The organism is Streptomyces dioscori (assembly GCF_003024195.1).
Lineage (GTDB): Bacteria > Actinomycetota > Actinomycetes > Streptomycetales > Streptomycetaceae > Streptomyces > Streptomyces dioscori.
The window spans coordinates 706,835-763,605 of the sequence record NZ_KZ679040.1; the positions used below are offsets into that span (position 1 = coordinate 706,835).

At 70.8% G+C, this 56,771-nt stretch carries 53 protein-coding genes (2 of these 53 running past the window's edge); 34 read left to right on the plus strand and 19 right to left on the minus strand.

Annotation, left to right across the window (positions count from 1 at the left end; translation table 11 throughout):
- From C6Y14_RS10975 to C6Y14_RS10990, 4 genes are all read left to right on the plus strand, one after another.
- On the plus strand, positions 1-1,238 hold the 3' portion of the coding sequence (locus C6Y14_RS10975) for an MMPL family transporter (protein WP_107016342.1). 895 nt of this gene lie to the left of the window's left edge; the window shows 1,238 of its 2,133 coding nt (coding positions 896-2,133); its start codon lies beyond the left edge, outside the window; its stop codon occupies positions 1,236-1,238.
- A 210-nt stretch (positions 1,239-1,448) separates the two neighbouring features.
- Positions 1,449-2,663 carry a histidine kinase gene (locus tag C6Y14_RS10980; protein WP_107016462.1) on the plus strand — a complete coding sequence of 405 codons (1,215 nt, stop codon included), beginning with the start codon at positions 1,449-1,451 and terminating at the stop codon, positions 2,661-2,663.
- Entirely contained in the window at positions 2,660-3,346 is a 687-nt protein-coding gene (locus tag C6Y14_RS10985) for a response regulator (protein ID WP_107016343.1), read from the plus strand. Before C6Y14_RS10980 ends, C6Y14_RS10985 begins: the two co-directional genes overlap by 4 nt.
- 108 nt (positions 3,347-3,454) lie before the next feature.
- Positions 3,455-4,684 carry a sialidase family protein gene (locus C6Y14_RS10990; RefSeq protein WP_404828757.1) on the plus strand — a complete coding sequence of 410 codons (1,230 nt, stop codon included), beginning with the start codon at positions 3,455-3,457 and terminating at the stop codon, positions 4,682-4,684.
- Between the two features lie 196 nt (positions 4,685-4,880).
- Here C6Y14_RS10990 and C6Y14_RS10995 read toward each other — a convergent pair whose 3' ends face one another.
- The 5 genes from C6Y14_RS10995 to C6Y14_RS11015 form a co-directional block, all read right to left on the minus strand.
- Complete coding sequence (locus C6Y14_RS10995; RefSeq protein ID WP_107016344.1) at positions 4,881-5,816, minus strand: dihydrodipicolinate synthase family protein; 936 nt, start codon at positions 5,814-5,816, stop codon at positions 4,881-4,883.
- The gene (locus tag C6Y14_RS11000) at positions 5,813-6,871 is read right to left on the minus strand and encodes an oligopeptide/dipeptide ABC transporter ATP-binding protein (RefSeq protein WP_107016345.1); all 1,059 of its coding nucleotides are present in this window, start codon (positions 6,869-6,871) and stop codon (positions 5,813-5,815) included. The genes C6Y14_RS10995 and C6Y14_RS11000 overlap by 4 nt, the downstream gene beginning before the upstream one ends.
- A gap of 1 nt (position 6,872) precedes the next feature.
- Positions 6,873-8,906, minus strand: coding sequence for a dipeptide/oligopeptide/nickel ABC transporter permease/ATP-binding protein (locus C6Y14_RS11005; RefSeq protein ID WP_107016464.1), 2,034 nt, complete (start codon positions 8,904-8,906; stop codon positions 6,873-6,875).
- Positions 8,906-9,868, minus strand: a complete 963-nt coding sequence (locus tag C6Y14_RS11010) for an ABC transporter permease (RefSeq protein ID WP_107016346.1) — start codon at positions 9,866-9,868, stop codon at positions 8,906-8,908. The genes C6Y14_RS11005 and C6Y14_RS11010 overlap by 1 nt, the downstream gene beginning before the upstream one ends.
- Positions 9,869-10,005: 137 nt before the next feature.
- Positions 10,006-11,634, minus strand: a complete 1,629-nt coding sequence (locus C6Y14_RS11015; RefSeq protein ID WP_107016347.1) for an ABC transporter substrate-binding protein — start codon at positions 11,632-11,634, stop codon at positions 10,006-10,008.
- Positions 11,635-11,865: 231 nt separating this feature from the next.
- On the opposite strand from C6Y14_RS11015, the gene C6Y14_RS11020 reads away from it, so the two are divergent.
- The 4 genes from C6Y14_RS11020 (at position 11,866) to C6Y14_RS11030 (ending at position 14,439) form a co-directional block, all read left to right on the plus strand.
- Entirely contained in the window at positions 11,866-12,636 is a 771-nt protein-coding gene (locus tag C6Y14_RS11020) for a FadR/GntR family transcriptional regulator (protein WP_225890998.1), read from the plus strand.
- Complete coding sequence (locus C6Y14_RS11025) at positions 12,633-13,079, plus strand: protein-tyrosine phosphatase family protein (protein ID WP_107016348.1); 447 nt, start codon at positions 12,633-12,635, stop codon at positions 13,077-13,079. The genes C6Y14_RS11020 and C6Y14_RS11025 overlap by 4 nt, the downstream gene beginning before the upstream one ends.
- 186 nt (positions 13,080-13,265) lie before the next feature.
- Positions 13,266-13,553, plus strand: coding sequence for a hypothetical protein (locus C6Y14_RS44030; protein WP_159074208.1), 288 nt, complete (start codon positions 13,266-13,268; stop codon positions 13,551-13,553).
- Positions 13,554-13,569: 16 nt separating this feature from the next.
- On the plus strand, positions 13,570-14,439 hold the full coding sequence (locus C6Y14_RS11030; RefSeq protein WP_107016349.1) for a DUF2637 domain-containing protein: 870 nt from the start codon (positions 13,570-13,572) through the stop codon (positions 14,437-14,439).
- 15 nt (positions 14,440-14,454) lie between these two features.
- Here C6Y14_RS11030 and C6Y14_RS11035 read toward each other — a convergent pair whose 3' ends face one another.
- Both C6Y14_RS11035 and C6Y14_RS11040 read right to left on the minus strand, forming a co-directional pair.
- Positions 14,455-14,808, minus strand: coding sequence for a DUF397 domain-containing protein (locus C6Y14_RS11035; RefSeq protein WP_107016350.1), 354 nt, complete (start codon positions 14,806-14,808; stop codon positions 14,455-14,457).
- Positions 14,790-15,623, minus strand: a complete 834-nt coding sequence (locus C6Y14_RS11040) for a helix-turn-helix domain-containing protein (protein WP_107016466.1) — start codon at positions 15,621-15,623, stop codon at positions 14,790-14,792. The genes C6Y14_RS11035 and C6Y14_RS11040 overlap by 19 nt, the downstream gene beginning before the upstream one ends.
- Positions 15,624-15,963: 340 nt before the next feature.
- On the opposite strand from C6Y14_RS11040, the gene C6Y14_RS11050 reads away from it, so the two are divergent.
- Genes C6Y14_RS11050 through C6Y14_RS11060 form a run of 3 tightly spaced genes read left to right on the plus strand, consistent with a single transcriptional unit; the run spans position 15,964 to position 17,889 of the window.
- Positions 15,964-16,179: a hypothetical protein gene (locus C6Y14_RS11050; protein WP_107016352.1), complete on the plus strand. Its 216-nt coding sequence runs from the start codon at positions 15,964-15,966 to the stop codon at positions 16,177-16,179.
- Positions 16,180-16,225: 46 nt separating this feature from the next.
- The gene (recO, locus tag C6Y14_RS11055) at positions 16,226-16,978 is read left to right on the plus strand and encodes a DNA repair protein RecO (protein ID WP_107016353.1); all 753 of its coding nucleotides are present in this window, start codon (positions 16,226-16,228) and stop codon (positions 16,976-16,978) included.
- A 59-nt stretch (positions 16,979-17,037) separates the two neighbouring features.
- Positions 17,038-17,889 (plus strand): isoprenyl transferase, encoded by an 852-nt coding sequence (locus C6Y14_RS11060; protein WP_107016354.1) that lies wholly within the window; start codon positions 17,038-17,040, stop codon positions 17,887-17,889.
- A 244-nt stretch (positions 17,890-18,133) separates the two neighbouring features.
- On the opposite strand, the gene C6Y14_RS11065 is transcribed toward C6Y14_RS11060, so the two are convergent.
- From C6Y14_RS11065 to C6Y14_RS11080, 4 genes are all read right to left on the minus strand, one after another.
- On the minus strand, positions 18,134-18,556 hold the full coding sequence (locus tag C6Y14_RS11065) for a Fur family transcriptional regulator (RefSeq protein ID WP_107016355.1): 423 nt from the start codon (positions 18,554-18,556) through the stop codon (positions 18,134-18,136).
- Positions 18,557-18,615: 59 nt separating this feature from the next.
- Entirely contained in the window at positions 18,616-19,524 is a 909-nt protein-coding gene (locus C6Y14_RS11070; protein ID WP_107016467.1) for a metal ABC transporter permease, read from the minus strand.
- 23 nt (positions 19,525-19,547) lie between these two features.
- Positions 19,548-20,360 carry a metal ABC transporter ATP-binding protein gene (locus C6Y14_RS11075; protein ID WP_107016356.1) on the minus strand — a complete coding sequence of 271 codons (813 nt, stop codon included), beginning with the start codon at positions 20,358-20,360 and terminating at the stop codon, positions 19,548-19,550.
- Between the two features lie 62 nt (positions 20,361-20,422).
- The gene (locus tag C6Y14_RS11080) at positions 20,423-21,400 is read right to left on the minus strand and encodes a metal ABC transporter substrate-binding protein (protein ID WP_107016357.1); all 978 of its coding nucleotides are present in this window, start codon (positions 21,398-21,400) and stop codon (positions 20,423-20,425) included.
- A 259-nt stretch (positions 21,401-21,659) separates the two neighbouring features.
- Here C6Y14_RS11080 and C6Y14_RS11085 point away from each other — a divergent pair, with 259 nt between their 5' ends.
- From C6Y14_RS11085 to C6Y14_RS11095, 3 genes are all read left to right on the plus strand, one after another.
- Positions 21,660-23,042 carry a glycine--tRNA ligase gene (locus C6Y14_RS11085; RefSeq protein WP_107016358.1) on the plus strand — a complete coding sequence of 461 codons (1,383 nt, stop codon included), beginning with the start codon at positions 21,660-21,662 and terminating at the stop codon, positions 23,040-23,042.
- Between the two features lie 315 nt (positions 23,043-23,357).
- A complete protein-coding gene (locus C6Y14_RS11090; protein WP_107016359.1) occupies positions 23,358-24,362 on the plus strand; it encodes an aldo/keto reductase in 1,005 nt (334 codons plus the stop codon).
- Positions 24,363-24,387: 25 nt separating this feature from the next.
- The gene (locus C6Y14_RS11095) at positions 24,388-24,972 is read left to right on the plus strand and encodes a TetR family transcriptional regulator (RefSeq protein ID WP_107016360.1); all 585 of its coding nucleotides are present in this window, start codon (positions 24,388-24,390) and stop codon (positions 24,970-24,972) included.
- Between the two features lie 53 nt (positions 24,973-25,025).
- Here the strand turns inward: C6Y14_RS11095 and C6Y14_RS11100 are convergent, their stop codons facing one another.
- Complete coding sequence (locus C6Y14_RS11100; RefSeq protein WP_107016361.1) at positions 25,026-25,232, minus strand: hypothetical protein; 207 nt, start codon at positions 25,230-25,232, stop codon at positions 25,026-25,028.
- A gap of 159 nt (positions 25,233-25,391) precedes the next feature.
- Entirely contained in the window at positions 25,392-26,822 is a 1,431-nt protein-coding gene (locus tag C6Y14_RS11105) for an MFS transporter (RefSeq protein WP_107016362.1), read from the minus strand.
- 113 nt (positions 26,823-26,935) lie between these two features.
- Between C6Y14_RS11105 and C6Y14_RS11110 the strand changes: the two genes are divergently transcribed.
- Complete coding sequence (locus C6Y14_RS11110; protein ID WP_404828758.1) at positions 26,936-27,919, plus strand: helix-turn-helix transcriptional regulator; 984 nt, start codon at positions 26,936-26,938, stop codon at positions 27,917-27,919.
- A 347-nt stretch (positions 27,920-28,266) separates the two neighbouring features.
- On the opposite strand, the gene C6Y14_RS11115 is transcribed toward C6Y14_RS11110, so the two are convergent.
- Entirely contained in the window at positions 28,267-29,709 is a 1,443-nt protein-coding gene (locus tag C6Y14_RS11115) for an MFS transporter (RefSeq protein WP_107016363.1), read from the minus strand.
- An 80-nt stretch (positions 29,710-29,789) separates the two neighbouring features.
- Between C6Y14_RS11115 and dusB the strand changes: the two genes are divergently transcribed.
- The 9 genes from dusB to C6Y14_RS11160 all read left to right on the plus strand — a co-directional run bounded on the left by dusB (position 29,790) and on the right by C6Y14_RS11160 (position 39,781).
- Positions 29,790-30,956, plus strand: coding sequence for a tRNA dihydrouridine synthase DusB (gene dusB, locus C6Y14_RS11120; RefSeq protein ID WP_107016364.1), 1,167 nt, complete (start codon positions 29,790-29,792; stop codon positions 30,954-30,956).
- 718 nt (positions 30,957-31,674) lie between these two features.
- A complete protein-coding gene (locus C6Y14_RS11125) occupies positions 31,675-31,863 on the plus strand; it encodes a ferredoxin (RefSeq protein ID WP_107016365.1) in 189 nt (62 codons plus the stop codon).
- A 3-nt stretch (positions 31,864-31,866) separates the two neighbouring features.
- Complete coding sequence (locus C6Y14_RS11130) at positions 31,867-33,120, plus strand: NAD(P)/FAD-dependent oxidoreductase (protein WP_225890999.1); 1,254 nt, start codon at positions 31,867-31,869, stop codon at positions 33,118-33,120.
- Complete coding sequence (locus C6Y14_RS11135; protein WP_107016366.1) at positions 33,117-33,923, plus strand: acetoacetate decarboxylase family protein; 807 nt, start codon at positions 33,117-33,119, stop codon at positions 33,921-33,923. The genes C6Y14_RS11130 and C6Y14_RS11135 overlap by 4 nt, the downstream gene beginning before the upstream one ends.
- Before the next feature lie 73 nt (positions 33,924-33,996).
- A complete protein-coding gene (locus C6Y14_RS11140) occupies positions 33,997-35,514 on the plus strand; it encodes an aldehyde dehydrogenase (protein ID WP_107016367.1) in 1,518 nt (505 codons plus the stop codon).
- A gap of 17 nt (positions 35,515-35,531) precedes the next feature.
- Positions 35,532-36,494, plus strand: a complete 963-nt coding sequence (locus tag C6Y14_RS11145) for a 3,4-dihydroxyphenylacetate 2,3-dioxygenase (RefSeq protein WP_107016368.1) — start codon at positions 35,532-35,534, stop codon at positions 36,492-36,494.
- Positions 36,495-36,545: 51 nt separating this feature from the next.
- Positions 36,546-37,421 (plus strand): fumarylacetoacetate hydrolase family protein, encoded by an 876-nt coding sequence (locus C6Y14_RS11150; RefSeq protein ID WP_107016369.1) that lies wholly within the window; start codon positions 36,546-36,548, stop codon positions 37,419-37,421.
- 9 nt (positions 37,422-37,430) lie between these two features.
- The gene (locus C6Y14_RS11155; RefSeq protein ID WP_107016370.1) at positions 37,431-38,996 is read left to right on the plus strand and encodes an aldehyde dehydrogenase; all 1,566 of its coding nucleotides are present in this window, start codon (positions 37,431-37,433) and stop codon (positions 38,994-38,996) included.
- Positions 38,993-39,781: a gamma-glutamyl-gamma-aminobutyrate hydrolase family protein gene (locus C6Y14_RS11160; RefSeq protein WP_107016371.1), complete on the plus strand. Its 789-nt coding sequence runs from the start codon at positions 38,993-38,995 to the stop codon at positions 39,779-39,781. The genes C6Y14_RS11155 and C6Y14_RS11160 overlap by 4 nt, the downstream gene beginning before the upstream one ends.
- 12 nt (positions 39,782-39,793) lie before the next feature.
- Here the strand turns inward: C6Y14_RS11160 and C6Y14_RS11165 are convergent, their stop codons facing one another.
- The 3 genes from C6Y14_RS11165 to C6Y14_RS11175 form a co-directional block, all read right to left on the minus strand.
- Positions 39,794-40,366 carry a MarR family winged helix-turn-helix transcriptional regulator gene (locus tag C6Y14_RS11165; RefSeq protein WP_107016372.1) on the minus strand — a complete coding sequence of 191 codons (573 nt, stop codon included), beginning with the start codon at positions 40,364-40,366 and terminating at the stop codon, positions 39,794-39,796.
- A gap of 105 nt (positions 40,367-40,471) precedes the next feature.
- Positions 40,472-41,746, minus strand: a complete 1,275-nt coding sequence (locus tag C6Y14_RS11170) for a cytochrome P450 (RefSeq protein WP_107016373.1) — start codon at positions 41,744-41,746, stop codon at positions 40,472-40,474.
- A gap of 49 nt (positions 41,747-41,795) precedes the next feature.
- Positions 41,796-43,151 carry a glutamine synthetase family protein gene (locus C6Y14_RS11175; protein WP_107016374.1) on the minus strand — a complete coding sequence of 452 codons (1,356 nt, stop codon included), beginning with the start codon at positions 43,149-43,151 and terminating at the stop codon, positions 41,796-41,798.
- Positions 43,152-43,579: 428 nt separating this feature from the next.
- Between C6Y14_RS11175 and C6Y14_RS11180 the strand changes: the two genes are divergently transcribed.
- From C6Y14_RS11180 to C6Y14_RS11220, 9 genes are all read left to right on the plus strand, one after another.
- Positions 43,580-45,043, plus strand: coding sequence for an APC family permease (locus tag C6Y14_RS11180; RefSeq protein WP_225891016.1), 1,464 nt, complete (start codon positions 43,580-43,582; stop codon positions 45,041-45,043).
- A 45-nt stretch (positions 45,044-45,088) separates the two neighbouring features.
- Positions 45,089-45,826 carry a gamma-glutamyl-gamma-aminobutyrate hydrolase family protein gene (locus tag C6Y14_RS11185; RefSeq protein ID WP_225891000.1) on the plus strand — a complete coding sequence of 246 codons (738 nt, stop codon included), beginning with the start codon at positions 45,089-45,091 and terminating at the stop codon, positions 45,824-45,826.
- Between the two features lie 91 nt (positions 45,827-45,917).
- Positions 45,918-46,538 carry a cysteine hydrolase family protein gene (locus C6Y14_RS11190; protein ID WP_107016377.1) on the plus strand — a complete coding sequence of 207 codons (621 nt, stop codon included), beginning with the start codon at positions 45,918-45,920 and terminating at the stop codon, positions 46,536-46,538.
- A 518-nt stretch (positions 46,539-47,056) separates the two neighbouring features.
- On the plus strand, positions 47,057-48,532 hold the full coding sequence (locus tag C6Y14_RS11195) for a pyridoxal phosphate-dependent decarboxylase family protein (RefSeq protein WP_159074209.1): 1,476 nt from the start codon (positions 47,057-47,059) through the stop codon (positions 48,530-48,532).
- Complete coding sequence (locus C6Y14_RS11200; RefSeq protein ID WP_107016379.1) at positions 48,529-50,085, plus strand: phenylacetate--CoA ligase family protein; 1,557 nt, start codon at positions 48,529-48,531, stop codon at positions 50,083-50,085. The genes C6Y14_RS11195 and C6Y14_RS11200 overlap by 4 nt, the downstream gene beginning before the upstream one ends.
- Before the next feature lie 94 nt (positions 50,086-50,179).
- Positions 50,180-50,614 (plus strand): hypothetical protein, encoded by a 435-nt coding sequence (locus C6Y14_RS11205; protein ID WP_107016380.1) that lies wholly within the window; start codon positions 50,180-50,182, stop codon positions 50,612-50,614.
- Positions 50,615-50,672: 58 nt separating this feature from the next.
- On the plus strand, positions 50,673-51,575 hold the full coding sequence (locus C6Y14_RS44495) for a hypothetical protein (protein ID WP_199854700.1): 903 nt from the start codon (positions 50,673-50,675) through the stop codon (positions 51,573-51,575).
- Positions 51,576-52,001, plus strand: coding sequence for a hypothetical protein (locus tag C6Y14_RS11215; RefSeq protein WP_107016381.1), 426 nt, complete (start codon positions 51,576-51,578; stop codon positions 51,999-52,001).
- 14 nt (positions 52,002-52,015) lie between these two features.
- Positions 52,016-52,573 carry a hypothetical protein gene (locus tag C6Y14_RS11220; RefSeq protein WP_107016382.1) on the plus strand — a complete coding sequence of 186 codons (558 nt, stop codon included), beginning with the start codon at positions 52,016-52,018 and terminating at the stop codon, positions 52,571-52,573.
- Positions 52,574-52,864: 291 nt separating this feature from the next.
- Here C6Y14_RS11220 and C6Y14_RS11225 read toward each other — a convergent pair whose 3' ends face one another.
- A complete protein-coding gene (locus C6Y14_RS11225; protein WP_107016383.1) occupies positions 52,865-54,811 on the minus strand; it encodes an amylo-alpha-1,6-glucosidase in 1,947 nt (648 codons plus the stop codon).
- A complete protein-coding gene (locus C6Y14_RS11230) occupies positions 54,808-56,460 on the minus strand; it encodes an MGH1-like glycoside hydrolase domain-containing protein (protein WP_225891001.1) in 1,653 nt (550 codons plus the stop codon). The genes C6Y14_RS11225 and C6Y14_RS11230 overlap by 4 nt, the downstream gene beginning before the upstream one ends.
- A gap of 145 nt (positions 56,461-56,605) precedes the next feature.
- Here C6Y14_RS11230 and C6Y14_RS11235 point away from each other — a divergent pair, with 145 nt between their 5' ends.
- Positions 56,606-56,771, plus strand: the start of a protein-coding gene (locus C6Y14_RS11235) for an ROK family protein (protein WP_107016384.1). It continues 1,052 nt past the right edge of the window; 166 of the gene's 1,218 nt are visible here — the first part of the coding sequence; the start codon lies at positions 56,606-56,608; the stop codon falls past the right edge of the window.

The window sequence follows — 56,771 nt, forward strand, 5'->3', positions numbered from 1 at the left end:
TGCTGTGCCTGCTCGCCGCCGACCTCAACAGCAGCCGGGGCATGGGCCCGCTCGGCACGGTCGGGGTGCTCTGCGCGCTCATCGCGATGCTGACCCTGCTCCCCGCGATCCTCGTACTGCTGGGCCGGCGCGTGTTCTGGCCGCTCGTGCCCGCCTTCGGCAGCGAGCCCAAGCAGCGCCGCCGGAACCTCTTCGCCGCGATGGGCAGCTCCGCCGGACGCAGGCCGCTGACCGTGCTCGCCACCGGGGCCGTCCTGCTCGGCGCGCTCGCCCTCGGCACGCTCAACCTCCCCGGGCCGGTCAAGCAGGAGGACTCCTTCGTCGACAAGCCGGAGGCCGTCACCGCCATGGAGACCCTCGCCAGGGCCTATCCGCAGCACGGCACCCAGCCCATCGACGTGATCGCCCCCGGCGAGCGCGCGGACCGGGCCCTCGCGGCGATCCGGGACACGCGGGGCGTCGAGAGCGCCGAGAAGGGCCGTACCGGAGACGGCTGGACGGAGATCTCCGTCATCGCCCGGGACGCACCCCAGTCGGCGGGGGAGACGGCCACCATCAGGGCCCTGCGCACCGAGTTGGAGGGGTCCTACGTCGGTGGGGCCAGCGCCCAGCAGATCGATCTGGAGGACACCAACAGCCGGGACACGAAGATCGTCGTACCGCTCGTCCTCGTCTCCGTGCTGCTCATCCTGATCGGACTGCTGCGCAGCCTGGTCGCGCCGCTCCTCCTGGTGGCCGCCGTGGTCGCCGTCTGGGGCGCGGCCCTCGGCATCGGCGGCCTGGTCTTCGGGCCGGTCCTCGGTTTCGAGGGGACCGATCCGGGGCTCGGGCTGCTGTCCTTCGTGTTCCTGGTCGCCCTCGGCGTCGACTACGGCATCTTCCTCATGCACCGGATGCGGGAGGAGTCCCTGGCCGGCGCGGAGCCCGTGGCCGCCGCGCTCACCGCCCTGCGTACCACCGGCTCGGTCATCGCCTCGGCCGGGCTGGTCCTCGCCGCGACCTTCGCCGTGCTGACGAACATGGGGCTCGTGCAACTCGTCGAACTCGGCTTCGTGATCGCCGTCGGCGTGCTCCTCGACACCTTCCTCGTACGGACGTACCTGGTGACCAGCGCCAGCGTCGCCCTGCGGCGGAAGGTGTGGTGGCCGGGCGCGCTCTCCCGTGAACCCGGAGAGGGCGGCCGGTCCGGTGAACCGACCGAGCCGCCCCGGCAGCCGGAACGGGTCGCAGCGCCCTGATCACACGTGCCGTCCAGACCGGGCGCCTCTCCGGCTCTCCGCCGGAGGGGCGCCCCCGTACCGGAAGATGGAGCCGTGCAGGAATGGGGAGCGACCACAGCGACCACAGTCGTACCGGGTGGACCCGTGCGCGGTGACGCCGTGCGCGGCGAGACCGGACATCGCGGCACCGTGCGAGGTGCCGCGCCGCCCCGCCGGATCGACCGCGTCATGGCGGTCGTCAACCGCGACCCGCTCACCGCGCCGCACCGCACCCGCAACGACGCGTTCCTGGCCGCCGGGGTCGCCGTGGTCGCCGTCGTCCTCGCGGTGTTCGTCGTCGACGGACGCCCGCTCGACCCGCTCGGCTGGGCCCTGCTGTCCGGCGCCCATGTGCCGCTCGTGTGGCGGCGCGGCCGTCCGCTGCTCGTGCTGCTCGCGGTGGCGGCCTGCGCGAGCCCGTACCACGCCCTCGACTACAACCATGCCGTGCCGGTCCCCGCGACCCTCCTGGCGCTCTACACGGTCGCGGCGACCGGCACGGTACGCCGCACGCTGCTCACCGCCGTCGCCGTCCTCGGCCCGACGCTGGTCGTCAACGGCCTCATCAACCCGGACGGGGCCCTGGAGTTCCTGCGGACCTCCGGCTGGATCATCGCCGTCCTGTTCTTCGGCGTCGACGCCCGTTTCTACCGCCAGTACGTGGCCTCCATCGTCGAGCGGGCCGAACGCGCCGAACGCACCCGCGAGGAGGAGGCCCGGCGCCGCGTCGCCGAGGAACGGCTGCGGATCGCCCGTGACCTGCACGACCTGCTCGCGCACAGCATCACCCTGATCGGCGTGCAGACGTCGGTGGCGGCCCATGTCCTCACCGTCGATCCCGGGCGGCTCGACCGCGCGGCCGTCGCCCAGGCCCTCGACGGCATCGCGGAGACCTGCCGGACGGCCAGGGGAGAGCTGCGTACGACGCTGGAGGTGCTGCGGGCCAACGAGATCGGCGTCAGCGGTTCCTCGGACGGGCGGGGGCCGCTGCCCGGCCTCGACGGACTGGCCGCGCTCGCGGAGGCGGCCAGGACGGCCGGGGCCGAGGTCGAACTGGACGTCGACGCGGACGGCGTACCGCCCTCCGTGGGCGCCGCCGCCTACCGGATCGTGCAGGAGGCGCTCACCAACGCCGTGCGCCACGGCGGCCGGGACGACCTCACCGTCCGGGTGGGACTGCGGACGGCGGAGGGAGCCCTGCGGGTGCGCGTCACGGACGACGGGACGGGATGCGGTGGACCGGGGACGGCCGGCGGCACGCCGGGGTTCGGACTCGTGGGGATGCGGGAGCGAGCCCGTAGCGTGGGCGGCACGCTGGACGCAGGACCGGGCCCCACCAAGGGCTTCGAGGTGACCGCAGCGCTGCCGCTGCCGTTGCCGTCGCACCAGGAGGAGGCCCGATGACGATCCGTGTACTGCTCGCCGACGACCAGACCCTCGTACGGGCCTCGTTCGCGATGCTCGTCGCGTCGGCCGGGGACATGGAGGTCGTCGCCGAGGCGGGCACCGGGCGGGAGGCGGTGGAGCTGGCCCGTTCCGCGCGGGCCGACCTCGTCGTGATGGACCTGCGCATGCCCGACCTGGACGGGATCGAGGCGACCCGGCTCATCGCCGCCGACGAGGATCTGGCGGGGGTCAGGGTGCTGGTCCTGACGACGTACGACACCGACGAGCACATCGTCGACGCGCTGCGGGCCGGGGCGTCCGGCTTCCTGGTGAAGGACATCCGGCCGGCCGAACTCCTCGACGCCATCCGGACCGTGGCCGCGGGGGAGTCCCTGCTCTCGCCGGGCCCGACCGCGCGGCTCATCGCCCGTTTCCTGCGCGCACCCGACACGCTGACGTCCGCGGTGGGCGGCCCCGACGGGCTGTCCGAACGGGAGCGGCAGGTGCTCGCCCTGGTCGCGCGCGGGCTCAACAACACCGAGATCGCCGAGGCGCTCGGGCTCAGCCCGCTGACGGCGAAGACCCATGTCAGCCGGATCATGGGCAAGTTGGGGGCGCGCGACCGGGCGCAGCTGGTGATCGTGGCGTACGAGTCGGGGCTGGTGATACCCGGGGCGTCAGGGGCATCCGGGGCGGTGTGAGCGATACGGGGGTGCGGGGGCATTGCCCTGTCCCTCGGGCCGCACTAGTTTCACCGCCGACATCCCACGTCCCATGTCTTCCGTCTTCTGTCCCAGTAGGGGTGAGCCGTGTTCATCAAGAGCCGTCTTCGTCCAACCGCCCTCGCCGCTGTCGTCGCCGGGCTCGCCGCCGCGTTCGGGTCCCCCGGGACCGCGAACGCGGCGGGCCCCGCGGATCGGCCGGCGCGGGGCTGCGTCTCCTCCGTCCCCTTCGCGGCCGGGGAGAACGGCTACGACACGTACCGCATCCCCGCCACCGTCACGACCAAGGCCGGCACGGTGCTTGCCTTCGCCGAGGGCAGACACAACGGCGCCGGGGACACCGGCAACATCGACGTCGTCCTCAGACGGTCCGGCGACGGCGGCTGTACGTGGGGACCGCTGAGCGTCGTCGCCGCCGGTGAGGGCGACACCCGCGGCAACCCCGCGCCCGTGGTCGACCCCCGGACCGGGAAGGTCGTCCTCCTCACGTCCTACAACAGCGGTGCTGTGACCGAGGCGCAGATAATGCGCGGCGAGGTCACGCAGGAGGAGAGCCGGCGGGTCTTCGTGCAGACCAGCCGGGACGGCGGGCGCCGTTTCAGTGCGCCCTGGGAGATCACCGCCGCCGTGAAGCTGCCGGGATGGCGGTGGTACGCCACCGGGCCCGGGCACGCGATCGCGCTGACCCGGGGGCCGCATGCCGGGCGGCTCGTCGTGCCCGCCAATCACTCGGCCGCGCCGCCGTCCGGCTCCGCCGACACCGGGCAGGAGGCCAGGTACTACGGGGCGCACGCCCTCTACAGCGACGACGGCGGGGTGTCGTGGCGGATCGGGTTCGTGGACGACTCGTACGACGGGGCCGACAACGCGAACGAGAGTGCTGTGGCGCAACTGCCCGACGGGCGGCTGTACTTCAGCTCCCGCGATCAGAACGGGAGCAGTGCGGGCAACCGGCTCGACAGCTACTCCAGTGACGGGGGTGCCACGCTCGACCGGCCGTTCCGGGTGCAGTCGACGCTGGCCGATGTGCCTGTCGTGCAGGGGAGTGTGTTGCAGGTGGCCGGTCCTGCGGGGGCGCCGCTGCTGTTCTCGGGGCCGTCCGTGCCGACGGTTCGGCAGGCGATGGCTGTGTGGCGGAGTGGGGATGGTGGGGGGAGCTTCACGAAGGCGCTGACGCTGTCGGGGGAGCGGGCCGCGTATTCGGACCTGGTCCAGTTGGCTGGGGCCGGGGGGAGGGTGGGGGTGCTGTACGAGACGGGCACGACGGGACCGTACGAACGGATCGCCTTCCGGCGGGTGGACGCGGATGAGCTGTAAGGCTCTTTCCTCGCCCCCGCCGCCCCTACCCATTCCCGTCCACACATGGGGCTGCGCCCCTCGCCCCCTTTGTCCTCAAACGCCGGACGGGCTGAAAACGTTTCAGCCCGTCCGGCGTTTGAGGACCGGGGGTTCGGGGGCTGGCCCCCGAGTCGTTGACGGGAACGGGTAGGGGCGGCGGGGGCGAGGAAAAGGGCTACAGCAAACCCGCGCCCGCCAAGAACTTCCCCACCCCTTCGATCTCCTCCGCGGACAGCGGGACCTGCGGGTCCGCGACCGCCGCGCATGCGATCACCCCCCTCAACTGCAGCGCCGCTTTGAACGCGCCGAGGGCGGAGGAAGAACCCCCCATCCGCCCCCCGTCCCCCACCCGCACCATCCCGAACAGCGCACACAACCGCTCCTGTTCGGCCCGCGCCAAGGCCCATTCACCCTCCCGGCAGAGCCGGTACAGCCGCACGTACCCCGCAGGGTCGACGTTCGCGAGCCCAGGCACCGCCCCGTCCGCCCCCATCGCGAGCGCGGAGTCGACGACCAGTTCGGACCCGGTCAGCACGCTGAAGCCGGTGATGGAGGAGTCCGCCCGGGCGCCCGTGACGACCGAACGGAACGCGCCTTCGTCCCCGCTGGAGTCCTTGAGCCCGGCGAGCGTCCCCTCGGCCGCCAGTTCGAGGACCAGTTCGGCGGGCAGCTTGGAGTGGACGGCGACCGGCAGGTCGTACGCGAGGACCGGCACCGGCGAACGCGCGGCGACGAGACGGTAGTGGCGGGCGATCTCCGCCGGATGGGTGCGCGTGTAGAAGGGCGCCGTCACGACCACCGCGTCGGCGCCCGCGTCCGTGACGTACCGGACGTGGTCGAGGACGCGCGGGGTCGTCATGTCGATGGCCCCGGCGAGGACGGGCACCCCGCCGGACACGTGCCCGACGACCGTCTCGACGACCAGCCGACGCTGATGGTCCGTCAAGTACGCGGCCTCGGAGGACGTTCCGAGGACGAACAAGCCGTCCACCCCGCTCTCCAGCAGGTGGTCGACCAGTCGGACGAGTGAGGGGACGTCCACCTCGCGGTCCGGTGTCAGGGGCGTGCAGACGGGCGGTACGACACCGGTCAGCGGGGCGGGAAGGGTCATCGAGGCTCCTTCGGGGGATCGGCCGTGGTGACCGCCTGCGCGACCAGGTCCCGGGTCGACAGGCCGTCCTCCACAGGATGGTGGCAGCGGAAGCGGTGCCCCGGCGTAGACGCGGCCGAGAAGTCCGGCATGGACTCGGCGCACACGGCGTCCGCCTTCCAGCAGCGCGTACGGAAGGGGCAGCCGCTCGGTGGGCGGGTGGCCGACGGGACGGGTCCGACGAGCGGGATCGGGTCGATGGGGTCGAGCAGGCCGGGCGTCGCCGAGAAGAGGGCGCGGGTGTACGGGTGCCGGGACCGGTCGGTCACCTCGTCGGCCGGGGACTCCTCGACGATCCGGCCGAGGTACATGGTGATGACGCGGTCGCTCATCCTCCGTACGGTCTGGATGTCGTGCGAGACGAAGACCAGGGCCAGGCCGAGCCGTTCCTTCAGGTCGAGGAGGAGGTTGAGGATCTGGGCGCGGACCGAGACGTCGAGCGCGCTCGTCGGTTCGTCGGCGACCACCAGGTCCGGGTCGAGGGCCAGCGCCCGCGCGATGGCGACCCGTTGGCGCTGACCGCCGGAGAGCTGGCCGGGGAGGCCGTCCGCGAGCGCTCTGGGGAGTCCGACCAGGGACATCAACTCGCGTACGCGGTCCTCGCGTTGTGCGGCCGTTCCCCGCTTGTGCACGTCCAGCGGGTCGCGCAGGATCTGCCGTACCGTCAGTCGGCGGTTCAGGGCCGTCGACGGGTCCTGGAAGATCATGCCGGTGCCCGCGCCCACCGTCGTCCGGCGCAGCGCCGGGGCCATCGTCCACAGGTCGCCGCCCCGCAGGCACACCGTGCCGGAGGTCGGCCTCTGCACTCCCACCAGGACCTTCGCGAGGGTCGATTTGCCGCAGCCGGACTCGCCGACGACGCCGACCGTCTCGCCGGGCGCGATGGTGAGGCCGGCGCCGGTGAGGGCGTACACCCGGTCGCGGGAGAACAGGCCGCCGGTGCGCGCCTTGTGGACGACGTGCACGTCGTCCAGTTCCACGAGGGGGCCTGTGGCAGAGCTTGCAGGTCCGCTCATGTCACGGCCTCGCTTCCGTCGGCCCGGCCGGTGCAGCGGGCGTGGTCGTGGGCGTAATCGTGGGCGTGGTCGGCAGGGGGATCGCCGGGTGATGGCAGGCGACCTCGTGGCGGCCGGTCGGGCCCGCCAGCCGGGGGGCGTCCGTCCGGCACACCTCCGTCGCCATCGGGCAGCGGTCGGCGAAACGGCAGCCCGCCGGGAAGTCCGCCGGGGACGGCACGACCCCCTTGATCTGCGTCATCCGTTCGGCCGCCGACTCCAGCGACAGGACGCTGCCGAGGAGGCCGCGCGTGTAGTGGTGGGAAGGCGACTCCACGAGGTCCGCCGTCACGCCCGACTCGACGATCTGGCCGCCGTACATCACGACCACCCGGTCGGTGACGTCCGCGACGAGCGCCAGGTCGTGCGAGACGAGGACGAGCGCGAAGTCCAGCTCGGTACGCAGCCTCAGCAGCAGCTCTATGATCTGCGCCTGCACGGTGACGTCGAGGGCGGTCGTCGGTTCGTCGGCGACGATCAGTCTGGGGTCGCGGGACAGGGCCATCGCGATGAGTACGCGCTGGCGCTGGCCGCCGGACAGTTCGTGCGGGTAGCTGCGCAGGGTGCGCTCGGGGTCGAGGCCGACCAGTTCGAGGAGTTCGGTGCCGGTGCGGGTGCCGCCCCTTCTGGTCACCTGTTTGAGTTGGGCGCGGACCGTCATCGCCGGGTTCAGCGACGACAGGGCGTCCTGGTAGATCATCGCCATCTCGTGGCCGAGGAGTTTGCGCCGGACGCTCATCGGTTCGCCGACGAGCTGCCGCTGGTTGAACCGCACGTGGCCGCGGACCCGGGCGCCCTTCGGCTCCAGGCCCATCACCGTGAGCGCGGTCAGCGACTTGCCGCAGCCGGACTCGCCGACCAGGCCCAGGACTTCACCGGGCTGTACGTCGAAGCTGATGCCGTCGACGATGTCCACACCGCCGTGGCGGGCATCGAAACCGATGGCCAGGTTCTCGACGCTCAGCACCGGCTGCTGTCCCTGGGGGAGGGGGCGGGCCCGGCCGCGCAGCCGCTGGGCCGCCTCGGTCAGGCCGGGCAGTTCGAGGACCTTCCCGCTGCCGGGTTCCGGCGTCTCCAGGCGGTCCTCCGCCTCCCGTGCGGGCACATCGCGGGCCGCGGGGGCCGCCCACGCGTCCGAGACGCCTTCGGAGAGGATGTTCAGGGAGAGCACGGTGACCAGCATCAGCAGGCCCGGGAACACGGTCGCCCACCAGCCGCCGGTCAGCACCATGTTCTTGCCGTCCGCGATGACACTGCCCCAGGACGGGTCGGGCGGCCGGACACCCGCGCCGATGAAGGACAGCGACGCCTCGAAGACGATCGCCTCGGCGACCTGCACCGTGCAGAAGACCAGGACCGGGGCGGCGCAGTTGACGGCCACGTGCCGCCACACGATGTGCGGGGTGCGCGCTCCGATGACCCGCTCGGCGGTCACGTAGTCCTCGCCGTACTGAGCCATCACGTTGGCCCGTACCACCCGGGCCATCGGGGGCATGTACAGGAACGCGATCGCGCCGATGAGGATCGGGATGCCGCCGCCGAACACCGCGACGAAGACGGCCGCGAGCGCGATGCCCGGGAACGCCATGACGATGTCCAGGCCGCGCATCAGCGTCTCGTCGACCGCCTTGCGGGAGGTCGCAGCGATCGCGCCGACGACCGCGCCCACGACCAGGGCGAGCGCGGTCGCGCCGAGGCCGATGGCGAGGGACCAGCGGGCCCCGTACATCAGCCGGCTGAGGATGTCCCGGCCCAGGCTGTCCTGCCCCATCCAGTGCTCGCCGGACGGGGCGCCCTCGCCGTTCCCGTCGTCGACCAGCGGGAACTGTTCGAGCGGGTCGTGCGGGGCGATGAGCGGGGCCAGCAGGGCGGTGAGGACGACGACCCCGATGACGACGACGGCGATCCGGGAGATCAGGGGCAGCCGGGTGAACCCCCTGAGGCGCAGGCCGGGCAGGGAGAGCGCGTCGGTGAGCCGCTTCCGGTACATCAGCATCATGCCTCGGCACTCCTCAGGCGCGGGTTGACCAGCAGATAGAGGATGTCGATGACGAGGTTCACGACGACGAACCCGAAGGCGATCGTGAGGACGCCGCCCTGCACGACGGCCGGATCACCGTTCTTCACGGCGTCGATCATGAGCTTTCCCATCCCCGGCAGGTTGAAGATCGTCTCGATGACGACCGCCCCGCCGAGCAGATAGCCGACGCGCAGACCGAGCACGGTCAGCGGGTTCATCAGGGCGTTGCGCAGGACGTTCCGGCCGACCACGACCACCGGGGGCAGCCCGCTGCCGATCGCGGTCCGTACGTAGTCCCGGTCCAGCTCCTCCACGACAGCCGTGCGGACGATCCGGGTGAGCTGGGCGGCGACCGGCAGGGACAGGGCCAGCGCGGGCAGGGTCATGGTCTTCAGCCAGCCGGTGAACGAGTCGGCCGGATTGACGTATCCGCTGGTCGGGAACCAGCCCGCGTCCACGGCGAGGTACTGGATCATCAGCAGCGCCAGCCAGAAGCCGGGCGCCGCGACCCCGGTGAGCGAGACGACCCTGATCAGCTGGTCGGGGAAGCGGTCCCGGTAGATGGCGGCGGTGACCCCGCCGAGCAGCGCCAGCACCACCGCGATGCCCAGGCCCAGGAAGGTCAGCTGCATGGTGAGCGGCAGCGCGGTGGTGACCTGCTCGACGACGGGCGCCCTGGTCAGCGCGCTGACCCCCATGTCGCCGCGGAGCAGATCCCCGACGAAGTCGACGTACCGCACGAGGAACGGGTCCAGCAGTCCGTTGCGCTCCCGGAAGTCGTGCAGCTGCTGCTCGGTCGGGTTCGCGCCCTGGAAGTACGCGGACGCCGGATCACTGTCCGAGAACCGCATCACGACGAACACGAACATGACGATCCCGAGCATCAACGGAACAAGCAGAATGATCCGCCGGATCAGAATCCGAACGACCGCAACCAAGACTCTGCCTCTCGTCGGCCTTTAACTGGCTGCCCCTGCACATTTGCCTGATGCGCAAGCGGTCCTGCTTTTCGGCTTTTAGGGGCGCGGGGAACTGCGCGACCAGCCACAGCGGACCCGCAGACTCCACACAACCCCTAGACCCACTTCGCCTGGAGCACATTTATCCCCGGATAAGGCTGAGCACGGATTCCCGTGAGCTCACCAGAATCCCACGCGGTCATCAACTCGTTGTGCACCACGGGATAGATCACCGCATTCTCGGCAACGACATCGATGTAATCCTGAGTCATCGCTTTCTTCTTCTCGGCCTCCGGCTCCCTGGTGGCCGCATCCATCTTCCTGAAGAGATCCTTGGCCACAGAACTCCCCTCCCACCGCGCATACCGCATCCACGTGTTCCCGGGCCCGTAGTTGTAATGCATGATCAGATCCGCGTCGAGCCCGAACTGATTCGGATTGGACGCGGCGGCGACGACCTGGAAGTCCTTCTTCTGGTCGAGCTTCGTGAAGAGCGCCGCCGTCTCCTGGGGTTCGAGCGTCGTCTCGACCCCGATCGCGTCCCAGGACGCCTTGACGGTCGGCAGACAGTCCACGATCCAGCTCACGTTGACCGCCATCAGCGTGACCTTCAGCCCGCTGACCCCGGCGGCCTTCAGGAGCGCCTTCGCCTTGGCCGGGTCGTAGTCGTAGACGGGCTTCGCCCTGCGGTAGGTCGGATTTCCCTCGTTGAGGAACGAGGAGGCCGCCTTTCCGTGCCCCCGCAGCGCGGCCCGGATCATCTTCTCCTTGTCGATCGCGTAATGCAGTGCCTGCCGCACGCGTACGTCGTCGAAGGGTTTGTGGGCGGTGTTGAAGAGGAGGAACAGGTGGTTCATTCCCGCCCCGCCCTCCACTTTCAGACCGTCCTTCTCCAGCTGGGAGATATTGGCGTACGGGATGTTGTCCGAGATCTGCGCTCCCGCGCTCGAACCGGAGATCTTCGCCACCCGTGGCGCGGCGTCCACTATCGTCAGCCAGTTCATCTTCTTGAACGCGGCTTTTCGCGGCCCGTTGTAGTCGGCGAACGCGGCGAAGGTGGTGTTGGACTTCGGGTGGTGGGCGGTCTGCCGGTACGGGCCGGAGCCGACCGCCTTTCCCGTCATCGCCTCGTCCAGCGCACCCGATTTACCGAACACGTGCTTCGGCATGATCTTCGCGAGCGTGAGCCGCTGCGCCCCGTCCGGGAACGGGAATTCGAGGATCAGCTCCACCGACGTGTCGTCGACCTTCTTGACCTCCTTGAGCCAGGACGCGAAGAAGTTCTTGGCGAGGGTCGTCGTCTTCGGGTCCAGTACGCGGTCGTAGGTGAAGACCACGTCGTCGGCGGTGACGGGCTGCCCGTCGTGCCACTTCGCACCCTCCCGCAGCGTGAACTTCCAGGTGGTCGCCCGGAGGTCCGCCGGAAGGGCGGTCGCCAGCGCCGCGTACGGCTCACGGCTGATCGGGTCGGTGTCGAGCAGCCCCTCGTAGATGTGGTGGTTGCCGGCCATCGCGAAGGCCGAGGCGGTCATCAGCGGGTCCCAGCTCTGGTCGTTCCCGTAGCCGATCACCGCGGTGAGCGTCCGGTCGGCGCCCTCGCCCTCGCCGCCCGTCTCGTTGGTGGACTCCGGGCCCGAGGAGCAGGCGGAGAGCGTGGAGGTGATCGTGGCGGCGGCGCCGAGCGCGCCGGTGTACTTCAGGAACGACCGGCGGTGCAGCGCCGGTGCGGGGGTCGCGTCGCGCACGGTTCCTCCAGCAAGGAGTGGGAGATACGACGTCCTACGTCATAGGTGCAGCGTGACGATAAGAGGGGGCGTGGGGGCGGTCAAGGGAACGCGCACGAATGCCGTTTCTGCCAGAGGCGCAACCAATGCCGGTTTGGCGCAAGCGGAGTTGACGGATGGTCAACCCTGGATTGACGTGGATCCTGTCCGGAGGTGGGACGTGGGATGTCCCTGCCGCGTACGATGCGGCGCATGTCCGAGCGGCGCGCATCCGACGACTCCAGGAACTCCCTCCCCCCGGCGCGCTCCACCCGCGAACGGCACGTGAGCAGCCAGATCCAGCGAGAGGTCACCCAGCTGATCCTCGACCGCAGACTCCGGGCCGGTGCGCCCCTGCCCACCGAGACCGAGCTGATGGAGTCGCTCGGCGTCAGCCGCAACTCCGTGCGCGAGGCGCTGAAGGCCCTCCAGGCCCTCGACATCGTCGAGATCAGACACGGTTACGGCACCTACGTCGGCCAGGCCTCGCTCACCCCGTTCGTCGACGGCCTCACCTTCCGCACCCTGGCCCGGCAGGGCGACGACACCGACGACACCGAGGCGTTGGCCGAGATACTCCAGGTCAGGGAAGTCCTGGAGGAGGGGCTGATGCGGCGGGTCGCGGGGGAACTGTCGGACGGCGAACTGGCACGCCTCGAAGCGGTGGTGGACCGGATGGAGGAGGCGGGCCTCGCCGGACGCCCCTTTCCCGAACTCGACCGCGAGTTCCACGAATTGCTGTACGCGCCCCTCGGGAACGCTCTGGTGCCGCAGCTGTTGGGCGCCTTCTGGACCGTCTTCCGACGGGTCTCCGGCGTCCGGGGCTGGACGGACGATCCGGCGCCCGCGGTCACCGTCCGCCGCCACCGTGACATAGTCGTCGCCCTGCGGGCGCACGACGTGGAGGGGGCGCAGCGAGCGATGGCGGACCATTTCCGGGGTATCGAGGCAAGGGCCGCCCAGGAGTCGAGGGGCGTCGGATGAGCGTGAGTTGGGACGAGGAAACTCCCGGAGTACTGCGGCTGCCGTCCGGGCGGGCGGTACGGGGACGGGGGCTGCGTAACGCACTCGACCCGGCACTCGTCCACCCGACGTACGGGGTCTACCTGCTCGGCAAGGAGCCGTCCGCGCTCGCCGAACTCACGTGGGAGACGCGGTGGTTGCGGTGGCCGGACTTCCGGCTGCCGGCGGACCGGGCAGAGGCGCGGAAGGTGCTGACGGACATCTGGGAGCGGGCCGCGGATCCCGCCCAGCGCGTCGAGATCGCCTGCGGGGGCGGCCGGGGCCGGACGGGTACGGCCCTGGCCTGTCTCGCGGTCCTCGACGGCGTGCCGCCCGAGGAGGCCGTGCGGTTCGTACGACGGAACTACGACCGCCACGCCGTGGAGACTCCGTGGCAGCGAAGGTACGTACGCACGTTCGGGTGAGTGGGGGCGCCGCGCGCCACTGCTTGCTGCCCGAACGCCTGTCGGCCCGCTGAAAATCCCCGGTAGTAAAACATTTTCTTTGGGTGGCGTGGAGTCTGAATTATGAATTCTGTGGCAATGCTTTTGGTGGCTTTATGCTCACTCCTTTGCCGCGCACCCGAATAGGGGTTGCCGCGTTAGCGACGTATGAAAAAATCAGAGCAGGCCGATGCTCTTCATCCCCTCCGCGCGGTGCGGAAAAACACCACCGGATCCCCTGCGGTGGTGATGGGGCGGTACATCTTCACCCCTGCAGTCGCCTATTCCGCCCCCGGTGCCCGGGGCACTCTGCACGGGGACGGAAAACCGGTCGAGCTGTACGTAACCGAGCCACTGCTGGGTGAATTCCTGGAATGCCTGAGCAGGGCGCAGAACGATCTCGACCGGCGATGGGGCGCCCAGGAGCGGTCCAACGGGAATGTTGCCCGTGTCTGACCGGGGCGGGTATTCCATGGACGACTACGCCGACTTCTTCGTGCCGTCCGACCATCCCGCCGCCCGGCGGGCCGGGGCCGGTGGCGGGCGGCACCGCGGGCCCGTCGAGACGCGCCACCCGGGATCCCCCACGGACCCCCTCGACTCGGCCTGGGACCCGGTCGAGGAGATGACCTACCTCCTCCAGGACGCCGTGCAGGACGCGGCGCACGGGGCCGGGCCGGATGCCGTCGGGCCTGAGCGGGCCTGGACCGTGCCGCGGCCCCGCGGTGAGAGCGCGCCCCATGTCACCCTCACCGGCGATCCGATGGACAACCTGGCCACCATCACCGCCGAGCTGCCGGCCATCAGGTCCCACCCCGCCGGGCATCGGAAGGTACGAGTCCGCAAGGTGCGTTTCACCTGGCTGCAGACCGTCAGCTTCCTGATCGCCGCGCTGGCGGCCGTGGTCGTGTCCATGGTGAGCGTCTTCGGCGGGATGGTGTCCTACATCCCGCTGCGCCACGTCGCGTTCCTCACGCAGAGCGGTACGGCGGTGTGGTGGCCGCTGCTGGTGTACGGGCCGTGGACGGTGGCCTCGCTGTCCGTCCTGCGTGCGGCGCTGCACCAGCGGCGGGCCGCGCACTCCTGGGCCGTGGTCCTGCTGTTCTCCTCCGTCGCGATGGCACTGTGCGCGGCGCAGGCGGACCGGACGTTCACGGGTGTCGCGGCGGCGGTGCTGCCGGCTGTGGCCGCCCTCGCCTGTTTCCAGCAGCTCGTCCGGCAGATCACGATGACCCGGCCGGCCCGGCAGAGCCTGCCGCGGCACCGGCTGTTCACGAGCACGGCGCCGCGGGCGGTACTGCCCGTGGCCGACCCGCCCGCGCCGGACGTGGCCGCGCGGTGAGAGAGGGGTGGGGCGTCATGCCGCCACGGCGTCGATGAACTCCGTCCAGGCGCGGGGCCCGACGAGGAGGACGGGTCCCGCGAGAACTTTGCTGTCCCGGACAGGGACGATGCCGGGGACTCCGTCGGCTACCTCGACGCAGTCTTCGCCGCCGTCGCCTCCACTGTGGCTGCTTGCGCGCCAGCGGGCCGCGCCTATGAAGTCGTAGGCGACTTCGACGCAGCTGCCGCCGTTGCCGTCGCTGTGGCTGCTTGTTCGCCAGCGGGCGGCGCCGATGAAGTCATACGCGACCTCGACGCATTCGCCGCCGTTGTCGTCGCTGTAGGTGCTCCTACGCCACTGGGCAAGGCTCAGGTCGTACTGCCGCATCGTCTGTGGTCCTCCGCCGCCGACTCGATCAGGGCCAGGGACGCCTCCGCCGGCAGTGCGGCGGCCCTGAGCAGATCGTATGCCTCTTGCACGCGCTTAACCAGGGCGGGATCGTCCAGCAGATTCCCCGAATACACCGCCTCTGTATAGGCGGTTGGCGGCGCCTCCTCGAACTCCATGAGCTGCACCATCCGACCCATGAGGGGATACGCACCCACGGAGTACGGCAGCACCTGCACCAGCACTTGCCGCTGTCGCACCATCCGCGCGATGTGGTCGAGTTGCTTGGCCATCGTGGCCGCGTCGCCGACCGGAATCCTCAGCACGTGTTCATGCAGGATCACCCAATACACGGGCCTTGTAGCGTCGCCGAGAATCTGCGCTCGCTCCCTGCGAGCTGACGTCTTCTCCTCGATGTGCTCATCGGCGATGAGGGGGTTGCCCGCCAGCATCACGGCACGGGTGTAGGGCGCTGTCTGCAGCAGGCCCGGTACGAGGGTCGGCGCGAACGTGCAGATCTTTGTTGCTGTCCGCTCCAGCTCCACGACCTCCGTGAAGTAGTCCGCGTACCGTTTGTCGTCGATGAGCTTTCGCCATGTTCGCTCGAAAAAGCCATCGGTTTGTAGGACTTCGTCGATCCTCTGGGCGGCATCCAACTGTGGACGTCGAATTGCCTGTTCGAATTGCCCGATGTAGCCGCCCGACACAAAAACGCGATAACCCAACTCCGCCTGCGTCAGGCCTGCCTCCTCCCGGTGTCTCTTCAGCTCTGTTCCGAAGAACTCCCAAGCCGCCTGCCGTGAACCATTGGCCATGGAAAACCCCCTGTACTGCACCGTCGTTGCTGAGCCTAGAGGTCTTCCAAAGACTAAGCCGTGGGCGTCATCGTGGAGACGGAAAGAGTAGAACCCGAAAAGGAAGGGGAACACCCGTGAGGTCTGCCCGCCAGGCACCCGACGCACAGCACTCGACGGCCTGCGTCGAACAAGCGGAGGAAACGGTGAAGGAATTGCGCGAAGCACTCGCAACCGCAGGAATTAAGTTGCCGACACTCCGGATCGACCCGGCAACCTTGGCGCGGGAGTCACCGTGCCCCCTCGTGGAACTGGGCCGGTGTTCCGTCGAGACGGCGGCCCGGCTCGCGGCGGTGCTCCGGTGAAGCCGGTCGTCGGGACGTACGTCGTCGACACGAGAAGCGGCCGGGTGGGCAGGGTGATGGGCCACGAGGGTCCGTACCTGCAACTGCGCCCCTACGGCGGCGGCCGGGAATGGGACTGCGCACCGGACACCGCCCGGGGAGCCACCATGGCGGAACGGCTCAGCGCCGCGACCGCCTACGCCAACGCACGCAGCCGCGGCGAGGTCCCTTGAAAGGACCCCGGCCACACCCGCCGCCCGCGTACGCGAGAATGGGGCCATGAGCCTGTTCCGCGACGACGGCATCGTGCTGCGCACCCAGAAGCTGGGTGAGGCGGACCGGATCATCACGTTGCTCACGCGCGGTCACGGACGCGTACGGGCCGTGGCCCGCGGGGTGCGCCGGACCAAGTCGAAGTTCGGGGCCAGGCTCGAACCCTTCTCCCACGTCGACGTGCAGTTCTTCGCGCGGGGGAGCGAGCTGATCGGCCGCGGGCTGCCGCTGTGCACGCAGAGCGAGACGATCTCTCCGTACGGCGGCGGGATCGTCACCGACTACGCCCGGTACACCGCCGGGACGGCCATGCTGGAGACGGCGGAGCGGTTCACGGACCACGAGGGCGAGCCCGCCGTCCAGCAGTACCTGCTGCTCGTGGGCGGGCTGCGCACCCTCGCGCAGGGCGAACACGAGCCGCACCTCATCCTCGACGCGTTCCTGCTGCGCTCCCTCGCCGTGAACGGGTACGCGCCCAGTTTCAGCGACTGCGCGAAATGCGGCATGCCCGGACCGAATCGCTTCTTCTCGGTCGCCGCGGGAGGTTCCGTCTGCGTCGACTGCCGGGTGCCCGGCAGCGTCGTACCCTCGGCGGGGGCCCTCGAACTGCTCGGCGCGCTGCTGACCGGCGACTGGGCACACGCCGACGCGTGCGAACCGCGGTACGTCAGGGAGGGCAGCGGCCTGGTGTCGGCCTACCTGCACTGGCACCTGGAGCGCGGCCTGCGGTCCCTGCGGTACGTCGAGAAAAGCACCTGAGCGACAACCGGCTGTACTTGTTGTACTTGCCGTACGAGATCTGAGGAGACGAGAAGCAGATGGTGGTACGCGGGATCCTGGGGCGCCAGCGCCGCGAGTACAAGACGCCGGAACCGCACCCGTCCGGTGCCCGCGCGCCCAAACTCCCCGGCGAGCTGATCCCGAACCACGTGGCGTGCGTGATGGACGGGAACGGGCGCTGGGCCAAGGAGCGCGGGCTGCCGCGCACGGAGGGGCACCGGGTGGGTGAGGGCGTCGTCATGGACGTCCTCAAGGGGTGCCTTGAGCTGGGCGTCAAGAACCTCTCCCTGTACGCCTTCTCCACGGAGAACTGGAAGCGGTCGCCCGAAGAGGTCCGCTTCCTGATGAACTTCAACAAGGACGTCATCCGGCGCCGGCGCGACGAGATGAACGACCTCGGGATCCGGATCCGGTGGGTCGGGCGGATGCCGAAGCTGTGGAAGTCCGTCGTGCAGGAGCTGCAGGTCGCGCAGGAGCAGACGCAGGACAACGATGCGATGACCTTGTATTTCTGCGTGAATTACGGGGGCAGGGCGGAGCTGGCCGACGCGGCGAAGGCGATGGCGCTGGATGTCGCCGCCGGGAAGCTCGACCCCGACAAGGTCAGTGAGAAGACGATCCAGAAGTACCTGTACTACCCGGACATGCCTGACGTTGACCTGTTCCTCCGCCCCAGCGGCGAGCAGCGGACGTCCAACTACCTGATCTGGCAGTCCAGTTACGCGGAGATGGTCTTCCAGGACGTGCTGTGGCCGGACTTCGATCGGCGTGACATGTGGCGGGCGTGCGTGGAGTACGCGTCGCGGGACCGTCGATTCGGGGGTGCGGTCCCGAACGAGGACCTGCTCGCCATGGAAGCGGACATGAGGGGCCGCCCGGACCCCAGCTGACGTCAAGGATTGCGCAGTTCCCCGCGCCCCTGAACAACCCGGCCGACTTTCGGCTGCAGGCCGGTGGGGGTCACCCGCGCAGTTCCCCGCGCCCCTAGGCACCTAGGGGCGCGGGGAACTGCGCAATCGTTGGCCCCAGCCCCCACCGGGCCCCAGCCCCCACCGGGCCCCAGCCCCCACCGGGCCCCAGCCCCCACCGGGCCCCAGCCCCCACCGGGCCGCAGCCGGGAGCGTGGGCTGGGGTTCAGACTCCCTGGCCGCGCGCAGCGCAGTCCGCGCAGGTGCCGAAGATCTCCACCGTGTGGGCCACGTTCACGTAGCCGTGTTCCGAGGCGATCGCCTCGGCCCATTTCTCCACCGCCGGTCCTTCGACCTCCACGGCCTTGCCGCACACCCGGCACACCAGGTGATGGTGATGGTCCCCGCTCGCGCAGCGGCGGTACACCGACTCACCGTCGGACGTGCGCAGCACGTCGACTTCCCCCGCGTCCGCGAGCGACTGCAGCGTGCGGTACACCGTGGTGAGCCCTACGGAGTCGCCCTTGTGCTTGAGCATGTCGTGCAGGTCCTGCGCACTACGGAACTCGTCCACCTCGTCGAGCGCCGCCGCCACGGCGGCACGCTGCCGGGTGGAACGGCCCCGAACGGGCGGTCCAGCGGTCGTCACCGTTGCCTCCAAACGTCTGCGGCTTGCCGGGCCATTGTGCCAGCCCGAGCTGGGCGCGGTCAGACGCCGACCTTCCCGGTCGGTGTGCGCGTGCCGGGAATGGCGCACTCCGCCGGGTCCCCGGCTTCCCGCGCCGCGACCAGCGCGGCGGCCCGCGCACGCCGCCTGGCCAGCGGCGTAGCCGCCACGGTGAGCAGCATGAACGCCCCGATGGTCAGCAGCACGATCGTCGCGCCGGGCGGTACGTCCTGGTAGTACGAGGTCACCGTGCCGCCGATCGTCACGCTGACGCCGATCGCCACGGAGATCGCGAACGTGGCGGCGAAACTCCGGCTGAGCTGCTGCGCGGCGGCCACCGGGACCACCATCAGCGCGGAGACCAGGAGCAGGCCGACGACCCGCATGGCGACGGTGACGGTGACGGCGGCGGTGATCGCCGTGAGGAGGTTCAGGGCGCGCACGGGCAGCCCCGTCACCCGCGCGAACTCCTCGTCCTGGCTCACCGCGAACAGCTGGCGGCGCAGACCGATCGTGACGAGGACGACGAAGGCGGCCAGCAGGCAGATCGCCGTCACGTCCGACTCGGACACCGTCGAGAGCGAGCCGAAGAGGTACGAGGTCAGGTTGGCGTTGGAGCCACCGGGGGCGAGGTTGATGAACATCACGCCGCCCGCCATGCCCCCGTAGAAGAGCATCGCCAGTGCGATGTCGCCGCGCGTCCTCCCGTACCAGCGGATCAGTTCCATCAGGACCGCGCCGACCACGGAGACGGCCGTCGCCATCCACACCGGGGACCAGGAGAGCAGGAAGCCGAGGCCGACGCCCGTCATCGCGACATGGCCGATGCCGTCACCCAGCAGGGCCTGGCGGCGCTGGACGAGGTAGATGCCGACCGCGGGCGCGGTGATGCCGACGAGGACGGCCGCGAGCAGGGCCCGCTGCATGAAGGCGTAATCGAGGATCTCGATGTTCAGGGCGAGGTTCGTGGCCATCAGCTCAGCAGTCCCGTCCGGATCGGTTCGGCGTCGTGGGCCGCGTGGGGGTGTACGTGGTCGTGGCCGGGCAGCGCGTGCTGGCCGAGCGCCCGCGGGGGCGGGCCGTCGTGCAGCACGCAGCCGTCGCGCAGGACGACCGCGCGGTCGATGAGCGGCTCCAGCGGGCCCAGCTCGTGCAGCACGAGGAGGACGGACGTGCCGGCCGCGACCTGCTCCCGCAGGGTCGCCGCGAGGACCTCCTGGCTCGCCAGGTCGACGCCCGCCATCGGCTCGTCCATGATCAGCAGTTCCGGTACGGAGGCCAGCGCGCGGGCGATCAGTACGCGCTGGTGCTGGCCGCCGGAGAGGGCGTCCACGGAGTCCTTGGCGCGGTCGGCGAGGCCCACCAGCTCCAGGGCGTGCCGTACGGCCTCGCGGTCCGCCTTGCGCAGGACGCCGAAGCGGGCGCGGGACAGCCGCCCGGAGGACACCACCTCGGTCACCGTGGCGGGCACTCCGCCGGCGGCTGTCGTGCGCTGCGGCACGTATCCCACGCGAGCCCAGTCGCGGAAGCGGCGCCGGGGCGTGCCGAACAGCTCGATCTCGCCGCCGCTGAGCGGTACTTGGCCGATGATCGTGCGGATGGCGGTCGACTTGCCGGAGCCGTTGGCGCCGAGCAGCGCGACGACCTCACCGCGGTTCACGGTGAGGTCGATGCCGCGCAGGACGGGGCGTGAGCCGAGTTCGGCCGTCACACCGCGCAGGGAGATGACAGGCGGGTGCGGTGTGACGGTCGAGGTGTCGGTCGGTGTGTCGGACCCGTTCGTCATGCCGACGTCCTCCGGAGGCTGATCGGGATGATCGTGCTGCTCATGATGCTGTCATTTCACGGTCACTTCGCTCCCAGGGCCGTCTGCAGCGCCTTGAGGTTGGCGTCCATGACCTGGATGTAGTCGTCGCCCCTGGACTTCTCGGTGATGCCCTCGATCGGGTCGAGCACATCGGTCCTGAGGTCCGCGTCCGCGGCGATGGTCTTGGCGGTCTTGTCGCTGACGAGCGTCTCGTAGAACACGGTGGAGACGCCGTCGGCCTTCGCCATCTTCTCAAGGTCCTTGACGCGGTTGGCGCTGGGCTCGCTCTCCGGGTCCAGGCCGTTGATGGCCTCCTCGGTGAGGCCGTAGCGCTCGGCGAGGTAGCCGAAGGCCGCGTGGGTGGTGATGAAGACCTTGGTCTTGGTGTTCCTGAGGCCGTCCTCGAAGCGGGTGTCGAGCCCGTCCAGCTTCTTCACCAGGGCCGCGGTGTTCTTCTTGTACGTGGCCGCGTTGTCCGGGTCGGCCTTCTCGAAGGCCTTGCCCACACCCTCGGCGACCTCGGCGTACTTCACGGGGTCGAGCCAGATGTGCGGGTCGAGGCCGGAGCCTTCCTCGTCCTCGTGGCCGTGCTCGTCCTCTTCGTCGTGCTCGGCCGCGTGGCCGCCGACCTCGGTGCCGTGCTTCTCCAGGTCGGTGAGGGTGGCCGCGTCGACCTTCGCCTTCACCTCGGACTGGCCTATCGCCTCGTCGACGGAGGGCTGGAGGCCCTTCAGGTAGAGAGCCACGTCCGACTCCTGGAGCTGCGCGGTCTGCTTGGCGCTGATCTCCAGGTCGTGCGGCTCCTGACCGGGCTCGGTCAGGGTGCTCACGCTGACGTGGCTCCCGCCTATCTCCTCGGCGAGGAACTGCAGCGGGTAGAACGACGCCACGACGTCGAGCTTGCCGCCTTCGCCGTCGGCCGCGCTGGAGTCGGACGAGCAGGCGGAGAGGGAGCCGAGGGCGAGGGCGGTGGCCGTCGCGATCACACCGGCGGATATGTGGCGTCGTCGTACGTTCATGACAGTCATTTTCAGCTGGTGTGGAAACGATTGTCAATAAGCGGCCCTGTGATCTGGACTTCATCCCGGTATGTGAGGGGTGTCACGGTGAGTGGAGGGGCGGCGTCCGGCCGGGACCCCAACCGATTTGATCCGAGGGGCGGGGCCGCCGGTAATCTGAGGCATTCGCTCTGAAGCAACAGCTCTGTAGCAGTAGCCGTGAAGCAATAGCTGTGAAGCAACCCGCTTCAACGCCCGTCGTCGTAATGAAGAGAGCACCGTGGCCGCCGACAAGATCGACTCCATCGTCAGCCTGAGCAAGCGCCGTGGCTTCGTCTATCCGTGCAGTGAGATCTACGGCGGCCAGCGGGCCGCCTGGGACTACGGGCCGCTGGGTGTCGAGCTCAAGGAGAACATCAAGCGTCAGTGGTGGCGCTACATGGTGACGTCCCGCGAGGACGTCGTCGGCCTCGACTCCTCCGTGATCCTGGCGACCGAGGTCTGGGTGGCCTCCGGTCACGTCGCCACGTTCTCCGACCCGCTCACCGAGTGCACCTCGTGTCACAAGCGGTACCGCGCCGACCACCTTGAGGAGGCGTACGAGGCCAAGCACAACCGCCTCCCCGAGAACGGGCTCGCCGACCTCAACTGCCCCAACTGCGGCAACAAGGGCACGTTCACCGAGCCCAAGCAGTTCTCCGGCCTGCTCTCCACGCACCTCGGCCCCACGCAGGACAGCGGCTCCGTCGCCTACCTGCGCCCCGAGACCGCGCAGGGCATCTTCACCAACTTCGCCCAGGTCCAGCAGACTTCGCGCAAGAAGCCGCCGTTCGGCATCGCGCAGATGGGCAAGTCCTTCCGCAACGAGATCACGCCCGGCAACTTCATCTTCCGGACCCGCGAGTTCGAGCAGATGGAGATGGAGTTCTTCGTCAAGCCGGGCGAGGACGAGAAGTGGCAGGAGTTCTGGATGCAGGAGCGCTGGAACTGGTACACCGGCCTCGGCCTCCGCGAGGAGAACATGCGCTGGTACGACCACCCGGCCGAGAAGCTCTCGCACTACTCCAAGCGCACCGCCGACATCGAGTACCGCTTCCAGTTCGGCGGCAACGAGTGGGGTGAGCTGGAGGGCGTCGCCAACCGCACGGACTACGACCTCTCCGCGCACTCCAAGGCCTCCGGCCAGGACCTGTCCTACTTCGACCAGGAGGCCGGCGAGCGCTGGACCCCGTACGTCATCGAGCCCGCGGCCGGTGTCGGCCGCGCGATGCTGGCGTTCCTCCTCGACGCGTACGTCGAGGACGAGGCGCCCAACGCCAAGGGCAAGATGGAGAAGCGGACCGTGCTGCGCCTCGACCCGCGGCTCGCGCCGGTGAAGGTGGCCGTGCTGCCGCTGTCCCGCAACCCGGAGCTGTCCCCGAAGGCGAAGGGGCTCGCGACCGCTCTCCGGCAGAACTGGAACATCGACTTCGACGACGCCGGTGCGATCGGCCGTCGTTACCGTCGCCAGGACGAGATCGGTACGCCGTTCTGTGTGACCGTCGACTTCGACACGCTCGACGACAACGCGGTCACCGTGCGTGAGCGGGACACGATGAAGCAGGAGCGGGTTTCTCTCGACCAGATCGAGGGGTATCTGGCGAGCCGGCTTGTCGGCTGCTAGTCGCTCCGCGGGGGGTGGGCCGTTGTCGGTCCGTTGTCGGCTGACGGTCCGTCGTGGTCGGCCTCAGGGATTGCGCAGTTCCCCGCGCCCCTAAAGGCAAAGGATTGCGCCGTTCCCCGCGCCCCTGAAGGGCGAAAGACTGCGCCGTTCCCCGCGCCCCTTGGGTGAGTGAGTCTCGACCCCCTCTTGAACGCGAGAGGGGGTCGAGGCTTTTTGGTTGGCGTTGGGTGTGACAGCTGACAGATATTGAAATCTGTCAGCTGTCATGTCAAGGTTGAGGGGTTGCTTCGTTCGTCGATGTGTCGGGAGATTCTGATGCTCAGTCGTGCCCTTGGAACCGTTGGTCCTCAGGTGTCCGCTCTCGGGCTGGGGTGTATGGGGATGTCCGCGCTGTACGGGGACGCCGATCGGGGGGAAGCCGTCGCCACCATCCATGCCGCCCTCGAAGCGGGGGTCACACTGCTCGACACCGGTGACTTCTACGGCATGGGGCACAACGAGATGCTGATCGGCGAGGCGCTGCGCAGCGCCCCGGCCGCGCGGCGCGAACAGGCCCTCGTCAGCGTGAAGTTCGGCGCCCTGCGCGACCCGGAGGGCCGCTGGTCCGGCTACGACGGGCGGCCCGCCGCGGTCCACAACTTCGTGGCGTACTCGCTGCAGCGGCTCGGCGTCGACCACATCGACGTCTACCGGATCGCGCGCGTCGACCCGGACGTCCCCATCGAGGAGACGGTCGGCGCGATCGCCGAACTCGTCGAGAAGGGGTACGTACGGCACATCGGCCTGAGCGAGGCCGGGGCCGACACCGTGCGCCGGGCCGCGGCCACCGCCCCGATCTCGGACCTGCAGATCGAGTACTCCCTCATCTCCCGCGGCATCGAGGCCGAGATCCTGCCGACCACCCGTGAGCTGGGCATCGGCATCACCGCGTACGGCGTGCTGTCCCGCGGTCTGATCTCCGGACACTTCACGCCCGACCGGCAGCTCGCCGCCAACGACTTCCGCGCCCACAGCCCGCGCTTCCAGGGCGACAACCTCCGTCACAACCTGGACCTCGTCGAGGCGCTGCGGAAGATCGCCGAGCAGAAGGGCGCGTCCGTCGCGCAGATCGCCATCGCCTGGGCGCTGTCGCGCGGCGAGGACATCGTGCCGCTGGTGGGCGCGCGGACCCGGGAGCGGCTGACGGAGGCGCTCGGCGCGCTCGACGTCGCCCTCGACACCGCCGACCTCGCCGCGATCGAGGAGGCCGTCCCGGCCGGCTCGGCGGCGGGCGAGCGCTACCCGTCCGCGCAGATGGCACACCTCGACAGCGAGCGCTGACGACACCGCCGGTACGGTCATCACCATGGCGACCACCGAGATCCTGACCGCCGAGCGCATCCTTGAGGTGACCGAGGAGGTGCTGCGCCGCCACGGCCCCGCGAAGGCCACCGTGGTGGACGTGGCGCGTGCGCTCGGCGTCAGCCACGGCAGCGTCTACCGGCACTTCCGTACGAAGGCGGCGCTGCGGGAGGCGGTCACGAAGCGCTGGCTGGACCGTACGTCGGCCGTCCTCGACGACATCGTGGCGCAGGACCGAGACCCGGAGGCCCGGCTGCGCGACTGGCTCGCCGCCCTGTTCACCGCCAAGCGCCGCAAGGCGGGCGACGACCCCGAACTGTTCGCCACGTACATGGTGCTGACCGGGGAGAGCGGTGAGGCGGTCGGTGAGCACATCGACGCTCTCACCGGGCAGCTCACGGCGATCGTCCGGTCCGGCGTCGACTCCGGCGCCTTCGCCGCCGCCGACCCCGCCGTCACCGCCCGTGCCCTCTTCCAGGCCACGGACCGCTTCCACGACCCGTGTCACGCCCGCGAGTGGGAACAGCCCGGGATCGAGGGCGAGTTCGAGGCCGTCGTGGACCTGGTGGTGCGTGGGCTGAGGGCCTGACCGGGGCCACTGCTCCCTCGGTGCCTTCGGTGCCTTCGGTGGCCTCGGTGCCCTCAGGTTCCGGCCGGGTCCACCGTCGCCTGGTGTGCCTCCGTGAGATGTTCCTCGGCCTTCAGCCAGGGCAGGAACTGGGCGGGCTTGCGCCAGCCGCACGTGTCGCATCTGATCGTCCGCTGCATGCCCGTGCGCTGTACCCGAACGACGTGCTCGCGGCCGTGTTGGTCCCAGCGGCTGACCTTGCTGGTGTTGATCTGCAGCATGACGCCTCCTGGTGGTCGCGCTCGGCTTGCGCGACAAGCCCTAGGAGTGTGCAACAAGAACAACATCAACGGGGGTGCGTGCGCGGTGAGTTCTGTGCGCATTCTGCGCATTGCGGGTTCGGGCGGGCCCTTTCGGAGGGGTTTGTGCGGGGTGGCCGTTCAGGCGATCTCGCGGGGCAGGCGCAGGCTCAGTCCCGTCGTCAGGACGACGGCGGCGAGCTGGACGAGCAGGGTCGTCGCCAGGGCGTCGCCCATGCCCCGGCCCGGGACCAGGGTGAGGAACAAGGTGCCGAGGGTGGCCACACCCAGGGCGAGCGCGGACTGCTGGGCGGTGATCATCACTCCGCTGCCCACCCCGGCGCGGGCCGCGGGGACCTCGGAGAGGATGACGCGGAAGAGGACCGGCAACTGGAGGGCCTGTCCCGCGCCCGCGATCATCAGGCCCGGCCAGAGCTGCGGGCCGCCGAGGTCGGGCCAGGAGCCCCACACCGTGAGCGCGAGGACGCCCACGCCGACCGCCTGGACCAGACCGCCCGCGGTCACCACACGCGTACCCCACCGGGCCACCAGCCGGGGCCCGAGCAGCGAGGCCACGAAGAAGGACACCGCCATCGGTACGAGGGTCAGGCCCGCGCGGACCGGGCTCAGGCCGACCCCCTCCTGGAGCGCCACCGCGATGACGAACATGAAGCCGCTGAAGCCGATGGAGAAGGGAACGACCATGATCAGGCCGCGGCGCAGGGGGATGTTGGCGAAGAGGCTCGGCGGGACCAGCGGGGTGCGGCCCCGGCGTTCCGACCGGCGTTCGACCAGGTAGAAGGCGGTCGCGGCGACCGGGAACAGGGCCAGCGACAGCCAGGTCCACAGCGGCCAGCCCGCCGCCCGGCCCTCGGTCAGCGGGGCCAGCAGGGACACCAGGGCCACACCCAGCAGGACCGTGCCGGGGACGTCCACCGGCTGCGGGTGCTGCGAGCGGGTCTCCGGGACGGCCCTGGCGGCCAGGAACAGGCCCACCAGCACGACCGGTACGTTCACCAGGAAGACCGCGCGCCAGCCCGTGCCCGCGAGGTCGGCCGCGACGAGGACGCCGCCGAGTATCTGCCCGGCCACCATGGAGAGTCCGGCCGTGGCCCCGTACAGGCTCATCGCCTTGGCTCGGCGCGGGCCCTGGGTCGCCGACTGGATGGTGGCGAGGACCTGCGGGAGCATCGCGGCGGACGCGGCGCCCTGGAGGACGCGCGCCGCGACGAGCGTCCACGCCGTCGGTGCGAGCCCGCACGCAAGCGAGGTCAGGCCGAAGGCCGCCATCCCGCCGAGGAAGAGCCGGCGCCGGCCGAAGGTGTCGCCGAGCCGTCCGCCGAGGACGAGGAGCACGGCGTACGCGACCCCGTAACCGGCGACGACGAGTTCCAGGACGGCGTCGCTCGCGGCCAGGTCGTGGCCGATCGTGGGCAGGGCGACGTTCACGATGAAGAAGTCGATGAGGGGCAGCGCCGCGCCGAGCAGCACGGTGAACAGTCCCAGGGCGCCGAGCACCGGTGGGCCGGCGGTCGCTGAGCGGGTGGTGCGGGGAGCGAGGATTTCGGTCACGTGGTCGATCCTGCGCCCGCTCGCAGGCTGGTACCAGAGTCTTCTTATCCTGGTAGAAGGAGTACCCGGAAACAGGGTCCGCGACAGGGGCCACGGGGCGGCAGGCTGGAGACATGACGACCATGGCCGAGAAGACGACGGCGGGCACGGGCCCGGACGCCGGCCCGGACGCGGGCCCGGTCACCGGGGTGGCGGGCGGGGCCACGGTGGTGGCGGGCGAGGCCACCGGGGCGACGGCCTGGGTGGGGGAGCCGGAAATCCGGCGGCATGAGCTGGCCGCCTTTCTCCGTCATCGGCGCGAGCACATCACGCCCGAGCAGGTGGGGCTGCCCCGGGGCAGCCGCCGGCGCACCCCCGGTCTGCGGCGGGAGGAGGTCGCCCAGCTCTCCGCGGTCGGGGTCACCTGGTACACCTGGCTCGAACAGGCCCGGGACATCCAGGTGTCCGTACAGGTCCTCGACGCGCTCGCCCGCACACTGATGCTCGACTCGAACGAGCGCGCCCACCTCTTCCAGCTGGCCGGGGCCGTCGATCCCACCCCGGCCTCGCGCTGTACGACGATCACCCCGGCGCTGCTGCAGACGCTGGAGCAGCTGGAGCCGTTGCCCGCCTGCATCCAGAACAGCCGGTACGACGTCCTCGCGTACAACCGCACCTACGGGCTGCTGCTGTGCGACCTCGACGAGGTGCCGCCGGAGGACCGCAACTGCATGCTCCTCATCACCACGAACGAGCAGTGGCGCTCCTCGATCGTGCTGCTCGACGAGACGGTGCGGTTGATGGCGGCGAAGTTCCGCGGCGCCATGGCCGGGCATCTCGCCGATCCCGCGTGGAAGATGCTGCTCAAGCGGCTGTGTGCGGAGTCGGAGGAGTTCCGGGAGGTGTGGGGGCGGCACGAGGTGGTGGGTTCGCGCAGCAAGACGAAGCTGTTCGACAACCGGTATGTGGGGCGGTTGACGCTCGTCCATACGGATCTCTGGCTGGGGCCGGGGGAGGGGGCGCGGATGGTTACGTACGCGCCGGCGGACGGTGTGTCGCGTACGCGGCTGGAACGACTGCAGGAACTGGCTGTTCAGCGGGGTTCCCTGCGGGGCTGAGGGGTGGGGTGGGGTGGCCGGGGTCGCGTCCCGGGTGCGGGGCGGCGGGGGCTTGTCGCGCCGTTCCCCGCGCCCCTGGGAGGTGGGGGCTGGGGTGTGGGGGACGGGTGACGGTCGTTTGTGGCTGGCCGCGCCGTTCCCCGCGCCCCTTAAGGGCAAAAGCTGGGGCGCAGCCCCGCTTTTGAGGGGCGCGGGGAACTGCGCGAGCAACCCCCACCGGCCCGCAGCCGACAACGCGACGGGGTCGGGGCGAAGCTCCGCTCCTCAGGGGCGCGGGGAACTGCGCGAACGGCCCCGCCGGGCCGCACCCGGTGGCGGTGGCGCGCCTCCGGGCGGGGCGGGCGGGCTCAGGCGACGCCTGCGGACTGTTTCACCTCTGGTGCGGACAGGCGCGCCGCCGTACGGGCCGCCGTGCCGCGGGCCCAGCGGCCGCTGGACACCGCGCCCACCACCAGGACCGAGAGGCCGCACGCCGCGATGATCCACCACGCGGGCCGGGCCGCCGAGACGAACGCGGCCCGGTACGACGACGTGCCGACGCCGGACGCGAGGACCGCCCCGATCACCGCGACCCCCAGCGTCTGCCCGATCTGCCGGCTCGTGGACGCCACCGCCGCCGCCACCCCGGCCTGGGCGCGAGGCATGCCCGACACCGCCGTGTTGGTGATGGGCGCGTTCACGAAACCGAAGCCGAGCCCGAAGAGCACGTACCCGATGACGAGTGTCACGTTCGCCGTCTCGGCCTCGAACGCGGCGAACAGCACCCCGCTCACCGTCATCGCCGTACCGGCGATCAGGAGGGAGATGCGGGGCCCGCGGTTGCCGACCAGCCGCCCGGACAGCGGCGCGCAGACGAACGTCATCGCCGCCATGGGCAGCATCCACAGGCCCGCGTCGAGCGCGCTCAGGCCCCGGACGTTCTGGAGGTAGAGGGTCGAGAGGAAGAGGAAACCGCCCAGCGCGGCGAACGCGCTCACCGCCACCACCGTCGCCCCGCTGAACGGCGCCGACCGGAAGAACCGCAGGTCGATGAGGGGTTCGTCGCGTCGCGGCTCGTACCAGAGGAGGGTGACGAGGGCGACGAGCGCGATCCCTCCGAAGACGAGGATCTTGCCGGCGCCGGATGCGGGCGCCTCGATGATCGCGTACGTCAGGGAGCCGAGCAGCGCGATCACCAGGAGCTGGCCGACCGGGTCGGGGCGGCGGGCCTTCGGCGCGCGGGACTCCGGCACGTACCGCAGGGTGAGCAGGAGCGCGGCCAGGCCCACCGGCAGGTTGACCCAGAAGATCGAACGCCAGCCGACGGAGTCCACCAGGAGGCCGCCGACCAGTGGGCCCGCGGCCATGGATATGCCGACCACCGCGCCCCAGACCCCGATCGCGCGGGCGCGTTCGCGCGGGTCCGTGAAGGTGTTGGTGATGATCGACATGGCGACCGGGTTGAGCATCGAGCCGCCGACCGCCTGGATCATGCGGAAGGCCACGAGCGATTCGAGGTTCGGTGCGAGTGAGCACAGGACCGAGCCGACGGTGAAGACGACGAGGCCCGCCATGAAGACCTTGCGGCGGCCGATGCGGTCGGCGGTCGAGCCCGCGAGCATCAGCAGTGAGGCGAGCACCAGGGTGTACGCGTCGATCGTCCACTGCATGCCCGCCAGGCTCGCGTGCAGATCCTTCTGCATGGAGGGGAGGGCGACGTTGAGGACGGTGTTGTCGAGACTCACGATCAGCAGACTCATACAGCAGATCGCGAGCACCAGCTGGCGCTGGCGGGGGCTGAGCTCAGGCATGGGTACCAGGTTACGCCCATGTCGGTAGTGTGCCTAACTAACGACTACCGTCATGGGTCGGCGTACGTGACAATGGAGGAATGTCCACGCCCACGATCACTCCCGCGTCCGCGGTGAACACCGCTCTGCGGATCGGTCCGCACACCGTCCTGCCGCCCGTCGTGCTCGCCCCCATGGCGGGCATCACGAACGCGCCGTTCCGCACGCTGTGCAGGGAGTTCAGCGGGGGCAAGGGCCTGTTCGTCAGCGAGATGATCACCACGCGGGCGCTGGTCGAACGCAACGAGAAGACCATGCAGCTGATCCGCTTCGACGCGACCGAGACCCCGCGTTCGATCCAGCTGTACGGCGTCGACCCCGCGACCGTCGGCAAGGCCGTCCGCATGATCGCGGACGAGGGCCTCGCCGACCACATCGACCTGAACTTCGGCTGCCCGGTGCCCAAGGTGACACGCAAGGGCGGTGGCTCGGCCCTCCCCTACAAGCGGCCGCTGCTGCGGGCGATCCTGCGCGAGGCGGTCGCCGGGGCGGGAGGCCTGCCGGTCACCATGAAAATGCGCAAAGGCATCGACGACGACCACATCACGTTCCTCGACGCGGGCCGTATCGCCGTCGAGGAAGGCGTCACGGCGATCGCGCTGCACGGGCGCACGGCGGCGCAGCACTACGGCGGGACGGCCGACTGGGACGCCATCGCGCGACTCAAGGAACACGTGCCGGAGATTCCCGTCCTCGGGAACGGGGACATCTGGTCCGCGGACGACGCGCTGCGGATGGTACGCGAGACCGGGTGCGACGGGGTCGTGGTCGGGCGGGGGTGCCTCGGACGGCCCTGGCTGTTCGCCGACCTCGTCGCGGCGTTCGAAGGGCGAGACGGTCAGTACGCGCGGCCGTCCCTCCGGGAGGTCGCGGCCGTCATGGTGCGGCACGCCACCCTGCTCGGGGAGTGGATCGGCGACGAGGCGCGCGGGGTCATCGACTTCCGCAAGCACGTGGCCTGGTACCTGAAGGGATTCGCTGTCGGCTCGGAGATGCGGCGGCGGCTCGCCGTCACCTCGTCGCTGAGTGAACTGGCGGAAGGGCTGGAGGAGTTGGAACTCGACCAGCCGTGGCCGGTGGGGGCGGACGGGCCGCGGGGGCGTACGTCCGGGAACGGGCGGGTCGTCCTGCCGGACGGGTGGCTGAAGGATCCGTACGACTGTGCGGGCGTGAGTGAGGACGCGGAGCTGGACACCTCCGGCGGTTGAGCGGTCTTTTCGGCTGTGGGCCGGTGGGGGTTGCTCGCGCCGTTCCCCGCGCCCCTGAAGGCGAAAGATTGCGCCGTTCCCCGCGCCCCTGAGGGGTGGGGTGGCTGGGGTCGCGTTTCGGCTGCGGGCCGGTGGGGGCCGTTCGCGCAGTTCCCCGCGCCCCTCAAAAGCGGGGCTGCGCCCCAGCTTTCGCCCCTCCAGGGGCACGGGGAACGACGCACCCAGCCACAGGCGACGGTCACCGTCGCACACGCCCCAGCCCCCACCCCCTAGGGGCGCAGGGAACGGCGCGCTCAGCCACAGGCGACGGTCACCGTCCTACACGCCCCAGCCCCCACCCCCTAGGGGCACGGGGAACGGCGCGCTCAGCCACAGGCGGCGGTCACCGTCGCACACACCCCAGCCCCCACCCCCTAGGGGCGCGGGGAACGGCGCGCTCAGCCACAGGCGACGGTCACCGTCCCACACGCCCCAGCCCCCACCCCCCCCAGGGGCGCGGGGAACGGCGCGGCCAGCCGCAGGCGGCCCGCTCCCGTCAATTCGCGGGTGCGCGTACCCACCCCCTTGACCCCGTCCTCAATGCTTCCTACATTGTTTGGGGTCAAATGAAATGGGGGGAGGGGGCGGTCCCGACCCGCTCCATCGGCCGGGCCCGCCCTCAGGGTCCGAGTCCCCGTCCGTTCCCCTCCGACGTGACACGGCAGCTGGAGGACCGGCCATGAAGGTCGTCGTCGACATGAACAAATGCCAGGACCACGGCCAGTGCGTCTTCGCCGCTCCCGACGTCTTCCGATTCGACGGCGACGGACATCTCGTCCACATCCCCGACGCCGACGACACCCGCCGCGAGGAGGTCGAGGAGGCCGCCGACGTCTGCCCGCTGCAGGCGATCCGGATCGGGGACTGACGCGTGAACGCACCCGCGGAGGCGGTCGCACCCGTCGTCGTCGCCGGCGCCTCCATGGCAGGGCTGCGCACCGCCGAGCAACTGCGCGCAGCCGGCTGGCGCGGCCCCGTCGTCCTCGTCGGGGACGAACCCCACATGCCCTACAACCGGCCCCCGCTCTCCAAGGAGGCGCTGGTGGGAGACGCCTCCTTCGGCGAACTCACCTTCCTGCCGCGGGCCAGCGTCGCGGACGTACGGTGGCGCCTGGGCACCCGGGTCGTCGCCGCCGACCTCGACCGGCGGACCGTCACGCTCGACGACGGCGAGATGTTGTCGTACGGGGGGCTGGTGGCAGCCACCGGGATGCGTTCCCGGCGGCTGCCCTGCCCCGGCCCCCGCCGCGGCCGGCACACCGTGCGCACGGTGGCCGACGCCCGCGGTCTGCGCGAGGCGCTGGCCCGGCCGGGCGGGCGCGTGGTCGTCATCGGCGCCGGATTCATCGGCTGTGAGGTCGCCGCGACCGCCCTGGCCCTCGGTGCGGCCGAGGTCACGGCCGTCGACCCGCTGCCGCTGCCCATGGTCGGGCCGCTCGGCGAACTGCTCGCGAAGGCGCTGCTCGACCGGCACGAGCGGCGGGGCGTCCGGTTCGCCCTCGGTGCGCAGGTGACCGGGTTCCAGGGCGACGAACAGGTCACCGGGGTGGTCCTCGCCGACGGCACCGTCATCGCCGCCGACGTCGTGGTGGAGTCGGTGGGCTCCGTCGCCAACACCGAGTGGCTCGACGGCAACGGCCTCGACCTCACCGACGGCGTCCTGACGGACGAGCATTTGCGGGTCGGCGGACGCCCGGACGTGGTCGCCGTCGGGGACATCGCGCGCTTCCCCAACGCCCGTTACGACGAGGTCGCGCGCCGTGTCGAACACTGGTCCATCCCCACGGACACCGCCAAGCACGCCGCCAGGGTGCTCGCCGCCCATCTCAGCGGCAGCGAAGGCGCCAGGGAGTTCGCACCGTTCGCGCCCCTGCCGACCTTCTGGAGCGACCAGCACGACTTCCGGCTGCAGTCCTTCGGCGCCCCCGGCCTCGGCCAGGGCGACGTGCGCGTCCTGGACGGCGACCCGGACGGCGACTTCCTGGCCGGCTTCCACCGGGGCGGCCGTCTCGTCGGTGTCGTCTCCCTCGGGGGCCGCGCCACCTCGGCGGCCGCCGCCCGCCACCGCGCCGAACTGCTCGCCCAGCCCGCCCTCGGCGCCGGATCGTCCGGAGGGACCAAGTGACCGGTCTGCGTGGCTACTTCCACCCCAAGACGGCGACGGGCGCCGCGTCGCTGATCCCCGCGCCGCCGTGGCGCTACTCCGGGGATCTGCTCACCGTCGAGTACCGCACCGACCCGGGCCGCGTACGGGAGTTGCTGCCCGAGCCGCTGGAACCCGCCGCCGAGGACCCCGGCGCCGTCGCGCTGATCTGGGCCGACTGGCAGTCCTGCGCCGACTCGGGGCAGGAACTGCTCGATCCGGTGCGGGCCCAGTACAAGGAGGCGTTCGCCGTCGTGCGCTGCACGTACCGGCAGCGGACGTACACGCGCTGTGTGTTCATCTGGGTCGACAAGGACTTCGCCGTCGCCCGCGGGCTGCATCAGGGGTATCCGAAGAAGCTCGGTTCCATCCACCAGACCCGCCCGCACCCGTACGGGCCCGCCCCGCGCATCGAGGCCGGGGCCAGGTTCGGGGCCACCCTCGCCGCCGCCGACCGGCGCCTGGCCCAGGCCGTCGTCACCCTGCGCGAGCCCTGCGAGTCCAACGGGTTCGTCAACGCCCATCCCATGCTGCACCACCGCTGGCTGCCCTCCGTCGAGAAGGGCAAGGGGCTGGCGCTCGACGAACTGATCGAGTCCGGGGCCGCGTCCTTCGAGGGCGGCCAACCCTGGACCGGGGAAGCCGAGTTGGAGCTGTTCGAGGCACCCACCGAAGAGCTGGCCCGGCTGGAGATCCGGGAGCCGATCGCCGCGTACTACCGCCAGGTCGGCGTGGTCTGGGACGGAGGCCGACTGCTGGAGTCGGGCACCTCCGGCGCCGAATGAGCCCCGCCGCGGCCCCGCCATGAAGCGCGGTGCACCGCCCCCGGAGCCCCATGACATGAGGGAGCCCCACGACATGAGCGAACACCTCACCACCGTCGCCTCGGTCGCCGTCGACACCCGGCACTTCATCGGCGGCGAACGGGTCGCCGCCACCGAGACCTTCACGGACGTCTCACCCATCGACGGCAGCTCCCTCGGCGAGATCGCCCGGGGGACGGGGACGGACGCCGGGGCGGCCGTCGCCGCGGCCAGGGCCGCCTTCCCGGGCTGGGCCGCCACCCCGCCCGCCGAACGCGCCCGCCTCCTCGAAGCCGTCGCCGAAGGGGTGGAGAAACGGCTCGAAGAACTCGCCGTCGTCGAGACCCACGACAACGGCGCCCTCCTGCGCTCCCACCGGCGCGGTGTCATGCCGCGCGTGGCCCACAACTTCCGCTTCTTCGCCGACCGGCTGCTGAAACTGGGGCACGAGGACTTCGCGACCCGCGGGCACACCCAGCACGTCAGCTGGGATCCGGCGGGCCCGTGCGTCCTGATCACCCCGTGGAACGCGCCGCTGCTGCTCGCCACCTGGAAGGCCGCGCCGGCCCTCGCCGCCGGCAACACGGTGATCCTGAAACCCTCCGAATGGTCCCCGCTGACCGCCTCACTGCTCGCCGACATCGCCACCGCGGCCGGACTGCCACCCGGGGTCCTGAACGTCGTGCAGGGGTACGGGCCCGAGGTCGGCGCCGCCCTCGTCGCGCACCCGGACGTACGCCGCGTCAGCTTCACCGGTTCGGTACCGACGGCCAAGCGCATCGCCGCGTCGGCCGCCGCGCACCTCACTCCGGTCAGCCTCGAACTCGGCGGGAAGTCACCGCTGTTGGTCTTCGCCGACGCGGACCTGGACCTGGCCGTGGACCTCGCGCTGGAGCAGTACGACAACGCCGGACAGGTCTGTCTCGCGGCCACCCGCGTCCTGGTCGAGCGGCCGGTGGCGGGGGAGTTCACCCGCCGCCTCGCCGGGAGGGCGGCCCGGCTGCGCCAGGGCGACCCGAGGGACCCGGCCACCGACCTCGGCCCCCTCATCCACCCCCGCCAGCTGGAGAAGGTCGACGGATTCGTGCGGCGGGCGCTGGCGGCGGGGGCCCGCACGGTCGTCGGCGGTCACCCGAGCGCCGATCACCCGGGCGGCGACGACCCGGGCGACGGTCGCGATGCCGCGCGGGAAGGCGGCCTGTACTACCCGCCCACCCTCCTCACCGACGTCGCCCAGGACTCCGAGATCGTCCAGGAGGAGGTTTTCGGGCCCGTCCTGACCCTCCAGACCTTCACCACCGAGGACGAGGCCGTACACCTCGCCAACGACACCCGCTTCGGTCTCGCGGCCACCGTCGCCACCGGCGACCACGAACGGGCGCGGCGCGTCACCGCACGGCTCGTGGCGGGCACCGTCTGGGTCAACTGCTTCTACGTACGCGACCTCCGGGCACCCTTCGGCGGCTCCCGCCACTCGGGCATCGGCCGCGAGGGCGGCGACTGGAGCTTCGACTTCTACTGCGACCTGAAGACCACCGTCACCGCACCGAACGGATGGACCGACCATGAATGAGAACGGACGGCCGCACCATGGGTGAGATCGTCGGGGCGGGTCTGCTCTCCCACGTCCCCACCATCGTGCTGCCCGAGGCCGACCGGCTGGAGCTCAACGAGGGCAAGGAGAGCACCCTCGTCACCGGTCTGCGGCAGCTCCGCGACGACGTCTTCGCGTCCGACGGCTACGACACCGTCGTCGTCCTCGACTCCCACTGGGCGACCACCGTCGAGTTCGTCGTCACCGCCCAGCCGCGCCGCTCCGGCCTGTACACCTCCGAGGAACTGCCGCGCGGGATGTGCCGGATGCCGTACGACTTCCCCGGTGATCCCGAACTCGCCCACCACATCGCCTCCTTCGCCGACCGGCACGGCACCTGGATCACCCCGATCGACGACCCGTACCTGCCCGTCTACTACGCCACGACCAACCTGTGGAAGTACCTCGGCGAGGGGCTGCCCGACAAGCGGTGGGTCACCATCGGCGTCTGCCAGACCGGGGACATGGACGACCATCTGCGCCTCGGCCGCGCACTGGCCGACGGCATCGCCGCCACGCCCGGCCGCCGGGTCCTGCTGATCGCCTCCGGCGCCCTGTCGCACACCTTCTGGCCGCTGCGGCAACTGCGCGACCACGAGGCGGGCGACCCGGACCACATCTTCACCCCCGAGGCACGGGCGGCCGACCAGGAGCGCATCGCCTGGTTCACGCAGGGCCGCCACGACCAGGTCCTCGACCGCATGGACGACTTCTGGCCGTACAGGCCCGAGGCGAAGTTCTTCCACTACCTGATGATGGCCGGAGCCCTCGGCGAGCGGGCGTGCACGGCGAAGGCCCGGCAGTACGGCGCGTACGAGAACGCCATCGGCACCGGCCAGGTACACCTCTGGTTCGACCGCCCGGCGGACGGCTGGACGGGCACCGGCCCGCCGCCCCCGCCGCCCGCCGCCCGCACACCCCACAGCCGCGTCCAGCCGTCCGGCCCGCCGACCGGATGACCGCCACACCGGACCACCGGATGACCGGATGACCCCAGGGAGGCTCCCGTCATGACCGAGTACCGCCGTGTCCTCCTCGACGGCTCCGTCGTGGAGACCGTCCGCGACGGCGACGAGCTGGTCGCCGGGGACGGGCGCCGCGTCAAGGCCGAGGAGGCGACCCATCTGCCGCCGGTCGTCCCGTCCAAGGTGATCGCGGTCCACCTCAACCACCGCAGCCGGGTGGCGGAGTTCGGGGCCGCCCTGCCCGCCGCCCCCACCTACTTCCACAAGCCGACCTCGGCGCTCAACGCACACCGGGGCGTGGTCGTCCGGCCCGAGGGCTGCAAGTGGCTCAACTACGAGGGCGAGGTCGCCATCGTCATCGGCAGGACGGCGCGCAACATCTCCCGCGCCGAGGCGGGGCGGTACATCGCCGGATACACCGTCGCCAACGACTACGGCCTGCACGACTTCCGCGACACCGACGCGGGCTCCATGCTCCGCGTCAAGGGCTCCGACACCCTCTGCCCGCTCGGCCCCGGCCTGGTCACCGACTGGGACTTCCACGGCAAACGGCTGCGGACCCGCGTCAACGGGGCGGTCGTCCAGGACGGTTCCACCGACGAGATGACGTGGGACATGCACTACCTCGTCGCCGACATCGCCCGCACCATCACCCTGTACGCCGGAGACGTGCTGCTGTCCGGCACCCCGGCCCACTCCCGGCCGGTCCGGCCCGGCGATGTCGTCGAGGTCGAGGTGGAGGGCCTCGGCCGGCTCAGCAACCACATCGTCTCCGGACCCACCGCCGTCCGCACGGACCTCGGCGCGCAGCCGAGCGAGTCCGAGGAAGTGCTGTCCACCGCGCTCGGCGGCGACTGGGAGTTCCGCGGCATCAGGTCACCCGAACGCAGGCCGCCCGAACGCAGGCCACCCACACGCTGAGAGGACCGTATGACCGCCGTCAGCCCCGCCGTCACGCAGGTCACCCAGGTCACGCAGGTCACGCACGAGGAATGGCTCCGCCGCGCCAAAGCGCTCGAACCGGTCGGTACGCATCTCATCGACGGCGCCGACGAACCCGGTGGCGGCGGCACCTTCGCGGCGGTCTCACCCCGCGACGGCCAGGTGCTGGCCGAGGTCGCCGACGGGGGAGGGGCCGAGATCGACGCGGCCGTCGCCGCCGCCCGCCGCGCCTTCGACCACGGCCCCTGGCCCCGCCTGGCCCCCGCCGAACGCGGCCGGACCCTGATCCGCCTCGCCGGTCTCCTGGAGGAACACCGGGCGGAACTGGCCCTCACCGTCAGCCTGGAGATGGGCAAACCCGTCACCGAGGCCCACGACATCGAACTCCGGGCCGTCATCGACACGTTCCGCTGGTACGGGCAGCTCGCGGGCAAACTCACCGACGAGGTCCCGCACACCGCCCCGGACGCCCTCGCGCTCGTCACCCGGGAGCCCGCCGGTGTCGTCGGCGCGGTCGTCCCGTGGAACTTCCCGCTGACCCTGGCGGGCTGGAAGATCGCCCCGGCGCTGGCCGCCGGGTGCACGGTCGTCCTCAAGCCCTCCGAACACGCACCGCTGTCGGCCGCCCTACTGGGACGCGTCGCGCTGCTCGCGGGACTGGCGCCGGGTGTCCTCAACGTCGTCAACGGCGAAGGGCCGGTGGCGGGGCGGGCCCTCGGCCTGCACCCGGATGTCGACGTGCTGGCCTTCACCGGATCCACCGCCGTCGGCCGCCACTTCCTGCACTACGCCGCCGACTCCAACCTCAAGCGCGTCTGGCTCGAACTGGGCGGCAAGTCGCCCAACATCGTCCTGCCCGACGCCCCCGACCTGGCGAAGGCCGCGGCCACGGCCGCCTGGGGCATCTTCTTCAACCAGGGCGAGATGTGCACCGCGCCCTCCCGGCTGCTGGTCCACGCCTCCATTGCCGAGCAGGTCACCGACGCCGTCGTGGCGCACGCCCGCGTGCTGCGGGTGGGCGACCCGCTCGACCCGGCCACCGAGATGGGCGCGCTGGCCGGTGAGGCCCATCTGGACCGCGTACTCGGCCATGTCCGTGCGGCGGTCGACAGCGGGGCCCGGCTGCGTACCGGCGGCGCACGTGCCCCGATCGGGGCAGGGAGCGGTCCCGGCGGCGACCCCGGGAGCGGTTCCGGGGGCAGCTATCTCGAACCGACCGTCTTCGACCGCGTCGCCCCCGACAGTCCGCTCGCGCGCGAGGAGATCTTCGGACCCGTGCTGTCCGTCCTCGCCTTCGACGATCTCGACGAGGCGGTCGCGCTCGCCAACGGCACCGAGTACGGGCTCGCCGCCGGGCTGTGGACCTCCGACCTGTCCACCGCCCACCGGGTCTCCCGCGCCCTCAGGGCCGGCACGGTGTGGGTCAACTGCTACGAGGAGGGCGACCTGACCGTGCCCTTCGGCGGTGTGAAGCAGTCCGGCAACGGACGCGACAAGTCCGTACACGCCCTGGAGAAGTACACCGAACTGAAGACCACCTGGATCCAGTTATGACCGCTCGCCCGCTGATAGCGATCCCCGCCCGCTTCTCCGCGACCTCCTCGGCCCTGGACCGGCCGGCGGAGGCCAACGCCCGCGCGCTGGTCGAGGCGGTCTGGCGGGCCGGCGGCGAACCGGGCGGCATCCATCCGCACGCGCCCGGCGGCACGGCCGACCCGGACGAGGTGCGGGACCGGCTCGCCCGCTTCGACGGCCTCTTGCTGCCGGGCGGCGGCGACCTGGCCCCGTACCGCTACGGGGCGCGGCGGGCGCACCGGGCCGTGTACGACGTGGACGACGAACAGGACGGCTTCGACCTGGAACTCGCCCGGCAGGCCCTCGCCCGCCGCCTGCCACTGCTGGCGGTCTGCCGCGGTCTGCAGGTCGTCAACACGGTCCTCGGCGGCACACTCCACCAGGACAACCAAGATCCCCAGGATGACCGGGGCGACCAGGACGACCGGGGCGGCCAGGGCACCGGCAGTTCGGGGCACGGTCACCGTCATGTGCGGCATCCCGTCTTCCTCGCGCCCTGGTCCGCAGTGGCCCGGATCACCGGGACCGACAAGGCCGAGGCGTCCTGCTACCACCATCAGCACGTGGACCGGCTGGGGGAGGGGCTCAAGGCCACCGCCCACGCCGTCGACGGAACCGTGGAGGCGGTCGAACTCGTGGACGGCGACGACCGGTTCGTGGCCGTGCAGTGGCACCCGGAGGACACCGCGCGCACCGACCCGGCCCAGCAGCGGCTCTTCGACGCGCTGGTGCGGGCGGCACGGCGAAGGGCCGAACGTGCGTAGGCGAGAGGCGGGTCAGTTACGGGCGCGGCGGCCGCTACGACGGGGGGTGGCCGCCGCGCCGTTCAGCAGTTCCCGGCGCCGGTCCTCGCCGCTCTCCTCGACCTGGAGCACCACGCTGCGCAGCCCGTCGGCGAGCGTGCGGCACTCGGCGTCGCTCAGCCGGGAGGTGACGAAGGCCTCCTCCTCGTTGAACGCCGGGAACACCTCCCGCATGAAGCTCTCGCCCTCCTCGGTGAGGCCGAGCAGGACGAGCCGTCCGTCGGTGGGGTGGTCGGCGCGGCGCAGCAGACCGCGGGACTCCAGGGTGCGGGCCACGCCGGTCAGGGTGCCCTTCGAGATCCCGGCCTCCTCAGCGACGCGCCGGGTCTCGGACTCGCCCCACACCCACACCACCCAGAGCACGACGAAGCCGGTCCAGGTCAGATCGGAGCGCCGCAGTACGGAGTTCTCCAGGTGCTGGCGCACGGCGGACGCGGCCCGGTAGATGTTGGCGACCGCCGCCATCTGGTCGCGCCGGACGGGAATGCCGCCGAGTTTCTCCGCCGCGAGTCTCTCCGCCGCGCTGATGGACCGCTGGCTGGGCACGGGCGCTCCCTCGCATCGTCACCGGACCGTCGTCACTGCCGACGCACGGCCGTACGGCATCGAATCCTACGTGGCTGGTTCTGGGACCTGCGGGCTTGCGGCGCCTCACTTGAGCGTGACCGTCACGGGCAGTTCCTTGATGCCGTTGACGAAGTTGGAGCGGACCCGGCGGACCGGACCGCCGAGCCGGATGTCCGCGAGCCGCGGGATCAGTTCCTCGAACATGACACGGATCTCGGTACGGGCGAGCAGGTTGCCCAGACACAGATGCGGGCTCGTCTTGCCGAAGGTGACATGGTCGTTGGGGGTCCGGGTCACGTCGAAGGCGTAGGGATCGGGGAAGACCGCCTCGTCGCGGTTGCCCGAGGCGTACCACATGACCACCTTGTCGCCCCGCCTGATGCGGGTGCCGCTCAGCTCGGTGTCACGGGTCGCCGTACGCCGGAAGTGGTAGACGGGCGAGGCCCAGCGCAGGAACTCCTCGACGGCCACGGGGATCAGGCCGGGGTCGCGGCGCAGGAGGTCCAGCTGGTCGGGGTGCTGGGTCAGGGCCAGCATGGTGTGGCTGATGGCGTGGCGGGTCGTCTCGTTGCCCGCGACGACCAGGAGCAGGAAGTAGTTGTCGAAGTCCTGTTCCGTCAGGGGCACACCGTCGCGCGGAGTCCCGTTCACGAGCCGGGAGACCAGGTCGTCACCGGTGCCGCCCCGCCGCTGCCGCGCCAGCTCACGTCCGTACGCGAAGACCTCGGCGGCGGCGGGGGAGCGGAACGGCAGATCGCGGTAGCGCTCGCTCTCCGGGCTGCCGAGCAGGACGTCCGCGTAGTCCGGGTCGGTGTTGCCGATGATGCGGTTTCCCCAGTCGATGAGCCGGCGGTTGTCCTCGGGCGGCACGTCCAGGAGACGGGCGAGGACGTTGATCGGGAAGTCGGCCGCGACATGGGTGACGAAGTCGAACGTGCCCAGCGGCAGCGCCGAGTCCAGGGTGCGCGCGGTCAGACCGCGCAGGAAGTCGGTGTACCGGCTGATGACGGTGTGCCCGAACTGCCTTTGCAGCAGCCCGCGCAGGGCGCGGTGCCGGACGCCGTCCAGTTCCAGGAGCGAGGCGCGCTTGGCGATCTGGTCGTCGTCGACCTCTTCGAGATTGACGAACTTCGTCGAGGTGAAGGTGTCCGGGTCCCGGTCGACGGCGACGATGTCCCGGTGCCGGGTGAGCGCCCAGAAGCCCGAGTTGGGCGCGGCCTCGGGCTGCCAGTGGACCGGGTCCTGGTGCCGCAGCGTGTGGAACATGCGCCAGGGCCGCAGTTCGTCGGTGAAGTGGTCGAGGTCGGTGAGGTCGACGTCGTCGAGGGGCAGGGGTTCGACCGGGACGGGTGCGGCCATCGAGGTCTCCTAGGGGTCGGGCTCGTGATGTGCGTCGGTCGGGGACGGCTCACAGGTGGTCGGCGTACTCGTCCAGCTCCCAGTCGGTGACGTGCCGGTGGTAGCGGCCGACCTCGTCGCGTTTGTAGGTGAGGTACGCGGAGACGAACTCCTTGCCGAGCAGCTGGGTGAGGTCGGTGTCCGCCTCCAGCGCGTCGAGCGCGGCGGGCAGGCTCGCGGGCAGCAGGGGCGCCGAGGCGGTGTCGTAGCCGTACCCCTTGAGCGGGGCGGCGGGCTCGCGGCCGTCCCGCACCCCGAGCAGGACGGCCGCGCTCGCGGCGGCGACCAGCAGATACGGGTTGGCGGCGGCGTCCCCGAGCCGCAGTTCGAGCCGCGCTCCGGCCCCACGCTCGGGCGGTACGCGGACCATGGCACTGCGGTTGTCGAGGCCCCAGTCGATCAGCCACGGGGCGAGCGTGTCGGGGCCGAACCGCTTGTACGAGTTGACCGTGGGGTTCAGCAGCGCGGCGAGCGCCGGGGCGTGCGCGAGCAGCCCTGCCACGGCGTGCAGGGCGGTGGCCGAGAGACCGTACGGGCCCGCCGGGTCGTCGAAGACGTTTCCGCCCTCGCCGTCCACGCACGACAGATGGACATGGAAGCCGGAGCCGCCCGCGTCGTTGAAGGGTTTCGCCATGAAGGTGGCGGTCCGGCCCTCCGCGCGGGCCAGTTCCTTGACGGCCGACTTGAGGCGGAAGGCCCGGTCGGCGGCGTCCAGGGCCCGCGAGTGACCGAGGTTGATCTCGAACTGTGAGCCGTCGAACTCGTGGTTGCCGGCCGTCACGCCGATGCCCAGGTCGCGCAGTGAACGCAAGGTGCGTAACAGGTGGTTGTCCGGGTCGGCGCGCAGACCCGCCGTGTACACGGTGCCGGCGGCCGTGCTGTAGCGGCGCCTGCCGCCGGGCGCGGCCGGGTCCGACTCGCAGAGGAAGTACTCCAGTTCGGGACCGGCCACCGGGTTCAGCCCGTGCTCCGCGCACCGGGCGAGCACGGTGCGCAGCAGGTCGCGGGGGGACTCGGGGGTGGGCGCGCCGGTGCGGGCGTCGGTGACGTCGCCCAGGCAGGAGGCGACTCCCGGCTCCCACGGCAGCGGGGCCAGCGTGCTGAGGTCGGGCCGGACCAGCATGTCGGGCAGCCCGGCCTCCAGACCGCCCGTCACCGGCACCACTTCGCCGCGCGGGGTGGTGTGGTAGACGGCCCGGCAGAAGGCGAGCCCGTGTGCGCAGGCCGTGGGCAGATGGTCGAGCAGCACGTCACGGGCCCGGTCCGTGCCGAGCAGGTCGGGGTAGACCACCCGGACCACATCGATACCGGCCTCGGCGAGCCGTTCGGTGTGTTCCCTGGTCAGGGAAGGGTCGTGTGCGCTCACCGCTGCCTCCTCGGGCAGATGGGAACGGGGCCGTCAGGTGGCCCGGGCGTTGCTGCCGCCCACCGTTTGTTTGATGTCAAACGGTACGACGACCGTAAGGACGCCTGTCGTCCTCCCGCAAGGGTGCGGCCCGACTCGGTGTCCGGCGGGAGGGATTGACCGACCCGGAGGGCACGCTTATGTTGTTTGGTGCCAAACGAGTTGTCGGCGCGCATCCGCGCACCCCCTCGCCCTTTCCTCCGCCCTTCCTCGCTCTGAGGCCCCGCACCTCGGGAGGACCGTCCCATGAAGGCCGTTGCCGACAGGATCAGGTGCGACCGCGACCGCGACCGCGGCCGGAACCCCGACCACGATCGCGAACACGCTCACGGACCGCACGTGTCGTGACCGACGGGGATCCCGGCCGACGCCAGGCCGGCAGCACCACAGTGACCGCCGCGGACCGCCGGCTCAAGCGCGACGCCCTCGGAGTCCTCGGCATCCTCTTCCTCGTCCTGTCGGCGCAGGCGCCGCTGACCGGCATCGCCGGAGCCGTCCCCCTGTCCGTCGCGCTCGGCAACGGATCCGGCGTCCCCGCCGCGTACGTCGCCGCGGGCGCCGTGGTCCTGCTGTTCTCGGTGGGGTTCGTCGCGATGAGCCGGCACGTCGTCGACCCCGGCGCGTTCTCCATGTACATCGGCAAGGGCCTCGGCCGGACCACCGGTACCGGTGCCGCCGCCGTCGCGCTCTTCGCGTACTGCACCATCCAGGCCGCGATGTACGGCCTCTACGGAGCGACGGTCGCCCAACTCCTGGACGTGCACGCGGGAATCGACGCGCCGTGGTGGGTGTGGGCGCTGCTCACCATGGCGCTGGTGCAGCTCCTCGGGATGGCGGGCATCGACACGGGAGCGCGGGTACTGGCCGTCTTCGTGGTCGCCGAGACGAGCATCCTGCTGGTGTTCGCCCTGGTCACGCTGGTGCGCGGGGGAGGGCCCGAAGGACTCGGCCTCGCGGCGGCCTTCTCGCCGAAGACCGCGCTCGACGGCGCTCCGGGAGTGGCCCTGATGTTCGCCGTTGCATCCATGTTCGGCTTCGAGGCCACCGCCGTCTACGGGGAGGAGGCCCGCGCGCCGGAGCGGACCGTGCCCCGTGCCACCTATCTCTCCATCACGCTGATCACCGCGTTCTTCGCCCTCACCTCCTGGATGGTGATCTCCGCCCACGGCGCCTCGCGCGCCACAGCCGAGGCCGGCCGGGCCCTTGAGGACGGGGATTCCTCGGCGTTCGTCTTCCGGCCGGTCACCGACCGGCTCGGCGACTGGACCGGTGACCTGCTGCCCGTCCTGCTCGCCACCTCCCTCTTCGCGGGGATCCTGGCCTTCCACAACTCGGCCGACCGCTACCTGTTCTCGCTGGCCCGCGAGCGCCGTCTGCCGCACGCCCTGTGTGCCCTGAACCGGCGCGGCGCGCCCTGGGCGGCCGGCCTCGTCCAGACGGCGATCGCGGTGCTGCTGGTCGTGCCCTTCGCGCTGACCGGCCGCGATCCCGTCGTGACGCTGTTCTCCTGGTTCAGTGGTGTCGCCGTCCTGGCGATCATGCTCCTGTACTTCCTGACGTCCGTGTCCGTGGTCGTCTTCTTCCGCCGGACCCGCCTGGACCGGCGGCCCTGGAACACCGCCGTCGCGCCCGCACTGGGCGCCCTGGGCATCGCCGGGGCCATCTGGCTCGTACTCACCAACCTGACGACCCTCATCGGCGGCGACCGGGCCACCGCCACCTGGCTGGCGCTGACGGTCCCGGCGGTCTGGCTGCTGGGCGCCGCCGCGTACCGGGTGCGACCGGCAGGACCGCCCTCCCCGCCGCCCCCGCCCTCCCCGACCCCGGAGACCTCCGACATGGATCCGCCGTGACCTGGAGCGCCGTACGCCGAACCGCCTCCCCCCAGAGGAATGCCCGTGACCCGTCCCCGTCCCGCACGCCCCCTCATCGCCATTCCCGCCCGTTTCTCCGTCTCGACCTCGGCCCTGCGGTACTCCGCCGAGATCGTCGCCCGCGCCCTGGTCGAAGCCGTCTGGCGGGCGGGCGGCGAGCCCGTCACCCTGCACCCCCACGCACCGGACGGCAGCTGCGACCCCGCGCTCGTCGCCGAGCGTCTGACCCGCTTCGACGGCGTTCTCCTGCCGGGCGGCGACGAACTGCCGCCCGGCCGTTACGGGAACACGCCGACGCACGGCAGCACGCACGACGCCGACGCCGAACAGGACGGCTTCGATCTGGCGGTGGCCCACCACGTCCTGCGGACCGAGCTGCCGCTGCTGGCGATCTGCCGGGGGCTCCAGGCGGTCAACGTGGCGCTCGGCGGCACGCTGCAGGTGCAGTTGGCGGGCTGGCGGCGCCGGCACCACAACCTCGTGCATCAAGTGGCCGTCCAGCCCGCCACCCTGCTCGAACTGAGCATGGGTGCCCAGGTGGTGACGGCGTCCTGCTTCCACCGCACCCGCGTCGACCGGGTGGGCGCGGGCCTCAAGGTCACCGCGCGGGCCGACGACGGCACCCGCGAGGCACTGGAACTACCGCACCGGCGCGCCTGGTTCGCCGGTGTGCAGTGGCACCCCGAGCACACCGCCCGGCACGACCCGGCGCAACAGGCCCTGTTCGAGGCGTTCATCCGGGCCACGGGGGCAGGCCGGTGAGGCCCGCACGCGGCGGTCGGCACCCCGCACGCCCCCCGTCGTCCACCCGCAGTTCCGTCACCCGCAGCCCCGCTGGAGGGAAGAACCCGTCATGAAACGTGCCCTCGTCGTCATCGACGTCCAGAACGAGTACGTCACGGGCGGTCTGCCGATCGGCTACCCGGACCCGTCCCTGAGCCTGGCGAACATCGCCGCGGCCGTCGACACCGCCACCCAGGAGGGTGTCCCCGTCGTGCTCGTCCAGCACGCCGCACCCGCCGGTGCGCCCCTCTTCGCGCGGGGCACGCACGGCTTCGCCCTGCACGACGTGGTGGCCTCCCGACCCCACGACCATCTCGTGGAGAAGACACTGCCGTCGTCCTTCATCGGCACCGACCTCGATGACTGGCTGCGCCGGGCGGGCGTCGACACGCTCACCCTCGTCGGCTACATGACGCAGACCTGCGACGAGTCGACCGCCCGGCACGCCGTCCAGCTCGGTTACCAGGTCGAGCTGCTCGCCGACGCGACCGGTGCGCTGGCCCTGACCAACAGGGCGGGCAGTCTCTCCGCCGCCGAGATCCACCACGCGGTGCTGGTGGTCCTGCAGTCGTTCTTCGCCTACACGGCGAGCACCGCCGAATGGATCGGCGCCGTCCGCACCAAGGCACCGCTCGGCCGTCCGGACTTCGCGGCGGCGACCGACGCGGGCTACACGGAGAACGGCGGCTGATCCGCCGTCCGTCAGGGCCCCGGCGCACTTGTCGGGGCTCTTTCCGTGGACGAAACCGCATGTGAGCGGGATTTTTCGAATTAGTGTGCGAAATATAATATTTTTTGGCCTGAAGTATGCCTTGAAAGAAACGTTTACCCCGTCGCGTGGCACCACTGCCGCCCGCAAACGGGGATCTTCGCAGTTGGCGTGAAACCACTCTTTCCGGGAGTGCGGCACGAGGTGGCGGCGCACCGGTCGCCTGCGGTATTCAGTGCCGCGCGCACCGGAACGGTCTATTCACCGCGGTCCGGATGCGACGTGCGGTATCTGTCGCTCCGGTTTGTTCTTCGGCATGTACGCGACGGCCGTTCCGGTGAGCTGTCGGGAGGGCTGACCGATTCCGGACAGTCGTAGGGGAATTGTATATTCACGCGCCACGACGCCCTACGATGGGTCCGCTCTGCCGCTCGCTGCCCGTTCAACTTCCGATGCGCTTCAATCAGCAAGCAGCCATGGAATGTACGAGGGAGGCCCGCGTGACAGATTTACCTCAGAGCGGACCATTGATCGAAGCATTCGACGTACAACTCTTCCGTGAAAACACCGAATCCGTGCTGGCCAAGCTGGAAAAGCATCTGGCCGACCTGTCGATCCGGGGCCTGGAACTCACCGACCCCGCGCAATTGACACGGATGGCCCGGGCGTTGATGACCACCGAGCACGAGAAAACCGCCGCGTTCGACGAGGCGAAACTCTCGGCGATCGTCGACCTGTACATCAGGACCGGTATCCAGGTCCATTCGCCCGGCTACATGGGCCGGCAGTTCTCGGGCGTGGTCCCGCTCTCCGGAGTCATCGACTTCGTCAGCTCCGTCGTCAACCAGCCCTCGTCCTTCTACGAGGCGGGCCAGCTGCCCAACGTCGTCGAGCGGATCATGGCCGACGAGCTGAACAGGTTCATCGGCTATCGGCCCGGCACCTTCGACATGGTGACCACCTCCGGCGGGTCGCTGGCCAATCTGACCGCCCTGCTCACCGCCCGGAACAGGGCTTTTCCCGGAGTCTGGGCCCGCGGCGGCCCGGAACTCGCCGGCCCGGCCCGGCCCGCCGTCGCGGTCGGCGCCGACGTCCACTACAGCGTCGCCCGGGCCGCCGGCATCCTCGGGATCGGCGAGGACCGCATCGTCCGCCTGCCGCTCGACACCGCACGACGCATCGACGTCTCCCGCGCCGGGCCCGCCCTCGACGCCGCCGAACGGCAGGGCCTGGACGTCTTCTGCCTGGTCGCGTCCGCGGGCACGACGTCGGTGGGCGCCTTCGACCCGCTCGACGAACTGGCCGCCCTCTCGCGCGAACGCGGTCTGTGGCTGCACGTGGACGGCGCCCACGGCGCGAGCCTGCTGGTCTCCGACGAACTGCGCCACAAGCTGCGCGGCATCGACCAGGCCGACTCGCTGGCCTGGGACGCGCACAAGATGATGTTCGTGCCGGCCCCGTGCACCCTGCTCTTCTACCGGAACAGGGAACACAGCAGGGAAGCCTTCCGGCAGACCGCCAGTTACGTGTTCGACGCGCAGCCGGGCGTCTATACGGCACTCGACAGCGGCGACAAGAACTTCGAATGCACGAAACGCCCCATGATGATGACTCTCTGGGTGCTGTGGGCGATGTACGGCAGAGCGCTCTTCGCCGAGAAAATCGAGTACCTGTGCCGGTTGACACGGGACGCCCACGCAATCCTGGAAAAGCAGGACGACTTCGAGACACTGCACTTCCCCGAGGCCAACATCATGTGTTTCCGCTACCGTCCCGAATGGCTCGCGGACGACGAAGTGGCCCAATTCCAGGTGGACATCAGGAACCGCATCAAGCAGGACGGTCAGTTCTTCATCTCCAAGGTCGACGTGGACGGAGTGGCCGCCCTCAGGGTGGTCATGATGAATCACCAGATCACCACCGAGCATTTCCAGATGCTCCTCGGAGAGATAAGGAAAGCGGGGCGCAAGAAGTGACGGACACACGGGTGGCCCAGGCGCCCCCCACCGATCTCCGCGGCCTGGTCGACTGGCTCATCCCGGACTGGGAACTGACCCCGCCGACCCCCGAGGCGGTGACCCTGCTGCCGTCGTTCGCGAGCAAGATGCGGGAATGCGAGCGGGTCTGCGGGCAGCCCTACAGCGAGATCTCCCACGAGATCCAGGACGCCCTGGTGCTGCGCAGGCTCCAGCAGATGTTCCACACCGTCCGGCTGAATCCGCTCTGGCGCGAACGCCTGGAGAACGCCGGGATCATCCGGCCCCCCGACAGCTACGAGGCGTGGCAGCGCGTACCGCTGTCCGACAAGGAGACCCAGCGCGACCTCTTCATGGGCTCCCGCGAAGGCATGGTCGTCCCGCACGACCGGGGCGGCTTCGAGGTCGTCGCCAGCGGTGGAACCAGCAGCGGCAGCCCCCTGGAGACCGTGTACTCGCTGAGAGAACTGAGCGACACCTACGCCGTGGCCGGCCACTTCCTCGGCACGTACCAGATCGGCGCCCACCTGGCCGGCACGGATCCCAAGTGGCTGCTCACCACCCTGGCCGACTACCAGATGTGGAGCAGCGGCACGATGGTCGGCGGAGTGCTGCAGAGCGTGCCGGGCGTCAACTACATCGGCGCCGGACCCGTCACCGCACCCGTCCTGGAACACGTCTTCTCCTACCGGGGCCCCAAGGCGCTGATGGGCATCTCGGCGGGCATCGCCATCCTCGCCGAACTGGGCGCGGGCATGAGCCAGAAGGCCAAGGACAGCTTCCGCGTCGCGCTCTACGGCAGCGGTGTGCTCCCGCAGCGCAACCGGGACGAACTCAAGGCGCTCTACCCGAACCTGGCGATACTCAGCTACTTCGCGGCCACCCAGGCGGAGACCATCGGGCTGCAGCTGGCAGAGTCGAGCCCCGTCCTCACCGCGGTCCCGGGCCTGCACCTCATCGAGATCGTCGACGAGAACGGCCGCTGGGTCCCTGAGGGCCAGGAGGGCGAACTCGTCGTCACGCGGCTGCACGCCCACGAGGCCCCGCTGCTGCGGCTGAAGCTGGGCGACCGCATGATCCGCAGGCCCCGCCTCGACGGCCCGGGGCCGGGACCGAGGGCCCAGCAGTTCGAGTTCGCCGGACGGACCGGAGACATCCTGCACCTGAACGACAGCCAGTACTCGGCGGTGCGTGCCTACGACGCGGTGCGCGACGAGCTGCGGACGGCCGGTGTGGTGGACCTGGACCAGGTCGCGCACGAGATCCAGTTCGTCAACCGGCGCGAGGAACGGGTCATCGGCCTGTACGCCGCCGTGGACGACGTGCTCACCCCGGCGTACCGCGTCGACTCCCTGCTCGGTCCTGCCGGACTCCAGCGGGTGCTCGTCAACGCGCTGCCGCGGTCCCTGTCCCTGTTCAACGACGGTGAGGCCAACCCCACCTCGGTCGCGAAGACGGGCTACCGCCTGGAGGTCCGGTTCGTGCCGCGGCACTCGCCGGAGATCGAGCGCACGTCGGTCGGCAAGGTGCCGCTGGTCCGCGACCAGACCTGAACCACTGCGCCGCAACGATCCGCAAGGGCACAGAGCGATCACCCTCACCCCGCGCGTAACCCCCGATCCCCCGATCACAACGCAGGAGGAACGAGTGGCATACAAACCGCAGATCAACATCATCGCCGTGGTCGACGTCATCGGCGCCCTCTCCGGAGGCACGCTGCACAACGGCAACCTCTGCCTGGTCGACAACGCCGGCGAGGAGAGCACCGGACAGGGCACGGCCCATCTGCGTACCGCGGTCCGGCCGGGCCAGGTCGTCCAGTGGTCCGCCCTCGCCGTCGACCTCCAGACACCCGTCGAGATCCGGAGCATCACGTTCCTCGGCGAGGACGGCGTGGCGACACCCGCGACCCGCACCTCGGCCGAAGGCGACGGCGACAAGCTCGACCTGGCGCACTGGGCCGGCGTGGTCCCCCCGTCCCTGCCGTCCGGGACCCCCTTCAAGTACCGCCTCGAACTCCAGATGTACGAGGGCCGGTACAGCGTGCTGCACGTCGACTCGCCGGCGTTGATCGGCGTATGAGCCGAGGCGCACAGGGCCCGGACGACCAGGAGACATCCCACAACGACGAGGTGGAAGCATGGCTCAACAGCTGGCGATCATCGTGCTCGTGGACATCGGCAACGCTCTGGAGGCCAACAGCCTGCGGGACAACGTCTATCTGTTCGACAACATGAAGCTGCACGGATCCGACGGGCAGGGCACCGGCGATCTGGTGACCGCCATTCACGGCGCCTACTGGCGCGACGGCTCACAGGCCACGGAACAGGTGCTCAACTGGCTGCCGTACAGCCTGGGTTCCCTGCCGCCGACCGTGCCGCGCGGTTACGAGAGCGAGCGGGCGCTGCAGAGCGACGCCCGGGCGCTGGAGGAACTGGACGCCCTCACGGCCAAACCCGACGCCACCGATCCCGCGGCCGATCTGAACGAGATCCGCAAGGCGGTCGGTACACGGGTGAAGACCACCCGGCGCACCAAGGGCCGGCTGTCGGGACAGAAGGTCATCGACCTGACCGGTGAGATCGTCACCGACACCTCCGCGGGCACCTACAGCTACCCCGCCCCCGTGATCACGGACATCTACGGCCAGGCCGTCGACGAGAAGATCATGTATCCGGCGGAGTACGGCTCTCCCGACCTGGTCACCGACGGCTGGTACTGGTCCGCGACGGTCGACTCCTCCCGGCCCGGCACGTACTCCTACTCGATGCGCATCCAGCTCCACCGGCTGGTGCAGCGGGGCAGCGAGGCGCTCTGGGAGCCGGTGAACCTGACCTGCGAGTCGGCGCTGCGGGTGACGTCCGAGCCCAAGGTCAACGGCTTCACCGGCTCGGGGATGGGCCTGCTGCCCCTCGACCCGTACCCGTCGTCCGCCCAGGGGGCGGAGTACTTCCAGCCCGGTCCGCAGCAGCCCGGTCCGCAGCAGCCCGGTTCGCAGCAGTCCGGTGTGCAGCAGTCCGGCCTCGTAGAGGAGGAGCGGTAGATGACCAGCGAGACGGACAACGGCGGCGCCAGGCGCCCGATCGCGATCACCGCCGTCGTGGACTGCGTGGGAGCCCTCGCCACCGGCACCGTGCACGGCAACCTGTACTTCTACGACACCAACAAGGCGGGCGGATCCCAGGGGTTCGGCACCGAGCAGTTACGCACCCGGGTCCGCAGCGGCGACCAGGTCCTGTGGTCCGTGCTCGCCCTGGAGTGCGAGGCGTACACGGCGATCGACGGCATCGACATCGACCACGAGCTGTGCGAGCCGGAGCGCAGGGTCTACCCCGGCACGGATGTCGCGTACTGGATCGGGACCGTGAAGAAGGACATCCCGGGCGACACGTACTACCAGGTCCGGTTCCGGCTCGGCTCGCGCGACGAGCCGATCGTCACCACGCTGTCCCCGAGTCTCGTCGGCTGATTCCAGGAGGAGCGATGAGTACGAGCACTGTCGGCGAAGCCGTCGAACAGAAGCAGAACCCGGGCCAGTTGAACTCGGTCCAGCTCAACATCGTCACCCTCATCGACATGGAGCGGGCGACCGAGACCGGTTCGCTCAGCGAGTCGATGTTCATGATGGACAACAGCATCGGCGGTGACGGGCAGGGCACGAACCACCTCCAGACGTTCTGCAAGCAGGGGCAGGTCCTGAACTGGATCGTGCGGCCCATCGACATGGACAAGCGGATCGACAACACCTGGCCGCCCATGCCGAAGATCAACAGCATCGTCTTTCTCGACACGGAGTCCGGGGACGAGGAGGACGTGGCGGAGCGCAAGATCTTCACCGAGCTGAAGATCTACGGGGCGCCTGACCGGATGCGGGACAAGTTCACGCCGGTGTACTACTACTGGGCCGGCACGGTTCTGAGCACGGCCCGGCCGGGCTTGTACCGGTACCGGCTGGTCCTGGAGCTGGAACAACGGGGCACGCAGGAAAAGCTGTACCTCAACACAGAGGAACACCCGTCGATCCGGGTCCTGGCGGTCTGACCCCCAGCCCTCCCAAGCCCCCACCGAGCCCCTCGGGCAGCCCCCGGGCGCGGCCCGGCGGGGGCCGTTCGCACAGTTCCCCGCGCCCCTGAAAACCCGTGTTCGTCTGCGGGCCGGTGGGGGTCACCCGCGCAGTTCCCCGCGCCCCTGAATGTGCGGGTCCGGTGGGGGTTGCTCGCGCAGTTCCCCGCGCCCCTCGGGGAGGGGCTGCGCCCCGTCCCACCTAGGGGCGCGGGGAACTGCGCAATCTTTTGGGCCCGCCCCCACCGGCCCGCACCCGGCAGCGAAACCTCACGCACCCCCGACCGCGGTCAGCAACGCCAGCGGCGCGGCCGCAGACCGCGATTCCCGTACGCACGCATGCGGATACGGCACAGGCTCCGCATGCGTACCCCGCCCGTACCCCGCGAGCACCTCCGGCAGCCGGTGCCCCGCGACACCCGCCGCGTCCACCAGCCCCCGCGCCACCGCCCGAGCCTCGTCATGCAGCCCGTACCGCGCCAGCCCCAACGCGATCAGCGCGTTGTCGTGCGGCCACACCGACCCCCGGTGGTAGGACAGCGGATGGTAGGCGGGCTGCCCGGAGGCGACCGTCCGCACGCCCCACCCGGAGAAGAAGTCCGGTTCCAGCAGCCGCCGCCCCACCAGTTCCCCGTACTCCTTGTCCAGCAGCCCGGACCACAGCAGATGCCCCGCGTCGGACGCGAGCGCGTCGACGTGGTTCCCGTCGCCGTCGAGCGCGAGCGCGGGGAACGCGCGGTCCGCCATCCAGAAGTCCCGCTGGAACCGGTCCCGCAGATCCCCGGCGGCCTGTTCGAGGAGCGCCGCGTACACCTCGTCGTCCCACACCGTCCGGGCGAGCTGCGCGGTCCGGCGCAGCGCGTCGTACGCGTACCCCTGCGCGCCCGCGGCCGTCACGGGCCCGGTGGGCCGGCTGCCGTCGCCGGAGCAGATCGCGCCGGGGGAGTCCTTCCAGTTCTGGTTGGCGAGGCCGCCCTCGTCCGCGCGGTAGACGAGGTAGCCGCGGGAGGTCAGCCCGCCGTGGTCGAGCATCCAGCCGATCGCCGCGCGGGCGTTGGGCTCCAGCCTGCGGGCCAGTGCCGTGTCGCCGGTCTGTTCGACGTACGCGCCGAGGAGGACCAGGAAGAGCGGGGTCGCGTCGACGGAGCCGTAGTAGCGGCCGTACGGCACCTGCCCGAAGTGGGCCAGTTCCCCGTGCCGCACCTCGTGCACGATCTTGCCGGGCTGGGAGACCGTGCCCACGCCGACCTCGGTGGCCTGGGCCGCGGCGAGCGCGGGCAGGGTGGCGGCGGCCAGCTGGGGCCGGTAGGGCAGCGCGAACAGCGAAGTGAGCAGCGCGTCGCGGCCGAGCAGCGTCAGGAACCAGGGCACCCCCGCCGCCGGAACCCGAAGCTCCTCCCCGTCGGGCCCGGTCGCCGGTACCTGGAGCACTGCCAGGTCCGCGATACCCCGCGCGCACGCCGCGGCCAGCTCGGGCCAGCCGGTCGGGAACGGCACGCCCTCCGCGAACTCGCTCTCCAGCGCCCGGAGCCGGGCTTTCGCGGCGGCCGGGGTGAGGGGCACCTCAGGGGCCGGCATGCCGTGCGGGCGGGCCGCCACCCGCAGGGACAGTTCGGCCGAGCCGTGCGGTTCGAGGTCCAGGGCCCACACCAGGCGCCGCGCGCCCGTGCCGGTCTCCTCGACCCCGTCGGGCGCGGGCTCACTCGTGACGGTCGTACAGGACCGCCATTCCCCGCGCTGGTAACTGAACTCCACGCCGTCGTCGAGGACTTCGCGGGAGCGGACCGCGCCGGTCTTCGCGTACGTCCGGTGGTCGGTGCGCAGTTCGAACTGGTCCGTGAAGTCGGCGTCGGCGGTGATCGCGATGCGGACCGTCGTCGGCACCGGGCGGTTGCTGGTGATCCGCAGCGACTCGACGAACGAGCCGTCGGCGACGGCCTGTTCGCGGAACAGGGTGTGGGCGGGCGGCTCCTGCCGGCCGCCGCGCGGCACGAGGACGCAGCGGGCCGTGTCGCCGTCCGTCACCGGCGACAGCGCTTCGGGCACCGCGCCGTCGACGGTCAGCTGCCAGCGGCTCAGATGCCGGGCGTCGCGCACGAACATCCCGTCGGGGGCGGAGTGCGAGCCGCCTCCGCCGCGTACTCCGCTGATGTCGCCGCCGTCGCCCACCGCGACGAACGTCCCGCCGTGTACGAGCAGATGCTGCCGGTCCGTCATCGCAGGTCCCCTCCCAAGGCACCCTCGCCGAACTTCTCCGTCGCGCCGAACTCGTCGTCCGTGCCGAACTCTTCGGCCCCGCCCAGCTTTTCGGTCCCGCGCAGCTTTTCGGTGCTGCCGTGCGCCGCCTCGGGCGCCGTCCCGTGCAGCAGGTCCAGCGTCAGCGCCGCGGTCCAGCTGAAACCGAGGGCCCCGCAGGCCTCGCCGGTGTACGGGTCCACGTACTCGGCGAACCCGGACGTGTCCGCCGTCTCCAGCAGCGCGCCCCGCAGTTCGGCCGCGTACGCGAGCTCCCCGTGCAGCCGCAGCCCCCGCTCCACCAGCCAGTTGGTGTTGAACCAGGCGGGCCCCCGCCAGTACCGGTGCGGGTCGAAGGCGTGCCCGGTCAGGTCGTAGCTCGGTACGAGCCGGGTCGTGCCGCCGAGCCCGAAGTGCGGGCCGCGCAGGGTCCGTACGAGCGTCGCGGCCGTCTCGCGCGGCAGCGTCGGCAGGATCAGCGGGACGAGTCCTGAGACCCCGCGCTCGGGGATCCGCTCGTCCGTGCGCACGTCCCGGCAGAAGAACATGCCCTCCGCCGGGTCCCACAGCCGGTCGACCAGCGCCGCCGTCAGCCGCTCGGCGCGCGCGTGCCGGGCGGTGCCCGTCGCGCCCAGCTCCCGGGCGATCCGCGCCAGCGCGTGCTCGGAGGCGATCAGCAGCGCGTTGAACGCCGGGTCCTCCACGGCGAATTCACCGCCACCGCCGCCGGTTCGGGCCCCGGCACCGCCGCCGGGGCGCGTACCGCTCCCGTGACCGCCGCCCCCGTGACCCGCGTCCGCGTGACGGCCGTCCGCGTACTCGCCGTCCCGGTAGTCCGCCGCCAGCCGTACGTACCGGCCGTAGTCCAGGTCGGTCGGGCGGTCCTCGGCGGCGCCGTGGTCCAGGTCGGCGCGGCGGAAGGAGCGGGCCGGCGCCGGGGTGACGCGCGACAGCGGCGCGTCCCAGCTCGGGGCGTTGTCCATGCCCTGCTCCCAGGGGTGGACCACCGAGGCGAGGCCCCCGCCCCCGAGGTCCCGGCGGTGCAGCAGATAGCGGTGCCAGGCCGCGAGGCGCGGGTACATCCGGGCCAGGAAGGACCGTGACCGGGACAGCCCCGGGTCGGCGCAGTGCACGAGCCACACAGCGAGCGCGTGCACCGGTGGCTGCACGATGCCCGAGGTCTGTACGGTGCCGGGGGCGCCCGCCGCGCGCCCCGCGGTCGAGGAGCGCCAGAAGTCCGGGCTCGGGAAGTACGCGTCGAGGGGGACGGAGGGGTTGAACACGATGTGCGGGATCCGGCCGTCGCCCCACTGCGCGTCGAGCAGCGTCTCCAGCTCGGTCTGGGCCCGCAGCGGCGACAGATGCCGCAGCCCGATGGCGATGAACGCGGAGTCCCAGGACCACTGGTGCGGATACAGGCTGCGCGAGGGCACCGTGGACGCGCCCCGCCAGTTGCCGTCCAGCACCTGGGCCGCCCTGGCGTGCAGCGACTCCGCCGGGAGGACCGGATCGTATACGGCGGTCCGGGCCCGGCCGGTCTCACCCTGGCCGGTGAAGGGCGGTGAGGCCGCGGTGCGTACGGGATCGAAGTGCACAGTGCGGCGGGCGGTGAGCTGGGTTGTGCGGTCCACTCAGGTCTCCCCGAAGACATGGCGCCGACCAGTTCGGCAGTAGCTACCGTAGGGTTACGTCTATTTAACACGCAAAACTCAATATGTAATGCAGAGTTGGTGAACGCAAGGGGTGCGTATGACCGGAACCAGAGGGAGGAGCGACATGGCCGTCAGGACCGGGAGGGCCGGGAGCCAGGCCAGCTCCGGCGACCTGCTGGAGCTGGTGCGCAGCGGACGCGCCACCACCCGCGGCGCGTTGCAACAGGTCACCGGGTTGTCCCGGGCCACCGTCGGACAGCGCCTCGACCGGCTCTTCCGGGCCGGCTGGC

What these genes read in the sequence shown, in the direction of transcription:
- C6Y14_RS10980 (WP_107016462.1), top strand. Translation starts at nt 1,449, where the DNA reads ATGGCGGTCGTCAACCGCGACCCGCTCACCGCGCCGCACCGCACCCGC.
- C6Y14_RS10985 (WP_107016343.1), top strand. Translation starts at nt 2,660, where the DNA reads ATGACGATCCGTGTACTGCTCGCCGACGACCAGACCCTCGTACGGGCC.
- C6Y14_RS10995 (WP_107016344.1), bottom strand. Translation starts at nt 5,816, where the DNA reads ATGACCCTTCCCGCCCCGCTGACCGGTGTCGTACCGCCCGTCTGCACG.
- C6Y14_RS11000 (WP_107016345.1), bottom strand. Translation starts at nt 6,871, where the DNA reads ATGAGCGGACCTGCAAGCTCTGCCACAGGCCCCCTCGTGGAACTGGAC.
- C6Y14_RS11005 (WP_107016464.1), bottom strand. Translation starts at nt 8,906, where the DNA reads ATGCTGATGTACCGGAAGCGGCTCACCGACGCGCTCTCCCTGCCCGGC.
- C6Y14_RS11020 (WP_225890998.1), top strand. Translation starts at nt 11,866, where the DNA reads ATGTCCGAGCGGCGCGCATCCGACGACTCCAGGAACTCCCTCCCCCCG.
- C6Y14_RS11025 (WP_107016348.1), top strand. Translation starts at nt 12,633, where the DNA reads ATGAGCGTGAGTTGGGACGAGGAAACTCCCGGAGTACTGCGGCTGCCG.
- C6Y14_RS44030 (WP_159074208.1), top strand. Translation starts at nt 13,266, where the DNA reads ATGAAAAAATCAGAGCAGGCCGATGCTCTTCATCCCCTCCGCGCGGTG.
- C6Y14_RS11030 (WP_107016349.1), top strand. Translation starts at nt 13,570, where the DNA reads ATGGACGACTACGCCGACTTCTTCGTGCCGTCCGACCATCCCGCCGCC.
- C6Y14_RS11035 (WP_107016350.1), bottom strand. Translation starts at nt 14,808, where the DNA reads ATGCGGCAGTACGACCTGAGCCTTGCCCAGTGGCGTAGGAGCACCTAC.
- C6Y14_RS11040 (WP_107016466.1), bottom strand. Translation starts at nt 15,623, where the DNA reads ATGGCCAATGGTTCACGGCAGGCGGCTTGGGAGTTCTTCGGAACAGAG.
- recO (WP_107016353.1), top strand. Translation starts at nt 16,226, where the DNA reads ATGAGCCTGTTCCGCGACGACGGCATCGTGCTGCGCACCCAGAAGCTG.
- C6Y14_RS11060 (WP_107016354.1), top strand. Translation starts at nt 17,038, where the DNA reads ATGGTGGTACGCGGGATCCTGGGGCGCCAGCGCCGCGAGTACAAGACG.
- C6Y14_RS11075 (WP_107016356.1), bottom strand. Translation starts at nt 20,360, where the DNA reads ATGACGAACGGGTCCGACACACCGACCGACACCTCGACCGTCACACCG.
- C6Y14_RS11080 (WP_107016357.1), bottom strand. Translation starts at nt 21,400, where the DNA reads ATGAACGTACGACGACGCCACATATCCGCCGGTGTGATCGCGACGGCC.
- C6Y14_RS11090 (WP_107016359.1), top strand. Translation starts at nt 23,358, where the DNA reads ATGCTCAGTCGTGCCCTTGGAACCGTTGGTCCTCAGGTGTCCGCTCTC.
- C6Y14_RS11095 (WP_107016360.1), top strand. Translation starts at nt 24,388, where the DNA reads ATGGCGACCACCGAGATCCTGACCGCCGAGCGCATCCTTGAGGTGACC.
- C6Y14_RS11100 (WP_107016361.1), bottom strand. Translation starts at nt 25,232, where the DNA reads ATGCTGCAGATCAACACCAGCAAGGTCAGCCGCTGGGACCAACACGGC.
- C6Y14_RS11110 (WP_404828758.1), top strand. Translation starts at nt 26,936, where the DNA reads ATGACGACCATGGCCGAGAAGACGACGGCGGGCACGGGCCCGGACGCC.
- C6Y14_RS11115 (WP_107016363.1), bottom strand. Translation starts at nt 29,709, where the DNA reads ATGCCTGAGCTCAGCCCCCGCCAGCGCCAGCTGGTGCTCGCGATCTGC.
- dusB (WP_107016364.1), top strand. Translation starts at nt 29,790, where the DNA reads ATGTCCACGCCCACGATCACTCCCGCGTCCGCGGTGAACACCGCTCTG.
- C6Y14_RS11125 (WP_107016365.1), top strand. Translation starts at nt 31,675, where the DNA reads ATGAAGGTCGTCGTCGACATGAACAAATGCCAGGACCACGGCCAGTGC.
- C6Y14_RS11140 (WP_107016367.1), top strand. Translation starts at nt 33,997, where the DNA reads ATGAGCGAACACCTCACCACCGTCGCCTCGGTCGCCGTCGACACCCGG.
- C6Y14_RS11145 (WP_107016368.1), top strand. Translation starts at nt 35,532, where the DNA reads ATGGGTGAGATCGTCGGGGCGGGTCTGCTCTCCCACGTCCCCACCATC.
- C6Y14_RS11150 (WP_107016369.1), top strand. Translation starts at nt 36,546, where the DNA reads ATGACCGAGTACCGCCGTGTCCTCCTCGACGGCTCCGTCGTGGAGACC.
- C6Y14_RS11155 (WP_107016370.1), top strand. Translation starts at nt 37,431, where the DNA reads ATGACCGCCGTCAGCCCCGCCGTCACGCAGGTCACCCAGGTCACGCAG.
- C6Y14_RS11160 (WP_107016371.1), top strand. Translation starts at nt 38,993, where the DNA reads ATGACCGCTCGCCCGCTGATAGCGATCCCCGCCCGCTTCTCCGCGACC.
- C6Y14_RS11170 (WP_107016373.1), bottom strand. Translation starts at nt 41,746, where the DNA reads ATGGCCGCACCCGTCCCGGTCGAACCCCTGCCCCTCGACGACGTCGAC.
- C6Y14_RS11190 (WP_107016377.1), top strand. Translation starts at nt 45,918, where the DNA reads ATGAAACGTGCCCTCGTCGTCATCGACGTCCAGAACGAGTACGTCACG.
- C6Y14_RS44495 (WP_199854700.1), top strand. Translation starts at nt 50,673, where the DNA reads ATGGCTCAACAGCTGGCGATCATCGTGCTCGTGGACATCGGCAACGCT.
- C6Y14_RS11215 (WP_107016381.1), top strand. Translation starts at nt 51,576, where the DNA reads ATGACCAGCGAGACGGACAACGGCGGCGCCAGGCGCCCGATCGCGATC.
- C6Y14_RS11220 (WP_107016382.1), top strand. Translation starts at nt 52,016, where the DNA reads ATGAGTACGAGCACTGTCGGCGAAGCCGTCGAACAGAAGCAGAACCCG.
- C6Y14_RS11225 (WP_107016383.1), bottom strand. Translation starts at nt 54,811, where the DNA reads ATGACGGACCGGCAGCATCTGCTCGTACACGGCGGGACGTTCGTCGCG.